The following is a 57,671-nucleotide window of genomic DNA, read 5'->3' as shown; positions in this document are numbered from 1 at the left end:
ATTGTCAATGAGCGCCGCAATGGAATACTGGAATGGCAGTACTTGGCAACTGAACCGCGATGATCAGTGTTCTGTGTTAAGTACACCTGAGTTGCGTAAAGCCAGCTCGGATACGTCTTCTGGGTATGTCTATCAACCGGAGCTAAGCGGTGCTCAAAGTGTGCAGCGCAACAACGATGGTAACGTCGCCAGTGATGGCAAAGCGCTGTTGTTGTGGCGAGCTACTAATGGCTATCGTGGACAGGTACAAGCGCCTTTGCACCTCGATAATACCCCTTGGTTACAATGGTATTGGAACTGGGACGGTAGCTCGCCAACGGACTTAAATGAACCCAGAGCCAGTGCCTACTTTGGCACCTACAGAGGCAACGATCGCATTATTTATTGGCGGGAAATTAACTAACAATTTGTCCACTATAAAACGGAACTTAGCCAGAAAATACATGCCAAATATTAGGGTTAGTGACATTTTGGTGCGCTAACCCTTTTTTATCGCAATTGACGCGGTTCAAACCTTGTGGAAAAGCCCTTGCATTGGTAAAGTGGGCTGTTTTCTCTCTTTAGACTTATTTTGTATAAACAGGCCTGTTTCATGTTTAAAAAGTTGCGCGGTATTTTTTCTACTGACTTATCAATCGATTTAGGTACAGCGAACACGCTCATTTATGTTCGCGAAGAAGGCATTGTCCTTGATGAACCATCAGTGGTTGCCATACGTGGTGATCGTAACGGCGCTCAGAAGTCTGTCGCGGCAGTCGGTGCTGCAGCGAAACAAATGCTGGGTCGTACCCCCGGTAACATTCAGGCCATTCGTCCGATGAAAGACGGCGTTATCGCTGACTTTTACGTGACCGAAAAAATGCTGCAGCATTTTATTACCCAAGTTCACAACAACAGCTTTTTCAGACCCAGTCCGCGCGTTTTAGTGTGTGTGCCGGTTGGCGCTACACAAGTGGAACGTCGAGCCATTCGTGAATCTGCCCTTGGTGCTGGTGCTCGTGAAGTGTACTTAATCGAAGAGCCTATGGCGGCAGCGATTGGTGCTGATTTGCCTGTGTCTGCACCGACCGGCTCTATGGTGGTGGATATTGGTGGTGGTACTACCGAAGTCGCCATTATTTCGTTAAATGGCGTAGTGTACAGTTCCAGTGTGCGCATTGGTGGCGATAAATTCGATGAAGCCATTATCAACTACGTGCGTCGTAACTATGGCTCGCTCATTGGTGAAGCAACCGCTGAGCGCATTAAAACCAAGATCGGCAGTGCCTACCCGGGTGATGAAGTTGCTGAGATTGAAGTGCGTGGTCGCAATTTAGCGGAAGGGGTTCCTCGCAGCTTTACCCTAAATAGCAACGAAATTCTTGAGGCTCTGCAAGAGCCGCTATCGGGCATTATCAGCGCGGTATTAGTGGCATTAGAACAGTCGCCACCAGAGCTGGCTTCCGATATTTCAGAACACGGCATGGTGTTAACCGGTGGTGGTGCCTTGCTTAAAGATTTGGATCGCTTATTGATGCAAGAAACTGGAATTCCGGTCATGATTGCGGAAGATCCACTCACCTGTGTTGCTCGCGGCGGTGGTAAAGCATTGGAAATGATCGACATGCATGGCGGCGATCTGTTCTCTGACGAAATTTAATAACAGCTTGGGGCGGCGCTAGCCGCCTTAATTTTTTATGAATCCAATTTTTGGGCGCGGCGTATCGATACAATTTAGATTAACTCTGGCGATTATTTTATCGCTGGCGTTGATTGTGGCTAAAGATCGCATCGAGCCGGCTCGTCAATCACTGTCTTCCTTGCTATCTCCGTTGCAGTTAGCGGCCAACGTGCCGGGCAATCTAATGGATTGGGTTTCCTCAAGCCTTGCTACTCGCAATCAGTTAAAAAAGCGCAACCAAGATTTGCTCGAGCAGCAACTTTTGATGAGTGAGCGCTTACAACGGTTTGAACACCTTAATCAGGAAAACCTGAGATTACGCGCCTTGCTCGGTTCACCGGTTCGTCAAGATGCCCAAAAACGGGTCGCTGAAGTGATGGCGGTGGACGCCGACCCTTACCATCACTATGTGACTCTCGGTGTTGGCGAGCGGCAAGGGGTGTTCGTAGGGCAACCAGTCATTGATGACAAAGCCATTATTGGCCAGGTAACGCAAGTGTCACAACTGACCTCTCGGGTGTTGCTCATCAGTGACAGCAGCCATGCCATACCGGTACGAGTGAGCAGGAACGACGTTCGTGGCGTACTTCAGGGCACCGGCGATTTAGACGTAATGGAAATTCGCCATTTGCCCACCAGTACCGACATTAATGCCGGAGATTTGCTGGTGTCTTCTGGACTGGGCGGACGGTTTCCCGAAGGTTATCCCGTGGCGCGAGTGGAATCTGTTGAACGAGGCGATGGTCGTCGTTACGCCAAGGTCATGGTTAAGCCGTTGGCGAGTTTAGACCGAATCCGCTACGTACTGCTGCTTTGGCCGGAAGGACAAACGCACCAGGAAGAGGAAGAGTAATGGCGCTACAGGCTGCGAATGGTAGAGGCATTGTCTGGGCTACGCTCATCATGGCGCTGCTATTGCAAATTATGCCATTGCCGTCGGTTGTGGCGGACTTTAGAGCCGACTGGGTGTTCATTGCGCTGGCCTATTGGACCATGGCATTACCCCATCGCTACAGCATTTTAACCGCCTGGATACTGGGCATCATGTTAGACATTTTGCTCGGGGCTACCATGGGAGTGCGCGGGCTTGCCTTAGCGCTCATGATTTATGTGATTGCACTGCATTATAAACGCATTCGTAACTTTCCCATTTGGCAACAGTCCATCATTATCGCGTCGCTCAGCATCGTTTATCATTTGATCATTTTCTGGATTCAATTTGCGATTCATCGCGTTGCCTTTGACCCAGCAGAATTACTACCGGCGGTGTCTAATCTTGTTATTTGGTTTTGGGCTTATTGGCTGTTAAAACGATTGCGCCGTGACTTTAAGGTGCGCTAAATGAATACTTCTGCAGACATCGTGTTGGCCTCAGCCTCACCACGTCGCCGGCAACTGCTGTCGCAACTTGGATACCGATTTAGCAGCGTAAGCTGTGACATTGATGAAACGCCGTTTAGTGGTGAAGCGCCTGCTGCCTATGTGGAGCGCCTAGCCAATGAAAAGGCCAAGGCGGGATTGATTCATGCACCTACAACCGGGGCAATTGTTCTCGGCTCAGACACTATCGTTGTGATCGATAATTGTTTGCTGGGTAAGCCCAAGGATGCGCAACACAGTGCTGAAATGCTCACCAGGTTGAGTGGCAATGAACATCAAGTCATGACTGCGGTGGCGGTAACAAATGGTTTTAAAAGTCAATCTGTTGTGGTCACAACTGTGGTAAGATTTTGTCAGTTAACTGAGCAACAAATAAAGCAATATTGGGATACCGGAGAGCCTGCTGATAAAGCCGGTAGCTACGGCATCCAAGGTATCGGTGGCAACTTTGTAGAGTCAATCAATGGCAGCTATTCCAGTGTGGTTGGCTTACCTTTGGTTGAGACCCGTAGGCTCGTCGATTCAGCTTTGGAGTGGAACCATGGCTAAATATCAAGATAATGCGTTAAGTGCAGAACTGTTAATCAATGTCACGCCCACCGAGTCACGAGTGGCCCTCGTGGAAAATGGTACCCTTCAAGAAATCCACATCGAACGGCGGATGAAGCGCGGTTTAGTGGGCAACGTCTACAAAGGTAAAGTGACTCGAGTGCTGCCGGGTATGCAGGCTGCTTTTATCGATATTGGTCTCGACAAAGCAGCGTTTTTGCATGCGTCGGATATTGTGGTGCACACCGAGTGCGTTGATGAAGAAGATAAGCAAAAGTTGCAAGCCAACATCGGTCGACTGGTGCATCAGGGTCAGGAGCTGGTGGTTCAAGTAGTCAAAGACCCTATTGGCACCAAAGGCGCGAGACTCACTACAGATATTACATTGCCTTCTAGGTATCTGGTCTTCATGCCCAGCGCCTCCCATGTCGGCGTATCGCAACGAATTGAATCGGAACAAGAGCGAGAACGTTTACGTAAATTAACCGAGCCTTTTGTGGATGAATCTGGTGGTTTCATTATACGCACCGCTGCTGAAGGGGTTGGCGAGCAAGAGCTCATACAAGACGCTAAGTTTTTACGTCAAGTGTGGAAAAAAGTCTTAGAGCGCAAAGCTCGCAAAGGCGTGCGGGATCTTTATCGTGATTTGATCTTGCCGGTTCGTATTATTCGCGATTTCGTTGGCACCAAACTTGATAAAGTACTGGTGGATTCGCACCAAACCATTGAAGAGTTGTCGATGTTTTGCCGAGAGTTTATGCCCGAGCTTACCGATAAACTGACTTTGTATCGTGGTCCCAATCCGTTGTTTGATCAGTACGATGTGGAGAAAGAAATTCAACGAGCGCTGGAAAAACGGGTCGATTTAAAATCCGGCGGATACATGATTGTCGATCAAACCGAGGCCATGACCACCATCGATTTGAATACCGGAGCGTTTGTCGGCAGTCGCAATCTCGAAGAAACCATTTTTAACTTGAACCTAGAGGCCACACAGGCCATTGCTCATCAGCTGAGACTGCGAAATCTTGGTGGCATTATCATCATTGATTTTATCGACATGAGCAGCAGTGAGCACCAAACGCGGGTGCTAACAGCGCTTGAGCAAGCGCTGGCGTCGGATAGAGTCAAAACTAACATCAGTGGTTTTTCGAGCCTAGGACTGGTGGAAATGACTCGTAAACGCACGCGAGAAAGCCTTGAGCATGTGCTTTGCGACGAATGCCCATGTTGTAAAGGGCGTGGCTCGATGAAAACGGTTGAAACCGTCAGCTTTGAGATATTGCGCGAAATCATTCGCGTCGATCGTGCCTACGATGCCGATGAATTTGTGGTGTACTGCGCGCCATCTGTTTTCGAGTCACTATCGACTCAAGACAACGAATTGGTTGCAGAATTGGAAGTGTACTTAGGTAAGAAAATTAACTTACGCAATGAACACTTGTATACCCAAGATAAGTTTGATGTGGTGATGATGTAGTCATGGCCATTCAATTTCTGTCTAAACTCACTCGTCAACTTGGAATCGGGCTTGCCATTGTGCTGGTGCTGTTTGCCTTGACCGTGAGTTTGGTTCGGGGATTATTGCCGCAACTCAATCAATTAAAAGCGGATGTCGAGAATTATATTGCCAGTCAGTACCACGTTAATATAGAGATTGGCAGCATGGAAGCAGCTTGGGCCGCCTATGGCCCAGAGCTAACCATTAATGAATTGGTGATTCCACAACAATCAGCGCTTCCAGTGTCGATGACGGTTGACAAAATTCACCTCAAACTGGACTTTTGGCAGACCCTAGTTACCGCCACACCTCAGGTTGAAGATGTGGGGTTTGACGGCCTTAAGTTCGAGCTGGATTTAGACATTTTGGACTCGCCTACCTCTCAAGGGAATAGTGATTGGTTATACGCTTTATTGCTTGAGCAGCTCGATCGTTATTCTATCACAGAGGCGCAGGTTACCCTTAAGCGAAACAACAAACGCAGCAACCCCATATATCTCAGTGAATTTAAATGGCTCAACAAAGGTTTAAACCATAAGGGCAGTGGCTATATTGGTTTAGATGCAGATCCCGATAACGATGAGCAACTTCGTTTAAGCGTGCAGATGCGTGGCAACGGCTTTGATCCGGACAATTTAAAGGGTGAATTTTACGTCGCAGCGGAGCAATTGGATTTAGGTAAGTGGCACCCCGGAGCCCTGCAACAAGAATTACAGCTTACCGGCTTAGTCAATTTTGAGCTGTGGTCGCGATTTAACAACCGAGCCTTTCAAACCGCCATATTGGAGTTTTCCCCTAGCCAGCTGCAATGGCAATACCAGCAACAACCGCAAACCTTTGAAATTCGTTCGGGAGTCTTACAGTGGTTGCCGAATCAACAAGGCTGGCAGATGACCAGCCGCGATTTCGATATCGTTTCAAACAATCAAGCTTGGCAAGATTTTGGGGTATTTATTAATGCCAGCCCGCAACAGTTTGGGTTGTTTTTAAACCGGATTGATTTGGCAAATTTAGAGCCTTTTTTACCGCTTATTCCAGGTATTAAATTGGCTCACATCGAACAATGGATGGCGATGTCACCCAGTGGTACTGTCTCCAAATTGCAGTTGCAAAAGGCCAAAGACGGCGAATGGCTAACCGGGGTTCAAGGTAACGGATTGAGCTGGAATGCTTTTGGTAATTTGCCAGAGGTCGCCGATTTACAATTGGTGATGGCATCCAAAGGCGACATTATCAATGCTGAGCTACCCAAGCAATCCATTCGTTTTGGTATGCCCAGTGAGGGGATTCCCAGCGCCAACTACCAACTGGAATCCACGGGGCTGGCGTGGCAGCAAACCGATGCCGGCAGTCAACTGTTGATTCCCCGTTTGCAGTTACAGTCGGACCTGCTAACCCTAGACGCTCGCGCGGCCTTGCTGTTAACAGAGGAACAGTCGCCGCTACTTAGTTTATCGGCGAGCGCCGCCATTAGCGATGTAGCTAAAGTCGAGCAGCTATTCCCTAAGCAAGCCATGGGCATGCCTTTATCTAACTATTTAGGAGCGGCGTTAGTTAAGGGCAAGATTGCCGACGCTAACATCGTTTGGCAAGGACGCTTAGGCGAATTCCCCTATGATGACAAACAGGGAACCTTTCAGGCGGGTTTTCAACTGCAAAAGGGCGAGTTTGAGTTTCAACCGGATTGGCCAGCAGTCTCTGAGCTGACGTTAGATGCATTGTTTGAAGATGCGCGCATGGACTTAAACGTAGTCAAGGGAAAGCTGCTGAATGTAGATGCCGATGGTGCGTTTGTGGGTATTGAGCGTTTGCAAAGTCAATCGCAGTTGCGGGTGATAGCCGATTTAACGGCGCAGGGCGCCGATGTTACCGACGTCATGGTGAATTCAGCCTTGTCAGGCTCGGTGGGTAAAACCCTTGAGGTGGTTGAAATTAATGGGCCAATTCGGGCCAACATAGACTTAGACATACCTTTATATCCAGAAGGAGAGCTCCTCGCTAAAGGGGATGTTTACCTGAAGGATACGCCGGTATACGTCAATCAGCCGGGTATGCAGCTGGATGAGATGTCGGGCACCGTCAGCTTTGAAAATGCCAAAGTGACCGCCCAAGAGCTACAGGCTAAGCTGTATGGTCAGCCCACCCAGATCACTATTGATGCGGATAATCTCAATGATGACTACGGGGTCAGTATTAAGCTCAACGGCAGTTGGCAAGTGGATGAACTACCACCAAAATTGGACAACGCGCTAACCGACTACTACTCCGGACAGTTAGATTGGCGTGGTCGCGTAAGAATGGTATTTGATGATACCGGCTTTAGAATCCAAGCTCAGGTTAACAGCGACCTTGAGCAGGCTGTATTAACCTTGCCTGAGCCGCTGGCTAAACCGCTTGGTGCCTCAAGGCAGTTACGAGCCGAACTAATAGGCGACAGTAAACAACTGTTTTTGGGTGTTAAATATGATGACGCGGCGGAGTTTTGGGCCGGTTTTGATGAAGAGCACGGCGCTCAAATTGCGCACTACGATCTCATGGTCGGTCGCTTATTTAAGCTAGGGGATAACGTTAGACGCCGTCAAGGGCACATTAATATTCAGTTAGCTGAAGCGGATTTTGGTGAATGGCTGCCGGTGATCCAAAGCTTTATCCAAGACATTGATAAAGTTGAAGAAGAAGTGGCTGCGAAAGAACGTACACCACTGTTCCCGGCACTGACCTTCATTCAAGGCGATTTTAAGTCGTTCGACATCTTTGGCGCTCATTTTAGCGATCTGAATTTGGTTGCCGAACCAGACAATAATTTCTGGCAAGTGTTAGCGAATTCGCCGCAGGTCGATGCCGGCCTGACCTTCTACCCAAATTGGAGCGAGCAAGGGCTTAAATTGGTGGCGTCTAAATTGCATATTGCTCCTCAGTTCGATGACGCCGATGAGCAGTCAGTTGACCACCATCAGATTGCCGAGTCGCTGCCACCGCTCGCCTTAGATATTGACGACTTTAAGTTGTACGACTATCACTTAGGCCATGTGGTGATGCAGGCGTCACCGGTTGATGAAGGCTATCAGATCCAAGCGTTACGCATAAATGACGACTATTCGTCACTTAATGGACGTGGCATGTGGTATCACAAAGATCGAAATCAAACCGAATTGGAGTTTGATTTAACGGCCAAGCAGTTTGACGAGCTCACCCGAGTGCTCAATATCAGTCCTGGAGTAAAAGACAGCCCCTTATCGACTCAGGCGACGTTGAGCTGGAACGGTGCTCCTTATTCGCCGGATGTCGCCTCACTTAATGGCAAGGTTAGTTTCGAAATGGGCAAAGGTCACCTTTCTCAGGTGAGTGACAAAGGCACTCGAATTTTCTCTTTGTTCAGCTTGGAATCCTTGGTTAGAAAACTGTCTTTGGACTTTACCGATGTCTTTGGTAAAGGCTTTTACTACAATAAATTCAGTGGCGATTTGGATTTAAAAGACGGCATCGTTAATACCGATAATGCGGTAATTGACGGCACGGCAGGTCTGTTAAAAGTGAAGGGTTATACCAACTTATTAGATGACAGCATTGACTATGACGTGCGCTTCTCACCGCACTTAGCGTCCAGCGTACCGACCGTGGTGCTGCTTACCACCAGTGCATGGAATTTAGGTATCGGCGCGTTCGCCATCAGTAAGGTGTTGCAACCGGTCATCGAAGTCATCTCTGAAATTCGATTCCGCCTCACCGGAACCATTTACGAGCCGCTAGTTAATGAAACCGGACGCAAGAGTAAGGAAATTGAGGTGCCGGAATCCATACTGCCAAAAACAGAGCCAGAGCAGGGAGTCGAGAGTGAAGGTAAACCTACTGCAGATGCAGTCGAGCCAGAAGTTTGAAGACAATCTAAGGGTTATTGAACAAGCCTTTCATCAGCAGTTTCAGCACAGGACACCGGCTTCGACGGTACAGCTTGCACTGCTACCGGAAGCGGCTTGGGTCTTCGCGCAATACCATCAACAAAATCGAGATTTGGCCAGCAATACAGACTCCATTACCCGCTTGTGCAGTGAGCTGGCGAAACAGTACGCCTTAATCATAGTGGCCGGCACCGTGCCGGTACCCGCAACCAACGAGCGTTGCTACAGTCGCTGTTTGGTTTGGGGGCCGCAGGGGCAGCTGCTTGGCCATTACGACAAAATGCATTTATTTGATGTGGACATCCGTGACCGCAGTGGCGCCTACCGTGAAAGCGAACATTTCGCTGCCGGTGATCAGCCGAGTTTGATTGACTGTGGCTCGCTAACACTGGGACTTACCGTTTGTTACGATTTACGCTTTCCTGAGTTATTCCAACATTACAAAGCACTGGGCGCGCACCTAATTACGGTGCCGTCGGCGTTTACAGCGAAAACCGGTCGTGCCCATTGGCAGCCATTGTTGCAGGCAAGAGCCATTGAAAATCAATGCTTTATACTTGCGGTAGGCCAGTGGGGGCAACACGATAATGGCCGAACAACCTGGGGCCATTCAATGATTATTGATCCCTGGGGGCGCATCTTGGCCGAAAAAGCGCAAGGCAGTGGTTGGCTCACCAGTGACATAGATGTTAGCCAAATCGATGACATTCAGCGTATGATGCCTATTCAACAACATAAGCGATTTGCGCAAGCTAAGCTTAAGTCGCCTAAATAACTTTGTTAAATTGAGAACCCTATGATCGAAACCCTTTCTCAGCAATTGCTACTACCTGGCCAGCTGGATTTAGACAAGCTCCACCAACAATTAGCGGTGGCTCATCAGCACCGTATTGATTTTGCAGACATATATTTGCAAGACAGTCGCAATGAGCATTGGGTCTTTGAAGATGGCATCATTAAAGACGGCAGTTTTCACATTGAGCGAGGTCTTGGGGTTCGAGCGATTAGCGGCGAGAAAACTGGTTTCGCTTATGCCGATGATATTTCGGCGTCGGCGCTGGAGAGCTCCGTTGTTGCGGCTCGCGGTATTGGACTTGCTGGACACTCTGCTTCAGCAAAAGCCTTTACCAGAAAGAGTCAACACGCACGCTATCAACAGGACGACCCTATAGCGTCGCTGCAAGAAGCGGCGAAAATACAACTGCTACGCGACATCGACGCATATGTGCGAGGGCTCGACAGTCGCATTGAACAAGTGAGCATTAGCTTATCCGGCGTATTCGAGCGAGTGTTGGTGGTGGCCAGTGACGGCACTTTAGCGGGTGATGTTCGCCCCTTAGTGCGATTAAATTGCAGCGTGTTGCTGGTGGAAGGTGACAAGCGCGAGCGGGGCAGTGCCGGTGGCGGTGGTCGTCACGACTATCAACCCTTCTTTGCGTTGGCAGAAGACGCTCAACCTAAGGCGTTTGAGTTTGCCCGAGAGGCTTTGCGAATGGCTCAAGTTAACCTAACGGCAGTGGATGCGCCAGCAGGGGAAATGCCGGTAGTCTTGGGTGCTGGGTGGCCCGGAGTCTTGCTGCACGAAGCGGTTGGGCATGGCTTAGAAGGTGACTTTAACCGCAAGGGTTCGTCGACGTTTAGCAACAAAATTGGCCAACAAGTTGCGTCAGAGTTGGTGACCGTTATCGATGATGGCACCATTGCCGATCGACGCGGCTCTTTGTCCATTGATGACGAAGGTACGCCTACTCAGAAAAACGTGCTTATTGAAAATGGCATTCTAAAGGGTTACCTGTTTGATAAGCATAATGCACACTTAATGGGGTTGAACAGCACAGGTAATGGCCGTCGTGAATCATACGCTCACTTGCCGATGCCACGAATGACTAATACCTATATGGAAGCCGGAAAAAGTGATCCTAAAGACATCATTGCCTCGGTAGATAAAGGCATTTACGCTCCGAATTTTGGTGGTGGTCAAGTGGATATCACGTCTGGAAAGTTTGTGTTCTCGGCCTCCGAAGCGTACCTGATTGAAAAAGGCGAGATTACCCAAGCCATTAAAGGCGCTACGTTAATTGGTAACGGCCCTGAATCCATGGGACACATCTCCATGGTGGGGAACGATTTATCCTTAGACCCAGGGGTTGGAGTCTGTGGTAAAGACGGTCAAAGCGTTCCAGTTGGGGTAGGCCAGCCTAGCCTACGTTTAGACAAAATGACGGTGGGTGGTACCGCATAGGCCAATGGCTGTTAGGATCTCCAATCAAGTACAATTACAGGAGCACGAGCTGCAATGGCAGTTCGTGCGTGCTCAAGGTGCAGGGGGGCAGCACGTTAATAAGACCTCCTCGGCAGCGGTCCTTATTTTTGATATAAGCGCCAGCAGTTTGCCGGATTACTATAAAAATAGGCTGCTTAACTTGCGAGACCACCGCATTAGCGCCAGCGGAAAAATCATCATTAAATCCCAAGGAACTCGCTCTCAATTCGATAATCGTCAAGCGGCGTTAGAAAGTTTAGTAGCGTTAATAAAAAGCGTAACCTTGGTACAAAAAAAACGAATTCCAACCAAACCGACCAAAGCCTCGCAACGCCGTCGAGTTGATAGCAAAAAGCGACGTTCTGATACCAAAGCCGGCCGCGCCAAACCCAAATTCTAACATTGCCTAATTTTTGTGCATCGCTCTGGTGCGCTCGTTACTCTATTGCACCATCTCGGTGCATATTGTGTTTCTTGTTTTTATAAATTCTTAGTTTATCAATACCTTACAAAGTTGGCTTGTGAATTGTATTAGTGATAGCAGATATACAATTACATGGAACTGTGGAGGATTTATGAAGCTGGTTACCGCAATAATTAAACCGTTTAAGCTCGACGATGTGCGTGAAGCCATCAGTGAAATAGGTGTCGATGGCCTAACGGTGTCAGAAGTGAAAGGGTTTGGCCGTCAAAAAGGGCACACCGAACTGTACCGCGGTGCGGAATATCAGGTGGACTTTTTGCCCAAAGTTAAGCTTGAAATTGCTGTTCATACTGAGTCGGTTGAACGCGTCATAGAAGCCATCACAAACGCCGCTAAAACCGGCAAGATTGGTGACGGCAAAATCTTTGTCAGTGAGTTGTCGCAAATCATCCGAATCCGTACCGGCGAAATGGACGTTGAAGCAATTTAGGAGCTTAAAAAATGGAACAATTACAAGAATTAGGTTTAACCGTAACAGAGTTACGTTTTGCATTGGATACGTTTTACTTCCTGATTTCCGGTGCTTTGGTGATGTGGATGGCTGCTGGTTTTGCCATGTTAGAAGCGGGATTGGTTCGCTCTAAAAATACCACTGAGATTCTAACTAAAAACGTTTGTTTATATTCAATAGCTTGCATCATGTATTTGCTTGTGGGCTATAACATCATGTACGTCGACAATGCTGAAGGTGGCTGGTTGCCAAGCTTTGGTGCTTTGATTGGTAGTCAAGCAGAAGGGGCCGATCACGCTCTTGAATCTGACTTCTTCTTTCAGGTGGTGTTCGTTGCCACAGCAATGTCGATTGTTTCAGGCGCGGTAGCAGAGCGTATGAAACTGTGGGCATTCCTAGCGTTTGCTGTAGTGTTAACCGGTGTTATCTATCCAGTTGAGGGGTATTGGACCTGGGGGGGTGGCTTTATCTCTCAAGCTGGATTTGTAGATTTCGCTGGTTCGGGCATCGTTCATATGGCTGGTGCAGCTGCAGCAATCGCTGGGGTACTTTTATTAGGAGCGCGTAAAGGCAAGTACGGTGCTAACGGTCAGGTTAACCCGATTCCAGGAAGTAACTTGCCATTAGCTACTTTAGGTACCTTTATTTTATGGATGGGTTGGTTTGGCTTTAACGGTGGCTCGCAACTGTTGGTGTCTGATGCGGAGAACGCCTCAGCGGTTGCAAAAATCTTTGTGAATACTAACTCTGCAGCTGCATTTGGTGCCATTTCTGCGCTCATTGTGTGTCGCTTAGTATGGGGTAAAGCAGACTTAACCATGATTCTCAATGGTGCTTTGGCTGGCCTAGTTGCGATTACTGCGGATCCACTTTCACCGAGTTTAACCATGGCAGGACTGATTGGTTTGGCTGCTGGTGGTTTAGTGGTGTTCTCGATTGTGAGCTTCGATCGCATCAAAATTGATGATCCAGTAGGCGCGATTTCAGTTCACGGTGTTGCAGGTTTATTCGGTTTGCTGGCCGTGCCGCTATCCAATGCTGATGCCACCTTTGGTGGTCAGCTATTTGGCGCTGCGGTTATTTTCGGTTGGGTATTCTGTGCATCGTTCGCTGTGTGGTTTGTACTAAAGAAAACCTACGGTATTCGAGTGAGCGAAGAGGAAGAGTACCAAGGTATGGATGTTTCCGATTGCGGTATTGAAGCTTATCCTGAATTCTTCACGGTAAAGTCTAACGGTTAATCGGTAGCGATAATTTTAGAAGCCTCGCGAAATCGCGGGGCTTTTTTAGGTTTGGACAAAGTTAACCGCGCAAGCGCATTGCCAACTTGTTATTAATTTTGTATCTTAATGCAATTGATAATAATTTCTATTTGTAATTAAAAGATTAAGGAAAAGGTCATGCGTCATTGGAGTAAAGGTGCTGCACTTATTGGGTTATTACTGGCGAGCATGGGAGTTGCGGCTGCTGAAAAGTTAACGGTTTATTCGTATCGCCAACCCTTTTTAATTGACCCGATTTTGCAGGATTTCACCACTAAGACCGGCATTGAGGTAGAGGTAGTATTCTCTAAGAAGGGTATTGCAGAGCGCATCAAGCGTGAAGGTCGCCTTTCTCCGGTGGACTTGGTGTTAACGTCTGACTTTTCTCGTTTAATGGAAATGGTGGATATGGGGCTAGTGCAGCCGGTTAACAGTGATACAGTTAATAACAATATCCCTGCCCAATTTCGTGACCCTAACAACCAATGGTTTGCACTAACCAGTCGCGTTCGTAACGTGTATTCATCTAAAGAGCGGGTTGGCGCAGTCGACCTCAACTACGAAGACTTAGCGGACCCTAAATTTAAGGGCAAAATATGCATGCGCCAAGGACAGCATCCTTACAACGTGTCGTTAGTAGCATCCATGATTGCTCATCATGGTGAAGCGGACACTGAAACTTGGTTAAAAGGTGTTAAAGCCAATTTAGCCCGCAAACCACAAGGCAACGACCGCGGTCAGGTAAAAGCCGTAAAAGAAGGTCTGTGTGACTACGCTATTGGCAACTCCTACTATTACGGCAAAATGATGCAAGATGCGGAGCAAAAGACTTGGGCGGATGCCGTGGTATTAAACTTCCCAAATCAAAGCAATCGTGGCTCGCACATTAATGTATCCGGTGTGGCTTTAGCTAAATACAGCGCCAATGTTGATAACGCTACTCAGTTGATTGAATACCTATCATCAGACCAAGCACAACAACAATACGCTGAATTAAACATGGAATATCCGGTAAAAGCAGACGTTCCTGTATCAAAAATGGTAGCATCTTGGGGCGAATTTAAGGCAGACGATCTGCCAATACAGGCCTTGGCAGATAACCATGCCGCGGCTGTAAAATTACTGAACAAGGTAAAATTCGACCTATAACAACAATATGAGGTTTTAAGTGATTCATGGATTAGCCAGACGCTGGTCGTTGTCTGGCTTGATGTTAGCATCCATCTTTTTATTACCGCTTCTGGCGCTCGTAGGACAAAGCCTACTGCCTGATGAAGCGGTTTTTCAGCATCTAAAGGATACGGTTTTATGGCACTACGTGGGCAATACCGTATTACTGGTGGTGCTGGTTGGAGTGGGCAGCCTGCTTATTGGTACCCCACTGGCTTGGTTGTTGGCTATGTGCCGCTTTCCCGGGCATAAGGTGTTTCAATGGGCATTGCTGTTACCCTTGGCGATGCCATCGTATTTGGTTGCTTATGTGTATACGGATCTGTTCGATTACGCCGGTCCGGTGCAACGTGGGCTGCGTTACATCATGGGCTTCTCTTCCCCAGCCGACTATTATTTTCCAGAGGTTCGCAGTTTAGGTGGCGCCGCCATCATGTTGGCTTTGGTGCTGTTTCCTTACGTGTACTTGCTGGCACGAACCGCCTTTTTAGAACAATCATCTAATCTTGTACAAGCCAGTCGCATCATGGGGTGTAGCCCTTGGCGCAGCTTTTTTCGGTTGAGTGTGCCTATGGTTCGACCGGCGCTTGCGGTGGGGGTTTCATTAGTGGCGATGGAAACCATTGCCGACTTTGCGACGGTTAATTATTTTGCGGTATCTACGCTGACCACCGCGATTTATGACACCTGGTTGGGCCTAGGAAGTTTAGGGGCTGCCGCCAAACTAAGCTGTATAACGCTATTGGTGATTTTCGCCGTTATTGGTGCAGAGCGTTACGCTCGTCGCAAACAAAAGCATTATCAAAAACAAGATGATAAACCGCAAGATTTTGTCTATCAGTTGAGCGGGACTAAAGGCTGGCTCGCCACCGGCTTTTGTTCGCTCATTTTGCTATTAGCCTTTTTCTTGCCGTTCGCGGTGTTGCTAGATTACGCCATTAACTATTTTGACGTCAGTTGGAATGCGAAATTCTTAGAGTACAGCCTAAACAGTCTGTGGATTTCCCTTGTGGTGGCTATCGTTTGTTGCCTGTTTTCGCTCATGTTGATGTTTGTCCGTCGCATCAGCCCACGAAAAATAGACTCGGTTTTTCCGCGCATTGGCAGCATGGGCTACGCCATTCCGGGTACGGTATTGGCCATTGGCGTTTTGATACCGTTAACGGCGTTGGATTTTGCCATTAACGATCTCGCTGACTACATGGCTTGGCAACGACCTGGATTGTGGTTATCCGGTGGAACGTTCGCGCTGGTGTTAGCCTTTTCAGTGCGTTTTTGTGCCATCACCATTGGCAGTGTTGAGAACAGTTATAAGCGCATATCGCCATCATTGGATATGGCCAGCATAACCATGGGCAGCGGCCCGTGGCGTTTATTGGGTAGGGTTCACTTTCCATTGTTGCGAAAAGGGCTGTTGGCTGGCAGTTTGTTAGTGTTTATCGAATCCATGAAAGAACTTCCCGCAGCACTGTTGCTGCGCCCCATAGGGTTTGAAAACTTGGCCACTTACGTGTATCAATTTGTCTCTGACGAAATGTTAGAACAAGGAGCATTACCTGCTATTGTCATTGTATTGGTGGGATTGGTTCCTATTATTTTACTGAATCGCTCGTTAGAGCAAACGAATCACTAAAGGCAAGAGTATTGCATCGATATGGCCGATTTAACCATTAGTCAAGTCAGCAGCAGTTACCAGGGAAAACCGGTTCTGCAAAATTTGGATTTACAGGTAGAAGCTGGAGAAATATTGGCGCTTCTCGGTCCGTCTGGCTGCGGGAAAACCACTTTGCTTCGAGCAATTTCGGGTTTGCAACCTGTGTCTGATGGCAGCATTCATGTCGGTTCTCGATTGGTGTCGAGTGCCGAATATATGATGCCGTCGGAACACCGTGGTTTAGGGATGATTTTCCAAGATTATGCTTTGTTTCCGCACTTGAACGTGGCGCAAAACATTGGCTTTGGATTGCAGGCGTTGTCATCGCAAGCAAGAACCAAACGCATTGATGAAATGCTGGAGTTAGTTAAACTCAACGGCTTGGGTGAGCGTTATCCTCACGAGTTATCCGGTGGCCAGCAACAGCGAGTATCCATTGCCCGCTCATTGGCTTACAAGCCCGACGTATTGTTACTCGATGAACCCTTTTCCAACATCGACGCCCAAGTACGTGGTCAGTTGATGGCAGAGATTCGAGCGATTTTAAAGCAGCAGCAAGTCACCGCAATTTTCGTAACCCACTCAAAAGACGAAGCGTTTGAGTTTGCCGATAGGCTGGCCTTGTTTAAAGAAGGGCGCATTGTTCAAACCGGTACCCCAGAGCAACTGTACTTTAACCCTAAAGAGCTATACGTTGCTGAGTTTTTAGGGGAAGGTAATTACATTGATGCTCAAGTTTATTCCGACAATCAAGTGGTCACTCCGTTAGGGCTGGTAACCTCAAGCGCCAAATTGGATGCGGATCCTAAAGCTTCTTATCGGCTGTTTTTACGTCCTCAACAAATTCAACTGGCCGCCAGTGATACCGGGCCTGCGGTTATCAAGGAGCGCCGCTTCTTAGGTAATTATTGCTATTACACTGTGGCCTTAGCCGAGCACCAGATTCAAGTTCGCTCACAGCTCACGCAGCTGCAACTCGGACAGCAAGTGTCGTTATCGACCCATGCGCATCCATTGGTGCTGTTCGAGCAATAACCAAGTAACGCAGCTTATTGACTGAAAATTAAACTAAATGTTTTAATGCCTTAACACAAATAAATAACAAGATAAGGCAGTAGCATGAAGTGGTTTGTTGTAGCAATGAGTTTGCTATCGTTCACGAGTCAAGCGTTTGATAGAGTCACCGGCCACGAGTTTGCCAGTCGCTCAGAGGTGTACGCCAGTAACGGAATGGTGGCAACCAGTCAGCCGTTAGCAACTCAGGTTGGGTTGGATGTGCTAAAAGCCGGCGGTACCGCCATGGACGCCGCCATTGCCGCGAACGCCGTGTTAGGGCTCGTGGAGCCGACAGGTTGCGGAATCGGCGGTGACTTGTTTGCCATCGTCTGGAGCGAAAAAGACGGCAAGTTATATGGTTACAATGGCTCTGGTCGTTCGCCCCAATCGCTTACTCTTGAGCACTTTCAAAGCCTAGGTTTATCTCAAATTCCTTCCCACGGACCGTTACCTGTATCCGTTCCTGGTACTGTGGATGCGTGGTATGCATTGCACGACAAGTTTGGTAAGACCCCAATGGCGAGTCTGCTGCAACCGGCGATTGACTACGCAGAAAAGGGGTTTCCAGTATCTGAGCTTATTGCCTATTACATGAATCGCAGCGCACCTAAACTGTCGCAATTTCCAAACTTTTCAGACACCTTTATGGCCAATGGCAAAATGCCGCAAACCGGCGAGATCTTTAAAAACCCGGACTTAGCGAAGAGTTATCGCATTTTGGCCAAACAAGGACGCGATGGTTTCTATAAAGGCGATATTGCCAAGGCTATTGATAAGTACATGGCAGAAAATGACGGCTTTTTGAGCTACCAAGATTTAAGCAGCCATCAAGGTGAGTGGGTAGAGCCGATAGCGGCGGATTATCGAGGGGTCACCTTATGGGAATTGCCACCCAACGGCCAAGGGATTGCCGCGCAGCAAATACTGAAAATTCTGGAAGGCTACGACATTAAGTCAATGGACAGATTTGGAGCTGAATTTGCTCATCTATTTGTGGAAGCGAAAAAGCTCGCCTTTGCCGACAGAGCCAAGTTTTATGCAGATCCGGCTTTTCACGACATTCCGGTAGCCGAGTTAGTGTCTAAGGAATACGCCGATAAAAGACGCAAACTTATCGACCCCAACAAAGCCATGAAATCGGTTGACCCAGGCAATCCAGCGCTACTGCACGGCGATACCATTTATCTAACCACCGCCGATAAAGACGGCAATATGGTGTCTTTGATTCAATCGAATTATCGCGGCATGGGTTCGGGTATGACCCCAACCGGCACCGGCTTTGTTCTGCAAGACCGCGGTGAAATGTTCAACCTAGAGCCAGGCCACCTTAATTCTTACGCCCCCAATAAAAGGCCGTTTCATACCATTATTCCAGCCTTTGTTACTAAAGACGGTAAGCCTTGGATAAGCTATGGTGTTATGGGGGGCGGTACTCAGCCTCAAATGCACGCTCAAGTGCTAATGAACATTGTTGATTTCGGAATGAACCTGCAAGAAGCAGGGGATGCGCCTAGAATATTACATACTGGCTCAAGCCAACCCACCGGAGAAGTAATGACCGATGGCGGTTACGTAAGTCTAGAATCGGGCTATTCGTGGGAGGTGCGCCGAGCACTCATGGAAAAGGGGCACACCCTGACCAATAAAAACGGGCCTTTTGGCGGTTATCAAGCCATCCGCAAAGACGCCAACGGCGTGTATGCTGGGGCTTCTGAGAGTCGTAAAGATGGTCAAGCGGCAGGTTTCTAAGCTTTGATCTACCGCTAGGAAATGATTGCTAAATTAACACATAATACGCATCCGATTGATTAGGATGTTCGCAATGGAAAACACAACTATGGCTCGTGCCCAAGCCGGCCTTTGCGCCGAAGGTAATTTACACAGCGTTTATTTAATGTTTAACGCCTTTGAAGGTGTGGAGTCGCGGCTTCGCCCCTGTTTGGCCAGCGTAGCCCGCTTTATTGAAGAATTGTCGGATCAATATTGTGAGCCTGCGTTTAATGGTTTTGTGGCCATTGGCGCTAATTATTGGGACAGTTTGTACTCCGGTGCAAGACCATTGGGGCTTAAGTCGTTTCCTAATATGAAAGCGGAAGGTCGAGAAGCACCAGCTTATGAATACGATGTGTTTGTCCACATTCGCAGCGATCGCTATGACATCAATCATTTGGTGGCTAATCAGATTGTGACCATGATGGATGGCTTGATGGAATTAGTGGACGAAGAGCGAGGTTTTCGTTTCTTAGAAAATCGAGACCTAACCGGATTCGTGGATGGAACCGAAAACCCGCAAGGCAGTAACCGCGCTAAAGTGGCCATTGTCGGGTCTGAAGATCGCCAGTTTCAGGGCGGCAGTTACATTCACACCCAAAAGTTCATTCACAACTTGTCGAGCTGGAACCAATTGCCGGTGAAACAGCAGGAAGACATTATTGGTCGTACTAAGCAAGATAACGTCGAGTATGCCAGTGCAGACAAGCCGTTAACCAGCCACATCAAGCGGGTAAACCTTAAAGATGAAGATGGACAGTCGATGGAGATTTTGCGTCAAAGCATGCCCTTTGGCGGAGTAAAATCCCAAGGCTTGTTCTTCATTTCTTTGTGCGCTAATTCTCGCAACTTTGAGGCTATGTTGGAGTCCATGATGAAAGGTGATGGCCACGGCCATTACGACCACTTGATGAACTTTACCCAAGCGGTTACCGGGTCTTCTTTTTTTGCGCCGAGTATGGAGTTTTTAGAAGAGTTTGCCGACGACTAGCGACGGCTTGAAGTGCTTCAAAAAAGGCAACCACTGGGTTGCCTTTTTCGATTGTATTATTCTTTGCCTTAGAGACTAGCGGCTGAAATTAAACAACTCGCAAACCGTATCTAAGGTGAACTCGATGCGACTGGCGTCTGCAGGCGCAATGAAAATGGTGTCATCTCCAGCAATGGTGCCTAAAATACCGTCGGCTTTACCAATGGAGTCGAGCAGACGAGCAATAAGCTGCGCGGCTCCAGGGCTTGTTCGCACCACTATCATGGCGTGGTTATGATCCACGTCTATCACCAAGTTTTTCAACGGGCTACCGGCCGTAGGTACACCCAACTCTGCAGGTAAGCAATAAACCATTTCTTGTTTGGCGTTGCGAGTGCGCACTGCGCCGAACTTACTGAGCATGCGCGATACTTTGGATTGGTTGATATTGTCATAACCAAGCGCTTGCAAGGCGGTGACTATTTCTCCTTGTGAGCCAAACTTTTCTTGTTTTAATAAGGCTTTAAATGCTTTGACGAGTTCGTCTTGAGAACTGGATGTGCGCATAGGTTTACTTCTTTATTCATAATTTCGGTCGATAGTGCATAAAATTAATGCTTAAGTCAAACTTTAGTTAGCGGAAGTGAATATTTATTCGTTTTCTTTTGTTTACATTGGCAATAAGTTGAGACTTTTTACACGCTCAAACAATTGAACTTTGGCAAGGGATAAAGTAAGGTTTCGCCACACCTCAAAATTGAGACTCACCTCACAGTTCTATGACGGTGACAATTGGCGTAAAAATAACAAATATCCACGGATAATTGGAGAGAAGTATGAAAGTTGCAGTATTGGGTGCCGCTGGTGGCATTGGTCAAGCATTAGCCTTGTTACTCAAAAACCGTTTACCGAAAGGCTCGGAATTAGCCTTATACGATATCGCCCCGGTTACGCCTGGTGTTGCCGCGGATCTTAGTCATATCCCAACCGATATTAAAGTGACAGGTTTTGCAGGTGAAGATGCTTCACCGGCGCTTAAAGGTGCCGATGTGGTGCTAATCTCAGCCGGTGTCGCTCGCAAGCCGGGCATGGACCGTTCTGACTTGTTTAACATCAACGCCGGCATCGTTCGAGGCTTGATTCAGGCATGCGCTGATAACTGCCCACAAGCACTCATTGGCTTGATTACCAACCCAGTTAACACCACAGTAGCGATTGCTGCCGAGGTACTTAAAAAAGCCGGTGTTTACGATAAGCGTAAACTGTTTGGCGTGACCACCTTAGACGTTATCCGTGCCGAAGCTTTTGTTGCTGAAGCAAAAGGGTTAGACGTAGATACTGTTCGCGTACCGGTTATTGGCGGCCACAGTGGCGTAACCATTTTGCCGCTATTGTCTCAAGTAGAAGGCGCGCAATTTAGTGATGAAGAAGTAGCGGCGTTAACTCACCGCATTCAAAATGCCGGTACCGAAGTAGTTGAAGCAAAAGCGGGTGGCGGTTCGGCAACCTTATCAATGGGACAAGCGGCGTGTCGCTTTGGTCTGTCGTTGATTAAAGGCTTGGAAGGTGAAGACAACGTAGTGGAATGTGCTTACGTTGATGGCGGCAGCGAGCATGCCGAGTTCTTTGCCCAACCGGTTAAGTTAGGTAAAAACGGTGTTAAACAAGTATTGTCCTATGGTGAGCTAAGTGCGTTTGAAGCTAAGGCTCGCGATGAAATGCTACCAACCTTGAAAGGCGACATTCAATTAGGCGTTGATTTTATCAATAGCTAATCTGTTTAAAAGCCTCAACAAAAAGCGCGCCCATTAGGAGCGCGCTTTTTTGTGCGATTTACCGGCTGAGTGAGAACAGCTTGTTAGCTGTTGCGATCAACCGCTAGCTTAGCCAAGCCGATTAAGGCTTGCTTGCTGTCACTGTCTGGTAGACATGATAAAGCGTCTATGGCTTTCTGAGACTCTCTGTGAGCCACTTTTAAGGTGTAGTCGAGTGCTCCGCTTTGTTGCAGTGCTTCCACGACTTTATCCACTACTTCGGTGCCGTCACCGGTTTCGATGGCGCGACGAATCATTTGTCGTTGCGACTCGCTACCGTGAGCCATGGCATAAATGAGTGGTAAGGTTGGTTTGCCTTCCGCCAAGTCGTCACCAATGTTCTTGCCTAATTCGTCGGCATCGGCGGTGTAATCGAGCAAGTCGTCTGCCAATTGAAAGGCGGTACCCAGGTAGGTGCCGTAATCCGACAGGGCTTGCTGCTGTTGCTCATTGGCACCGGCAAGCATTCCGCCAAGGCGAGTACAGGCTTCGAATAATTTAGCGGTTTTGCAATAGATAACACGCATGTAGCTTTCTTCGGTGGTATCTGGGTCATTGCAATTCATTAACTGCAATACTTCACCTTCGGCCAAAATGTTGGTGGTCTTGGCCAATTCCTTCATGATTTCCAAGCTTTCCATTTCGGTCATCAACTGGAAAGCACGGGTGTATAAAAAGTCACCAACCAGCACGCTAGCACTGTTGCCAAACAAGGCATTGGCGGTTTCCCGTCCTCGGCGTAAGGTAGACTCATCCACTACGTCGTCGTGTAACAGGGTTGAGGTATGAATGAACTCGACAATGGCGGCCAGCTTATAGTGCTTATCGCCTTGGTAACCCAAGGCATTGGCTGACAGAGCACACAGCATAGGTCGCATGCGTTTGCCGCCACTATTAATAATGTAGAAGCTGAGCTGGTTAATTAACGCAACGTCGGATTGCAACTGCTCAATGATCAGTTGATTTACTTGTTGCATATCGTGATCCGTTAGTTCACGGATGGCATTTAGGTTCATAGCAAACTCAAAGTCGTTACATAAACGCGGTATGTTCTATAATAACGAACAAGCCGAAGGATTTAATTTAATCTGTGATGGTACCCTAAAAGCGTGAGTTTCACAGCATCAAAGCCGACTTTAGATGCCAACAATTGGCCCTTGCTAGAAGTTTTCTAAATACTGCTTGCGAGTTGCGAATCTTATCCGTATAATCCGCGGCCATTGTCTATAAATTTAAGTCGCATCTAAATGCTAAATCCATAGCTTTAGAATGTGCATCTTTCGTGGAGTGAAATAGCTATGTACGCTGTTTTCCAAAGTGGCGGTAAACAACACCGCGTGGCAGAGGGTCAAACCCTTCGTCTGGAGAAATTGGAAGTAGAAACTGGTTCTACTGTTGAATTTGATAACGTTTTGCTTGTTGCTGACGGCGAAAACGTTCAAGTAGGTGCCCCTTACGTTGCGGGTTCTAAAGTTGTTGCTGAAGTGGTAACACACGGTCGTGGCGATAAAGTAAAAATCGTTAAGTTCCGTCGTCGTAAGCACTCGCGCAAGCAACAAGGCCACCGTCAGTGGTTCACCGAAGTGAAAATCACTGGCATCAACGCTTAATTAGGAGAGAATACTCATGGCACATAAAAAGGCTGGCGGTTCCACTCGAAATGGCCGCGATTCAGAAAGTAAACGTTTAGGTGTTAAGCGTTTTGGTGGTGAATCTGTACTAGCAGGTAACATCATCGTTCGTCAACGTGGTACTAAATTCCACGCCGGTAACAACGTAGGTTGTGGTAAAGACCACACTTTGTTTGCTACTGCAGACGGTAAAGTACAATTTGAAGTTAAAGGTCCTAAGAACCGTAAATACGTAAGCATCGTTGCTGAGTAATTACTGACCGAGATTTCAAAAAGCCCTGCCGTTAGGCGGGGCTTTTCTTTTGGCGTCACAATAAATTTGCACATATAATCCACTGTGTAATGTCTATGAGTGGTTCGATTAATGCGACTGCTCACAGATGAAACCCCAGCGAGACCGGAGTAACAATGAAATTTGTAGATGAAGCGAGAATTCGAGTTGAGGCCGGAGACGGTGGCAGCGGTTGCTCCAGTTTTCGTCGGGAAAAATACGTACCCCGTGGTGGCCCAGACGGTGGCGACGGCGGTGATGGCGGTGACGTTTATTTGCTGGCAGACGAGAACCTAAATACGCTGATTGATTTTCGTTTCGAGCGTTTTCATCGTGCCGAGCGAGGTGAGAATGGTCGCGGTTCCGACTGTACCGGTAAGCGTGGTCAAGATCTGATATTGCCGGTACCTGTAGGTACTCGAGCAGTCGACGAAGAAACGGACGAGATCGTAGGCGATCTCACCGAGCATGGGCAAAAGCTTATGGTGGCGAAAGGAGGCTTTCATGGCTTGGGTAATACCCGCTTTAAAAGCTCGACCAACCGTGCTCCACGTCAAAAAACCTTGGGAACGCCAGGGGAAATTCGCAGCCTCAGATTAGAGCTACTGCTGTTGGCGGATGTGGGCTTACTGGGCATGCCAAACGCCGGTAAGTCGACCTTTATTCGCTCAGTATCTAAAGCCAAGCCAAAAGTAGCGGATTACCCATTTACCACCCTTGTTCCGAATCTTGGTGTGGTGAACCCTGAGCCGGGTCGAAGCTTCGTGATTGCTGACATTCCGGGACTCATTGAAGGGGCTGCAGACGGTGCCGGTTTAGGCATTCGTTTCCTTAAGCATCTTGAGCGTTGCCGAGTGCTACTGCACCTTATCGATATTGAACCCTTTGATGGTGCCGATCCGGTGGAAAACGCCAAAGCGATTGTGGCGGAATTGGAACAGTATTCACCAGAGCTGGCCAGTAAACCTCGCTGGTTGGTGTTCAACAAAACCGATTTAGTGCTCGAAGAAGAGCTCCAAGAAAAGATGGATGCCATTCAACAAGCGCTTGATTGGGAAGGAAAAGTGTTTCACATCTCGGCGTTTAACCGAGACGGTACCGAAGCCTTGGCAAAAGAGCTGCTCTATTTCCTAGACAGCTTGCCCAAAGAAGACCTGTCCGATGACGACAAGCAAGAGGTTGAATTTAAGTGGGACAGTTACCACAAAGCCAGCATGTCGCAAGATGATCTGAATCCGAATTATGAAGAAGATGATGACGATGATTGGGACGAGGACGATTACGACGTTGAAGTCATTTACGAGAAGTAAAGGCTAAAGGAATCTAAGAGCAGACTTGAACAGCAAGCATTCAAGTCTGCTTTTTTCTATATCCTCTACAACATTCAGACAACTATAAGACGGCCGGGCAACATAACTTAAATAAATTTGTCTCCGAAGTTGTCGGGGCGATTCCAATGAATACCACTAAATTAGTTGCTATGTAGTGGCATAGTGAATTTGACCACTACAGGTAATGCCGTCATGAGATTGGCGGCAACCTTACAAAAAAATTTTATGTTATCGATTTGTAACTCCATCAATTGAAAATAATCTGAAATGTTGTTAAATTGCTACCGCTTAGTAAAGTAAGTCATTGAAAAAAATAAAAACAAGGATTTTGTAATACAAGGATTTTGTATGTTAAAAAAAATAATTCCACTAGCAGTCTTGCTAAGTTTTTCAAACCTATCTGTGGCTACCGTTCACCTTTGCCCAGTGTCGACTAAAGTGACAAATGGTTGTTCATTTGATGATATAGGTGAAAATTATGGTGAATTTGTCGAATCTATTGCCGAAGTCATAGCATCTCCTTACTCAGGAGACTTTACTCCTTCTTGTAATGCTCATGATATCTGTTATCAAACGGTAGGAAAAACGCAACAAGCATGCGATCATGAGTTTAGAGAAAACCTTTATGATGAATGTGGAATTGACCCTTTATGTAAGGTGTATGCAGACACTTTTGTTGAAGCGGTTCAAGCCAATGGCATTGATCATTATAATTACGGTGTAAATACAGCGATCTCAATTGCAGGGCACGCGGAAAGTAACATTGCTGTGGAAAGTTGCGTAACCACGCCTAAATACACGGATCGATACAACCCTGATATGATTAACTATGTTAAAAATGAATTTAATTCTCGCGTAGGGAGAAACCCAACTACAGCAGAGGAGTTTGATTTACTTAACCTATATTCATTAAACGAAATCGACTCTGATGATGACTACACCAACTGGACCAATTCAGTTGTATCCCATATTCAAAATAATTACCTAAATACATCAGGACCTGAAGCGATTTACTATAAGCAATCGGAAACTTTTAGAGGATATACACAAGCCTTTATACTTCATTCGGATTTGTCTAAAGGGCAGCCAGTTAATTACAAATGGCACATGGCTCATAATCACCAAGAAGAATTTGATAGTGACTACAGAAAAACTACACCACCAGCCGGAGGCATGATGTATATCAACGGCTACTTGAGGGTTGATAATAATGACGGTAAAGATTATATAGTGATCGATGAGTCATTTTATGTAAATTCTTGTACTTCTACACCATGTGATATAGAGCCATAGGAACATAATGATGAATATATTAAAGATTTTTTCTGTGGTGGTCTTTGTGCTTTTTTTAGGTGGCTGTTCGTCAATGAAAGTCGTTGATAATGTTCATGTCAACTCTCATGCTGAATTGATAAAGCATGTAGAAGTTGGTGATGAAGTACTAGTTATCACAAAGCAAGGTGTAACTCATGAGTTTACTGTTAAAGCAATTGACTCTAAAAAGATATCAGGTGAAAAGGTTGAAGTTTCAATTGCAGACATAGACAAAATTAACAAAAAAGAATTTTCCTTATTAAAAACAGGATGGCTTGTATTAGGTGTCATTTCGATAGTGGTTATGAGTTGTTGTTTTATAGTTTCATAAGATATTCTTCTGAATAATTATGATAAGTACTGGTAACTCTTGACAATTTTTATGGTAAATTATGGACCCATAAAAAGTGTCTAGAGTTACCAGTTCTTATCAGTTTTTTTGTCTGACTGATGAGTGATAAGCACGGAAGTACTGTACGCGAACTGTATCAGGGTAGCTTTTAGAAGTAAACTTAGATCTTTGCGAGGATTTCATGACATTTATTATTCAAGTATCAATATGTATTTGGATTATTTTCTTTAATGGTTCTAGGCAAATTGCAGATACACTTAGCGGGTATGTTCTCTTCGGCTCATTCGCAGATAAACATAATTATATAAAAGCTTTGGCAGTTATGTATTTAATTATGAAGATCCTAATTTATATGATAAATAAATAATTTTAGTTACCACAGCAAAACTATTTAACTGCTCATTAGAGATGATATTGTAATCCCCCATTTTAAATAGAAGTTACAAAAAATTAGTTTGAGACTCCTTTCTATTTTAGTTCTTGATACCCTGCCACGGACTTCTTAGTTCTCAAGAGTCAGTTTTTTCTCTCTAACTGCATTTAATGCTTTTACGAATTCATCTTTATTGGATGGAGAAACTAAAATGATTCCATTGCTGTGTTGCAGTTCTATTCTGTCGAGTGACAAAGCAGGCGATGAGATTATAGAGCGAGTCTTTCGTATTGACTTAATACTACTTATCTCTACTTTCCAAGAAAATGGTCCTGAATTTATACTAAGCATATTGCCGTCAACCTGATACTTAGTGGATGATAGAATTGAGATTGGTAGAAAAATTCCAACAATAACTATAAGCCCAATTGTAAACCATGAAGGCGGTGCCGATTCGCGAAAAAATGCAGTGTAAACTGAGTAACTGCAAATACAAATAGTGGCAACCATAATAAGAGAAAGCCACCAATCCATTTTTGAATAAAAGATCATACTACCTCGCTGAATTCTTAAGACTTAAAATGTTTAGCTTCAAAACTGACGCCGAAAGATCCCGTCGTATAACCAAATTCGCCGTCATTGTAATCAGGTGGAGTTAAATAGGGGGAGAACTGAACGGAATAGCTACACTTGAGGCAGCTTCCCTAAACCGCTGGTCTATATCGTAAAAGTACTCTACGCCATCATAATCATCGTTAGACAGCGGTAATTGAGTTGCCGAAACAAAGGGTGTCGATGGCGAACCATCAGGGCTTAGAAACACAGTTTTATTTACTCTGAATTTCCAGGCTTGTTGGTGTTCTGAGCTGGCGACAATCAATATTTTGCCATCAGATTCACAAACATGTTGTGCGGGTTTATCAGACAAAACGTTTTCACAACTAAGATCACGCGCAGCTAGTTTCGCGATCACTAAAGCCTTCGTTTCTGTATCACAGAGGCTGCAACTGTAAATCGTTGTATCAGCAAATGTGGTACCAGAAAAAAGCGCAGCCCAAATAGGCACAAAGACCAATAAACCTGATTTCATAGGTTAACTTCCTTTTAACCGTAAGAGCATAAAAAGCTCTAGTAATAGAACCAACATCAATCATCTAGCTACTTCTTCAAGATTTATGATGTCGCTTTTCATATTGTAGAGGAAAAAGCGATTGTTCACTATCGTTTTGAATGTTTTTTGTACAACCTTTAAAGGCTGAAAGAAAGGCTCGCAATCCCCGTTATCCAATTAACGTTCGCTGAGTGTATAGCGAAATGTTTTTCACTGGTTTTCTTAGGTTTTTACTGACAATATAGCGGACATTATCTCGCCCTCTTAAGGAAAGACCGCTATGCGGATCGCGCTTATCGCCGCCATGGCTCACGACCGAGTCATTGGCTTTGAAAACCAAATGCCTTGGCATCTTCCCGAGGATTTGAAGCACTTTAAAGCCACCACCATGGGTAAGCCTGTGGTCATGGGGCGAAAAACGTTTGAATCCATTGGTAGGCCATTGCCGGGTCGACTTAATATTGTCATCAGTCGCCAAAACGACTATGCGCCAGAAGGCGTGACAGTGGCGAGTTCGGTGGAGCAGGCTATCGAGCTTGCCAACCAAGACGTTGAGCTTGATGAGTTGATGATCATCGGCGGCGGCCAGCTTTATAAAATGATGTTGCCGTTTGCTGAGCGTTTATACCTGACTCACATCGATTTACAGGTTGAGGGTGATACGCGTTTTCCCGAGTGGGATGATGGCAGTTGGCAGCGTGTTGAACACAGTGAGCACGTTAATAGTAAAGGCTTAGGCTACGCGTTTAGCACCTATCACAAACGCCCATAGCTTGGTTGTGTCAGTCCAGTCGCTGGGCTGTTTTAATTGAGTCTTGGCGGATGATTTGGTCGCTTTCTAAATGCCACATGGTTAATTGATTACCCCACACACAGCCGGTGTCGAGACCTAAGTAGTGGGGTGAGCCGGTTTGTCCCATCAAGGCACCCCAATGGCCGAACACTAATCGATATTTACGGATCTTGGTGGGGTATTTAAACCAGGGCACCAGTTCCGATTTTGCTTTTGCCAATTTGTGTTTAAATTCGAGGCCGCCATCTGCGGTTAAATAACGCATTCGGGTTAAGGCATTAACCGTATATCGCAGTTTTTCTAATTCCGACTGTGCGTTTTCATATAAGCTGGGTTGGTCGCCGTACATGACCTTGATAAAGGCTAAATAATCGTCCGATTGCAGAACCTTCTCCACCTGTTTGGCGGCCTTTCTGGCGTCTCTTACGCGCCACTGCGGTGGCAAGCCTGCGTGGGTTAATACCACTTTCTCTTGTTTGAAGCGTTTAAGTAATGGCTGGTGCCTCAGCCAATTGATCATATCCGGTAACCGCGGTGATTGTAGCAGTTCGTCTAAATAGTCAGAGGGTTTATAGCGCCTAAGCTTGGCGGCCACAGCCAATAAATGTAAATCGTGGTTACCCAGTACGGCGTGGCAATGGTCTTGATTTTCGAAGAAGTAGCTTAAGGTTTTTAGCGAGTCAGGGCCTCGGGCAATCAGATCGCCACAGCCCCAAAGGGTATCGGTAGAGGGGTTAAAGTCGACCTTCAGCAACAGCTGTTCAAGTTCTAAGAAACAACCTTGAAGGTCGCCCACAATATAGGTGGCCATGTGCTTTAGCTAGCGCTTAATGGACCACGCCCGGTACCTCAAGTCGAAATACCGGGATTGGGATTTTAAACTGAACGTGGTTTTGGCCTTGAGCGGTATAACTGCCTTGCATGGTGCCTAATTGCGTTTCCAACATGGCTGCAGAGGTGTAGGTAAAGCTGTCGCCGGCTTCAATGGTTGGGGTTTCGCCAATCACACCATCGCCCTGAACTTCATTGAGCTTGCCGTTACCATCCGTAATAAGCCAGTGACGAGCGAGTATGGTCACTGGGTGACTGCCTTCATTAGCTATGGTCACTGTGTATTGGTATACGAACTTTTCTAAGGAGGGATCCGATTGTTGCGCTACGTACTCGCTGATTACGGATACATTCACTTCTTGGGCAAGCAAGTCAGTCATAAGTGGGTTCTACCTCGATTCTAAGCGGTTAGCCAACGCGACGTATTGAGCCACTGAGATTTGTTCAGGGCGCAAGCTCGCATCGATAGAAAGCTCTTCAAAGTCTTGATCACTGAATAACTTTTTAAGGTTATTTCTAAGGGTTTTACGGCGCATATTAAACGCGGTACTTACCACGTGATGTAACTTTGCTAAGTTGTCGCACGGGTGCGGGTTAGTTTGGTGTGGAACTAAGCGAACTACCGCTGAGTCCACTTTTGGCGGCGGTACAAAACAGCCCGGTGGAACTTCCAAGACCGGAATAACCTGACAGTGATACTGCGCCATCACACTTAGGCGACCATAGGCTTTATTGCCGGGAGCCGCTGACAATCGCAACACCACTTCTTTTTGCAACATAAAGTGCATGTTGGCGATGTGCTCGGCGTATTCGAACAAATGAAACATCAGTGGTGTGGAAATGTTGTAAGGCAAATTTCCGAAGACTTTCATTGTCTTACCCGGCTCAATCAGCTGGCTAAAATCAAATTTAAGCGCGTCACCTTGATGAATGGCTAATTTCGACGACAAAAAAGGATGACTTTGTAACCGTTCGACTAAGTCTTTGTCTAACTCCACTACGTTTAAGCGGTCAATGCGCTCGGCTACGGGTTCGGTGATTGCGCCAAGGCCCGGCCCAATTTCAACCATGGTGTGGTCATTGTCCGGTGAAATTGCAGCCACGATACGACCAATAATGGCGTCGTCGTTTAAGAAGTTTTGCCCAAAGCGTTTACGGGCTTGATGGCCTAAATGGACCTTATTACTCATTTGGTTTTACTCTCAGCCAACTCAATGGCTTGGTTAAGGGCGCAGATAAAGCTACCGAGATCCGCTTCGCCAGTGCCCGCCAGTTCTAAAGCGGTGCCATGATCTACCGAGGTTCTGATATACGGCAGCCCTAAGGTGATGTTGACCGACTTACCAAAGCCGCGGGATTTAAGCACCGGCAAGCCTTGGTCGTGGTACATGGCCAACACACAATCGGCATCGTCGAGATACTTTTGCTGGAATAGGGTGTCGGCGGGCAGCGGCCCAACGAGCTGAATGCCTTCCTCTCTCAATTCTTCCAGGGCTGGGCTGATTACTTCAATTTCTTCTCGGCCTAAATGGCCATCTTCGCCGGCGTGGGGGTTGATCCCACACACGTAAATTTTAGGGTTGTCATTGCCAAACTTACTCACCAAATCTTTATGCAAAATGCGCACAATTTTTTGTAAGCGTTCACGGGTAACGGCTTTGGATACGTAAGCCAGAGGAATGTGAGTGGTTACTAATGCTACCCGCAATCCTTCGGTAGCGAGCATCATGACCACATCGTTACAGCCGGCTTGATGAGCAAAAAACTCAGTGTGGCCGCTAAAGCTAATGCCTGCTTGATTGATAATGCCTTTATGAACCGGGCCGGTAACCACGGCGTCAAACTCACCCGACATGTTTTTCTCACCGGCAAAGCCTAAGGTATCCACCACATAGGCGGCATTGGCTTCATCAAGCTTGCCCGGCTGAACTTCGTTATCGAGGTGGAAAGGGGAAATGGTAAGCGTACCCGCCGCCTGCGGTTGCGCAGGCAAGGACGGTTGATAAGGCTTTAGATTTAACGGTAGGCCGAGCTTTTTGGCTCGGCTGTTCATCAATTCAGGGTTGGCGCAGACCACCAACTCAACCGGCCAGTCCTGTTGAGCTAATTGCACCACTAAGTCCGGTCCTATGCCGGCGGGCTCTCCCGGTGTAACTGCGATTCTCAAGGTCAAAAGTAATTAGCCTCGTCGTTGCATTGGGTCGATGACTTCGATGTAAGCTTCGCCGCGAATTTCGTTTAGCCAAGCATTCAGCTCTTCGTTGTATTTACGACGGAAGATAAGCTGATACGCACGGTCGTTGTTCATTTGGTCGGTGGCGTCAGTGGTTCTGCGCTCGATTAGCTGCAACACGTGCCAACCATGGCTGGAACGGAACGGCTTACTGTATTGACCGGGCTGTAACAGCTCAATGTTGTCCTTGAACGCAGGCACATAGATGGTTGGATCAGCCCAACCCAAATCACCGCCCTTAATGGCGCTGCCTGGGTCTTCAGAATATTGTTTGGCTAAATCGGCAAAGTCAGCGCTGCCATCGTTAACTTGCTTCATAAAGCTTTCCAGCATTTCTTTGGCGCGCTCTTCCGACAAAATGGGTGACGGCTTCAACAGAATGTGGCGCGTGTGCACCTCGGTTAACTCTTGAGTTTCACGGCCTCGGACGTCGAAAATTTTAACGATATGAAAACCAGCACCGGTTTTAATAGGGCCCAATATGTCGCCTTTTTTTACTCCGGTCATTAGCTCGGCGAATAAGGTGGGCATTTCATTGACGTTCATGTAACCCCAGTCACCGCCTTCGAGCGCCTTTGGTCCACCGGAAGCGGCGATGGCGGTACGTTTAAAGTCGGCACCGTCATTAAGCAGCTCTAAGGTTTTATCGGCACGCTCTTTAGAGGCTTCCATTTGCGCGCTGCTTGGGTTGCTTGGCACTTCAATTAGAATGTGGCCAATGTGAAACTCAGAGTTTTGCATGCCTTGCTGCTCGATCATTTCAACCAAGCTGGATACTTCTTGAGGCGATACTTGAATACGACGACGCACCTGAATTCGTTGTACTTCGCCAAGGGTAACTTCTTGGCGCAACTGCTCTCGGTAGGTAGCGAAGCTGGTGCCGTCTTGCTCAATGGCTTTGCGCATTTCGCTGACGGTCATTTTTTGCTCTTGGGCAATGTTGCCGATCATTTGGTCGAGTTGCAGGTCACCAATTTGCAGTCCCATTCTATCCGCCATTTGCATTTGCAAGGTGGTAATGATGAGTCGCTCCGTTACCTGAGTCTTAAGCGCACTGTCCGACGGCAAACTCTGCCCTTGAGCTTTCGCGTTTTGCTTGACCGTATTGACCATGCTATCGATTTCGCTTTGCAAAATGATGCCATCGTTAACCTGTACGGCAACGCGGTCGAGTGGTGCCGCAACGAGGTGACTGGAAAAGCTTGCTAAAGCCACTAATGCACAGGTTAAAAGTTGTCGCAATTTCATTAAATTAGATCCTGACGATTCTCTGATTATGACCAATTTTTCCCACAAGCATGGCCTGCGGAGCTTCTGGCGTTTTCGGCTCACTGTATCACTTTTCGATTAGTTTTTCAGATACAATGGGCGGCGGTAATTAAATAGCCCTTCATTGAGCATATCGCTAATGCCTAACGGTCCTTCACCACCGAGTCCTTTTATCACAAAGTTTAAGTATATACCTTGCTCAAAGGTTTCCCGAGGGTCAACCGGCGGTGCGTTATTATCTTCGTAGTTAGTCTTCAAGTAGTGATGATAACTTAACCGTATGGCCCAACAGCAAGCTTCGTATTGGAAGCCCGCGTAGGTTTCTACAGAACGTTTGAGTTTCATATCGTAGTAAAAGTTTCCGACAAAGTGCAGATTGTCGGTAATTGGCCACGCAGTACGCACCCCCGCTTGGGAAATATCCACTTCGTCAGCAATATCCGGCACGTATCGATAGTTCAACTGAAACAGCTTATTTTGCGAGGGACGAAAATCCAGTGTACCTTGACCTCGAACAACTTCACCCGCGTCGGTGTTGTACATTAAGGCGCTGCTAAGATACCAGTCTTGAGTCAGTCGGAAATCAAAGTCGCCGGCTAATGCCGAGCGGGAAGCGGTCAACTCCGGCAGATCCGAGGTTAAGGAAACCTGACTGTTGTCCAAGTATTGTATTTGACCAATACTGACTTTCGCCGCTTCAACATTGTCGGCATCAAACCAGCGGCTGGTAAGACCCAACGTCACCTGATTGGCATCGGCTATGCGATCTAAGCCTGAAAAGCGTCGGTCTCGGAATAAGCCGTAGTAATCTTCGTAAAGAATACCGGTATCGTAGATACCAATTTGCGACTGATCTTCATAGCCCACATACAAATACTGCACTTGCGGCTCTAGCGTTTGTCGGTAGCTGCTATCAAACCATTCGGTTTGTCGCTCTAAATTCACTTTACCATTAAGCCGAACCTGAGGAATGGTGCGGCTGACGCTGTCGTCTAATTGACCATTGGGGTCTTGTTGTTGATAAAAGGTCTGCAGCAGCTTAATTTCACCTAACAAGGAGCCGGAAGGTGTTTGATAGGGCACGCTAAAGGTAGGCTCTAAATGCAAACGAGTGGCGGTATTGTATTGGCTTTCTTTGTGAGAAAAGTTAGTTAATTCGCTGTAAAAGTCAAAGTCCGCACCGAACCCCAAATTGGGCATGGCGTATTGGTACGTTAATTGAGGCATTACCTGATAGGGAATTTCATCTTCACCCAGTACTTTTATGTCTTGTACTTTAGCGGCAAAGTTCCAATTAGGCTGGAAGTAGCTGACCTCACCGACACGAATTAGTTGGTTGTCGGTGGCGCGACTAACCGCCGAATCTAAATCGTTAAAATAGTTATTGTCGGACACATCGGTGTAATTGGCGAGCACTCGCCACTCTTCAGTGATGCGGCCTTGATGTTCGAAATGGTACAGGTAGCGATCGGGGCTGTTGGCTAATTTTTTGTCATCGCCCAAATATTCCAGGTTTACTTGACCGGATTGGCTGTCACCGGCTAGATAGCGGAACTCCCCTTTCATGAATAGCCCACGAGCCGACATGATGTGTGGCGTAATGGTAGCGTCGTATGAGGGCGCAATGTTCCAGTAATATGGTACTGCTGCTTCTACGCCATTGGTGGTGCTGGTACTAAACTTTGGAAACAGAAATCCGGATTTGCGTTGCTCCGACACGGGGATGGTCATGTAGGGCATGTAGAAAACGGGAACGTCAAACAGCCGCAGTTTTGCACCCCAAATTTTTCCCCATTCTTCCGAGCTGTCAATCTCAATCTTACTGGCCTCAAGTAACCAATCGGGTTCATCCGTAGGGCAGGTAGTGAAATTGGTATTGGTTAAAATGAGATCGCTTTCATCGGTGACTTTCAACTCGTTGGCGTGACCGTGAATTTGCTTGCCATTTAACCAGTAATCGGCCTGACGAAGAGTGGCTTGATTGGTGGAAACATTGGCGGATAGCGAATCGGCTGTCACCGTAAAAAGTTCGCTTTGAAAGGTTAAGTTACCGGCTGCTTCTAAGCTCTCATCCTGCTGATTGACCCTCGCGCTGTCTGCAGCGATGCGGCTATTACCTTGGACAAAGATAACGTTGCCATTAAATTCGGCGTACTCGCCCACGATGGCATCTGTGCGATCTGCTTTTACTTGAATTGGGACGTTGTAAGGGTCTGTGTCGAGGTCAAATTCAGGAACTTTAATCTCTGAATCCACTGGTGGCACAATAACGCATTGTAGGTTTGTTTCACTTGCAGCTGCGTTCGGTGCAACCAAGGCACAAGAAAAAAGAACGCAAGAGAAATGTATAAGCTGGCGACGCTGCATGGTAAGTTATTGATCAACCTTTTGTTTTAGGTGTTTTTTTGTTGACGATAGTTAACAGTTATCGAGACCTTAAACAGTCAAAAAGTCTACGAAAATCAGTGACTGTAACGATAACTAAGTTATGATAAAGCAATTTTTCTAATATCGCTATGAAGGAATGTCTGTTGGATAGTCGAGCTCACGCTTTAACTCAGTGGTTAGCGACATTTTTTGAAGCTGAACCCGTATTAACGTTGATCTCTGGTGATGCCAGTTTTCGACGCTACTTTCGTTTCCAAGCGAACGGCAGCAGTTGGATAGCAGTTGATGCACCGGTGCTGTACGAAGACTGCCGTTGGTTTGGCGAGGTTGCACAGGCTTATCAGGCTCAGGGGCTAAAGGTACCCCAAGTGCTGCAACTTGACGAACAGCAAGGGTTCATGTGGTTGTCCGATCTCGGAGATGAGTTGTTGTCGCAGTCGTTAACCGGTGATAACGTCGGAGAGCGCTATCGCGCCGCGCTCAAGTTGCTGCATCCTATTCGTGGTGTTAATGCGATTAACGGTACACCTCTGCCGAGCTATGACGACGCCATGCTAAGCTTTGAACTGTCGATTTTTAAAGAGTGGTTGGTGGAGAAAACCCTAGCCATTGAGCTTAATAATACACAACAGCAAATGCTCCATGATACCTTTACTAAACTGACCGAAATGGCACTGGAACAGCCTCAGGTAGGGGTGCATCGTGACTATCACAGTCGCAATTTAATGTGCGTCGAGGATGAGTTAGCGGTAATTGATTTTCAAGGCTGCGTAAACGGGCCGATTACCTATGACTTGGTGTCCTTGTTGCGAGATTGCTACGTGCGCTGGCCCAATGATTTGGTTACAACCTTGCTACAAGAGCAGTACCAACAGCTTGTTTGCGATGGGTTGGTGACCGTAAGCTGGCCAGAGTTCGAACGCTGGTTTGATTGGATGGGCTTACAACGACACATAAAGGCGGCGGGAATATTTTGTCGCCTTAATCTTCGCGACAACAAAGCCGGTTATCTAAAGGACGTGCCCTTGACCTTAACCTACCTTGTCGACATTAGCGCTAAGTACCCTGAGTTTGCGGCGTTCCATGAATGGCTAACCAGCTCAGTTGTACCCGCATGGGAGCGGCAATCATGAAAGCAATGATTTTGGCCGCCGGTCGGGGAGAGCGACTGCGCCCACTCACGGACACCACCCCAAAACCCATGGTGTTAGTGGCTGGTAAACCGCTTTTGCAATATCACGTGGAAGCGTTGACAAGGGCAGGCATCACCGAGCTGGTTATTAACCATGCTCATTTGGGACAACAGATAGTGGACTACTTTAAAGACGGTCGTGAGTTTGGTGCTAGCATACGCTATTGCAGCGAGTCGCCTGCACTCGAGACCGGTGGTGCCATCATTAATGCGTTACCGTTACTAGGGGATGAGCCCTTTGTCGTGGTTAACGGCGATGTGTTTTGCGACTATGATTTTGGTTGTCTTCCCTCTTTAGAGGATGGCCAGCTGGCTCATTTGTTATTAGTCGCTAACCCAAGCCACAATCTTAATGGAGACTTGGCCTGCGAAAAGGGCATTGCATCCACTAGCGGGCCGAGTAAACAAACATACAGTGGCATGGGGGTGTTCAGTCCTGTGCTGTTTAACGATAGGCAAGTAGAGCGTATTCGCTTGCCGGATATTTGGAAAACGGCAATGAATGAACATCGAATTGCGGCTTCAACATTGCAAGGTTATTGGTGCGATGTAGGTACATTAGAACGCTTGCAAGAGGTTCGAAAAAGGGTAGTCGATGAACATCTGGGGTAAGGTCATTGGAGCCATTATTGGCTTTCTAGCGGGTAAGTTTCCTGGGCTGTTGCTTGGACTTTGGTTGGGGCATTTGGTGGATCAGCGCGGTTCCAACAATCTGTTTGGCAATGCCAACCGCAGCGAACTGTTTTTTATGTCGACCTTTGCCGTCATGGGCCATGTTGCCAAATCCACTGGGCGCATTACCGAACACGATATCGCACTGGCCAGTAACCTGATGGACCAATTGGGGTTGACCGGAGAAAAGCGAAAAATGGCGCAGGCTGCCTTTGTCGACGGTAAAACACCGGGGTTCAATTTATTGTCGGTGCTAAACGATTTGCGTCGTTTGTCGATGGGGCGCTCCGGTGTGTTGCAAATGTTTTTAGAGATCCAAATTCAAACGGCGCTCGCCGATGGTCGCTTGGATCCAGAGGAACGCGAGCTTCTGGAACTTATGGCAAGAACCTTAGGGTTTAGCAACAGCCACTTAAGCCAGTTGATTAATCGTTGGCAGGCCGAATTTCGTAATCAACAACAAGGGCAAAATCGCAGTCAGCAGCAACAACTGCAAGATGCTTATCGAGTGCTAGGCGTGAACCAAGGCGTTTCCAAGTCGGAACTGAAAAAGGTATACCGACGTTTGATGTCTGAGCATCATCCTGACAAATTAGTGGCTAAAGGGTTACCTCCAGAAATGATGGACATTGCCAAGCAAAAAGCTCAGGAGATTCAATCCGCCTACGAGTTGGTGAAGAATCAAGTAAACTAGAATTAATCGAATAACAAAACATGGCTACAGGGAGACGTTGTATGAAGATAACACCATGGGTTTTTGCCCTCGCTTTAGTTACCCCGTTTGCGCAAGCTGATTGGTACATTGCGCCATTTGGAGGATACAGCAGTGGCGGTAATATCGATGTTGAAAATGAACAAGATGAAATTCGTCAAGAGCTCAAAATTAAGGAAACTGAGCATTACGGCCTAAAAGTCGGGTTTACGACCAATGATCCCGGCAGCATGTATTTATTGATAAGCAGTCAAAGCACCGAATTCCAAGAAAGAACTGGCCAAATTGCGCCTTCGGGCAATAAGGTTCGACTCGATTATTATCACTTGGGCGGTAACTTATATTTTGCTGAAGATGGCTTTAGACCCTACGTTGGCGCCAGCGTTGGCGCGACGTTATTCAAGAATAATGGCGGCGTTTCCAACGAAACTCGGTTCTCATTTGGGTTATCGGGTGGTGGCTTATACGAGATCACCAATAATTTTGGGCTGTTTGCCGAAGTGCAAGGGTTTGCTACCTTGCTGAACTCAGATAAACAACTGTTTTGCGATGGTGCCCAAGGCTGTTTATGGCGGGTAAAAGGCAGCACCATGCTGCAAGCGCAAGCTAACGTCGGCTTCCAGGTAACATTCTAGTCAATAATGCACCTTATTAATGCCTGCTAATAAAAACGCCTTCTTTGCTGAAGGCGTTTGTTGTTGGTCATAGCAGTGATTATTTAGAAAATGACTATTTAAAAATCACTTTGACATTGTTAGCGCAAAACAAGGCATTTTCGATGGCTTGCTCTGTACTGTCGGCTCGAGCTAAGCCCACCCCTAAACGACGCTGGCCATTGATCTCTGGCTTACCAAATAAACGCAATTGGGTATTCGGTTTGGTTAACGCATTGGCCAGGTTATCGAACACTATGTCTTGGGAGTGCCCTTGCGCCAAAATAACCGCCGAAGCTGCAGGACTGTGCTGGTGAATCGCACCGATTGGCAAGCCTAAAATGGCTCGCACGTGCAAGGCAAATTCAGACAGATCTTGGCTGATAAGGGTGACCATGCCGGTATCGTGTGGACGAGGCGAGACTTCTGAGAAAAAGACTTCGTCGCCCTTGATGAAGAGTTCTACTCCAAACAGCCCATAGCCACCTAATGCTTCCACTACCGTTTTGGCGACCTGTTCACTGGCCGCTCGCGCAGCCTCTGACATAGCTTGTGGCTGCCACGACTCTCGATAGTCACCGTCTTGCTGGCGATGACCTATGGGCGCGCAAAAATGAATTCCGTCAACCGCACTTACGGTCAGCAGGGTAATCTCGTAATCGAAGTCAACAAACCCTTCAATGATGACTCGACCACCTCCAGCGCGTCCACCTTCTTGAGCATATTGCCAGGCTGAGTCGATATCGTCGGGCGTTTTCAGCACAGATTGACCTTTACCCGATGAGCTCATTACCGGTTTAATCACGCAAGGAAAGCCAATGGTTTCAATGGCCTTTTTTAAATCTTCTAAGGTGTCTACAAAGGCATACGGCGATGTCGGTAACTTGAGCGTCTCACCGGCAAGGCGACGAATGCCTTCTCGGTTCATGGTTAATTGAGTTGCTTTTGCCGTCGGGACTACCTTTAATCCAGAGGCTTCCATTTCGACCAGTTTGTCGGTTGCAATGGCTTCGATTTCGGGAATCACGTAATCGGGTTGTTCTTGCTTGATAATCGCCTCAAGAGCGTCTCCATTCAGCATGTCGATGCAATGGCTGCGATGGGCGACTTGCATCGCTGGCGCATTGGGATAACGGTCTACCGCAATCACCTCAATGCCGTAGCGTTGTAGCTCAATGGCAACCTCTTTGCCCAGCTCTCCGCTTCCTAGCAACATGGCTTTTTGAGCGCTGGAGGATAATGGCGTTCCGATCATGGCAAATTCCTTTATTAATAGTGGCTAATTTAGGGCGAATTAAAGCGCCAATTATTTTAGCTTTTGAGGCCGTTTTAATCATCTAATTTCTTGTATCAACTAGCAAATGTACGTATTGTGTGAACAGGATGTAATACGGTGGTGAATACTAAAATGTTGGATTATTTTGCTCTGATTTTAATTTTCTTCGTGGCTCTTACGCTGTTTTATGGTGTGATTGCTATTCATGATATTCCTTATGAAATTGCGGTGCGTCGCAATCACCCGCATCAAGATGCGATTCATGTGACCGGTTGGGTCAGCCTATTCACTCTGCACGCGATATGGCCCTTTTTATGGATCTGGGCGACCTTATATCGGGAAGATAGGGGTTGGGGTATGCAAACCCATACCGGTAAAGAAAAAGCCTCAGACATTGATGAGTTAAAGCAACAGCTTGCTGAATTAAAGCAACAGGTTGAGCAACTGCAAGAGGAGAAAAAGTAATGGATTTACTTCTCATCCTAACCTACACAGGTATTTGTGTCGCCATCTTTAAAGCCTTCAATATTCCGCTCAATAAATGGACGGTACCCACTGCGATTTTAGGGGGCATTATCTTAATTGGTAGTTTGTTGCTGCTTATGAACTACAACCATCCATACACCAAGTTTGGTCGAGAGTTTTTTGTATCAACTCCCATAATGCCGGCTGTGCGTGGCGTTGTTGTTGATGTGCCGGTTAAACCAAACACACCATTGCGAAAAGGTGATGTGCTGTTTAAATTGGACCAGACACCATTTATCGCAGCGTTAGCGCAAAAAGAAGCTGCCTTGGCGGACGCTGAATTACAATTATTGCAACTGGAAGCCAGCTACGAGTCGGCCAAAGCAACCGTGGCTAAAGCTACCGCCGAGAAGAATCGAACTCAAGACGCCTATGAGCGTTATGAAAAAGGACATCGCAAAGGTGGCGCCAATTCGCCGTTTACCGATCTTGAGCTGGATAACCGTCGCCAAGTTTACTTAGCTGCCAACGCATCTTTAGCCAGTGCGGTGGCACAACAAGAACGCGCTCGGGTAGCGTTTGAAGGGACGATTAACGGTGAAAACCCAATCGTTGCTCGAGCCAAGGCCGACCTTGCCAAAGCTCAATACGACTTAGATCAAACCATTGTACGGGCGCCAAGTAATGGCTTTGTCACCCAAATGCTGCTGCGTCCAGGCATGGTGGTTGTGCCTATGCCGCTCCGTCCAGCTATGGTGTTTGTGCAAACCGATGAGCGCGTATTTGCCGGAGCCTTTTGGCAAAACTCCTTATTACGTATTAAAGAAGGCAGCGAAGCCGAGGTTATTTTTCCAGCCTTGCCAGGACGTGTATTCAAGGCTCGCGTAACGCAAGTCATTCCTGCAATGAGCGAAGCAGAATTGCAGGCATCGGGTAGCCTTGCTGGTACTCAACGCTTCATTCAACACAGTCGCCCCATCGTATTATTTGAGTTAGATGAGGAACATATGAATGAGAAACTGGGACTACCTTTGGGTTTGGAAGGTGAAGTTGCCATATACAGTGACCACTTTACCCACGTTTCAATTATTCGCAAAGTATTGCTGCGTATGGGCTCTTGGCTGAATTACCTTTTTGCCTAAGCAAGGTATGTAAACTAGAAACGGCGCTTTAAAAGCGCCGTTTTTTCTTGAACGTTATTTTTTAGGTGGGTAATTGGCAATAATTTGCTCTACGATAGCGCGAGTAATCTTGTCTTTTTTTACAACATTAGCACCCTCGGGCCAAACGTCACTGGCTTCGCCGCGCCAAATAAGTTTGTTATCGCTCACCTGTACAAAGTCAATGCGAATCCATTGATGCCACTCTGTTCCTGCGCCAACGGGCACATTGACGCTGCCACCAACACCACCAGAACTACCATAAGAGCCGCCGCCAACTCCTACCGAGAAAGCCGATTTCTTTGCACGCTCCTCGAGTTTAGCGTAAGTAACTACTCGCACATCCGCTTGCTCACTAGCGGATAACCCTTTAGCTGAGAGGGCAGCTTTGACAGCCTGTTCGATGCGGTCTTGCGCGAGTGGGTCATCAGAAGTCGCTGATGGCTGCCATTGATAACTGCTTATCTGACTGAAGTCATAATCCATATCGTAGTCAACAACGGCGTTATTTGACGCGCACCCGGCTAATACACCAGTCAGAGCCAAAGTAGCGCCAATCATTAATCGTTTCATCTTCATGATGTTTATCCTAATCAGTGATTTGCTATCAGCTTATAGTGTGGCCTTGATAAAATCCATGGCTTTCATCGTGTTGCATCTTATTGGTGACTAACTAAGACCAGACGAATAGCGTCTAACTGCAATTGACATTGTTCCATAAGCTTAGACAAGGCTTCGCTTTGTTGTTGCAAATGATCCAGTTCACTTTGACGTATGCTTGGGTTTAAACGTTGTAACGCGGTCAACCGCTGTAATTCATCGCCAATTTGTTGCTGCATGCTCGCTTTAGCGTCAGCGATGATTTCCCTCATTGCTTGTTCGGCGTGCTGCTGCCCTTGCTCAATTAGTGGATGAACCAAAACCTGAGAAGCGCTCACCAGTTTGGCACCAATGTGACGATTTACCGGGGTTAGTTGTGCGTTTAAGGTCTCAAAACTTACTTTGCTCGCTAAGTTTTCACCTTGCTTGTTTAACAATATTCGAATTGGCGTAGCCGGTAGGTAGCGAAACAGCTGGCTTGAACGCGGCGCAGAGGCATCGGCAACAAAAATAAGTTCGACCAGAATGGTTCCCGCCGGTAGCGCCTTATTCTTCATTACAGCAACGCTGGTGGCTCCGGTTTCTGAACTCAGTACCAAATCCAATCCGGTATGTACCAATGGATGCTCACGGGTAATGAGCGCCACTTCATCACGAGCAAGAGCGGTCTCGCGCTCGAAGGTTACCGTCATACCGTCTTCCGGCAGACCCGGATAGGTTGGATAGAGCATGGTGTCAGTAGGCGTTAGAATAATCGAGTTTTCGCCCTTATCTTCCTGGTTTACGCCTATGATGTCCCACAAGCGTAATGTAAAGCCAACAAAGTCTAAGTCGTCATCGACTTTCGCTAATTGCTCGACTATATGATTGGCTCGCTCGCCACCGTGAGAGTTTAACTCCAGTAACCGGTCACGCCCGGATTCCATGGCCGCCGTTAATTGGGCATGATGAGTTTGGGTGTCGTAAAGCAGTTGTTCAAACGCCTGCGGTTGGTAATCTGATAGGCTCGCCAGCAGTTTCTGCTCAAACGTTTGATACAACAAATGGCCACTAGGGCAGGTGTCTTCAAAGGCATTAATACCTTCATGGTGCCAACGAATGAGGGCTTGTTGGGCGGTATCTTGGTAAAACGGCACATGAATGTTGACGTCGTTGCGTTGGCCTATGCGGTCTAGGCGACCAATTCGCTGCTCTAACAAATCCGGGTTTAACGGTACGTCGAACAAGACGATGTGTGAGGCGAATTGGAAGTTGCGACCTTCAGAGCCAATCTCGGAACAGATCAGGGCTTGAGCGCCGCCTTCTTCCTGAGCGAAGTAAGCGCCGGCTTTATCTCGCTCGATAATAGACATGGCTTCATGGAACACCGTGGCTTGAATGCCTTCTCGTGTTCGAAGAGCCTCTTCGATGGATAGCGCCGTTTGCGCCTTAGACGCTATCACTAATACCTTTTGGCTGCGGTTGTTCTTTAAAAAGTCCATTAACCAGTCAATGCGTGCATCGAACTTCCACCAAGCGCCGCCAAGGCCGTCGAATTCTTGATAGGTAACTTCTGGCGTCAGAGCTTGCATCGCCGTTTGCATTGAATCTTGTTCGCTTGATAGGGCGTTGGCGACGTTAGCAGCCGTTCGATACTGTTCCGGCAATGCCAGCGGATAGGTGTTAAACACTCGCTTAGGAAATCCTTTGACCGATTTACGAGAGTTTCTAAATAAAATTCGGCCAGTACCATGTTGGTCTAGCAAATTCTGCAGTTGTTGTTGCTGATTGTCGTCGAGAGGTGCTTGCTCCAACAGTTGTTGGGCCTCCTGAGCCACTTGATGGTAATTGGCTTCTTCGTCTATAAAGGCTTGGTAACTGTAAAAACGATCCGGGTCAAGTAGGCGTAATCGAGCAAAATGGCTTTGGTGTCCTAATTGATCAGGGGTTGCGGTGAGCAATAACACGCCGGCAATGACGTTAGACAGTTGTTCCACAATTTGATAATTGTCCGACGGTTGTTGTTCAGACCACTCAAGGTGGTGGGCTTCGTCAACAATGAGTAAATCCCAGTGAGCATCGAGAGCTTGTTGTAGTCGGTCGCTGTCTTTTAGTAGTTGCAGCGAGGTAATCACCAACTGTTCCGACTCGAAAGGGTTTTGATACTCGTGAGAGGCTTCGACACAGCGCTCATCGTCGAACACGCTAAAGTGCAAATTAAAACGGCGCATCATTTCTACAAGCCATTGATGACGCAAGCTGTCTGGTACCAAAATCAACACACGCTCGGCACGACCGGTTTGTAATTGCTGATGCAAAATCAGACCCGCTTCAATGGTTTTGCCCAGTCCCACTTCGTCGGCTAAGAGCACTCGGGGCGCATGGCGCTTACCCACTTCATGGGCTATCCATTGTTGGTGAGGAATCAACCCCACACGGGCGCCTTGCAAACCCAGCAAATCGGATTTCAGAGCTTGATGGCGCATATTGAGCGCGTTATATCGCAGCACGAAGCGGTCCATGCGGTCGATTTGTCCGGCAAATAACCGGTCCTGTGGCTTGTTGAAACGAATGTTGTGGTCTAGCAAGGTTTCGCGCAAGGTAACGGTTTCGCCGGTGTCGCTGCGACGACCAATGTAGCTCAATAAGGTTTCAGCATCGCCTTCGACTGAGTCAATGTGGAGCTGCCATGGCTCAGGGCCTTGAACTGTGTCGCCCTTGTTAAACATGACTCTAGTAAGCGGGGCGTCTTGAATGGAGAACAAACGTTTCTCGCCGGTTGCAGGAAATAATAATGAGACGGTGCGCCCTTCTATGGCGACTACGGTACCCAAACCGAGATCAGATTCAGTGTCGCTTATCCAGCGTTGACCTAAAGCAAATGAAGCTTGTGACATAGGGCTTTGTTCTCTTTTACTAGTGTATTCATAGGGATAAAAAAGGCCGCGTATAGTAACGTAAATTGAGTCGTAGTCACCACCATAATTTTCTTCATTTGTGCTGGAAAGAAGCGATCAATTCTGTCATCTTTGAAGTACCTACCAATAATAGAACACGGGAGGTAAATAACGACCAATGATTTCGATTTAGCAATACGTTTTAATTGAACACGGAGGCGTTATGGAACCAGCTGATAGAAAGTTGTTTGTGTTAGACACTAATGTTTTGCTGCATGAGCCGCTTGCAGCCTATTCGTTTGAAGAACACGACGTTGTTGTTCCCATGACAGTTCTAGAAGAGCTGGACCAAATAAAAGACCGCAAACGAGACGTAAGCCGAGACGCGAGGGTTGCTATTCGCACCTTAGAAAACCTACTCGGCGGTGCAAGCCCAGAACAAATCATCAATGGCGTGGACATTCCTGCCCGCGAGAACCATGCCGAAGTCAGTGGCAAGCTATCCATTTTTCCCGACCATCAACTCAATGTTTCTAAAGCCTCATTACCTGGGGATCATAACGACAATTTAATTATTAATGCCGCTTTGCATTTGCAAAAGCAACTAGCGCCAAGGCAGGTGGTGTTGGTAACCAAAGACATTAACATGCGCCTAAAAGCGAAAGGGGCAGGGATGGCTTTGGTTGAAGATTATCGCACCGATCAGCTCATCGATGATATTCGCTTTTTAACCAAAGGCTTTCGAGAATTCAAAGGAAACTTTTGGGATCAGGTTAAAGACGTAAACTCGCAAATGGTGGGGCGGCATACCCATCATAAGGTCGCTCGCAGCGCACTTGATGACGAGCCGGTATTTGCCAATCAATACCTTATTGATGAAGATTCTGATTTTTGTGCTCGCGTGGCCAAAGTTACTGACAACGAGGTGGATCTAATCGACTATGGTCGAGAACGGTTAATGCATCTAGAAACTTGGGGCATTAAACCGAAAAACATTTATCAGGGAATGGCCATGCAAGCCCTGCTTGACCCGGAAATTGATATGGTGATTCTGACCGGGCCAGCGGGTTGCGGCAAAACCTTACTGGCTATGGCTGCAGCCCTTGAAACCGTCATCGAGCGCAATTTATACGACAAAGTTATCGTTACTCGTAATACGCCTGAAATTGCCGAATCTATTGGTTTCTTACCCGGTACTGAAGAGGAGAAAATGGCGCCTTGGCTTGCGGCAATCACAGATACCCTAGAAGTGCTGCATAAGCATGATGAAAACCCTGCCGGTAGTATGAATTACATTATGGAGAAGGCCAACGTTCAATTTAAATCGGTCAACTTCATGCGCGGACGCTCCATTCAACACTCGTTTGTACTGCTTGATGAATGTCAAAACTTAACCGCCTCGCAAATCAAGACCATTATTACTCGGATGGGAGAGGGCAGTAAGCTGGTGTGCTCCGGCAACTTGGCGCAAATCGATTCTAACTACTTAACCTCGGTAACCTCTGGGTTAACCTATATTGTTGAGCGGTTTAAAGACTTCGAAGGCAGTGCTAATGTGTATTTAAATGGTGTGGTTCGGTCAAGATTGGCTGAATTTGCAGAAGAACAGTTGTAAACTATTGTTATCTAGAAAAAACCGCATGTTCAATGCTTGTTCATGCGGGTTTTTCATTGCCTCTTAAAATAAGTAAGTTGTTGAAATAACTCTATGAATAGTGCGAGCCAGGAAGCCCAGCTAAAGCTACCCATTCAAAAAAGCTATAACCGAGCGGTGTTTTACACCTACATAGGTGTAATTATCTTGGCGTTATTCAGTGCGTATCTGGTATTCAGCGGCCAAAAGAAACAACTTATCGACAAGCGTGAAAGCCAAGTCGAGCAGCATGTTGTGCAAATTGATATGCTGCTTGAGTCCAGTTTGCGAGCCATTACCAGCATAAAAGCTCTAGCGGAAGGGCATGTGCAGTCGGGGCAAGTACTTCGCGCAAGCCGAATGCAAGATTTTCTTGAATATGACGACTCCACCAACAAGTTTTTTTCAAGAAAATTTCCCCTTGATCATGGCGACTCGCTCCTGAATATGGGGCAAATATCCGGTGTTGGTGAGACCTTAAACCGAGACGATTCCTTCTATTTAGAATTGGACATGATGTTCGACATGGCGATGGCGTTTCCAATTGCAAAGGAAACCGCCCCTAAGGCCTCGTCCATATACTACCTCTCTAAAAACAATATGATGGTGAACTACCCAGAGAAAAGTGGGTTAAGCTTTCGTCCTCAGATGCTGAATCAACGCAACTTTTTACTGGCGGCTCCAGCGCAAAATCCCACCCGCAATATGTTCTGGAGCGAAGCGTACACGGCCCCAAATTCTAAAGGTCTTATGACGACCATTGGCGTGCCGGTATACAACAAGAACGAGTTTTTAGGCTCGATTAATCTAGAGATGACCTTGTCGAGTTTGGCGTGGCAAATTCGGCAGTATTTTCGGATGCAAGGCACGGTTATTTTGCTCGACCAGGCCAACAACATTTTATCTCACAGTGACTTTAACCAAGACGACAGCAATCGTATTTATCACCTCAGTCAACGCATCCCATCGGAGTTACATTCGATACCGGAAGCAGAACTGGTGGATGCCAAGGGCGGCATGATCCGCAATAACTACTTTATACATGCGGTGCCTTTGGATAACGCGCCGTGGACGCTGTTGTACATTCAACCGGTAGAAGACTTGTATCAAGACGCCTGGGATAAGCTGGAGTCGAGCTTTTTTATGGTGGTTATCGCGCTGTCGATATTGGTTACCATTGTTCACTGGTTAACCCGGCGTACCTTTGTATCGCCCGCTTCCCGGTTGTTAACTCATTTAGAAGATTGTGCTGTGGAGCCGCAGGAACCGCCCAGTAAAGTTGACCCAGGCTGGCGCCCTTGGTTCCAATTGGTCAGCCGTATATTTGAAGAGCACCAGCAATATAATTTGCATTTAAGTGAGCAAAATAAGCGCCTGGACGCCTTAGTGGCCGAGCGTACCGCAAGCTTAAAGCAAACTACGGAGCGCAGAGAGCGGGATTTTGCCTTGTTGCGCAGCTTGATTGACTCGATTCCAGAAGCGATTTCCTTTAAAGATCCAGAGGGGCGTTACTTAGGCTGCAATAAATCAGCTGAGCGCATGATAGGGTTGAGTGAAAACGAAATTATTGGTCGACGAGCCAGTGATTTCGACTCCTTAGACAATTCTCGCGAAACCTTAGAAGACGAGCAAACCGTATTGCAATCGCTCACTGCGGTGCGCAAGCTAAAGCAAATGGAAGTGGCGGGCAAGCAGATGCTATTTGACAGCCTTAATATGCCATTTACCAATCGTCGAGGTGAGTTGTTAGGGCTCATTTCAATTTGGCGTGACGTGACTCGTGAACACGACGCAGCAGAGCAGTTGCGTCGCTCAGAGGAACGCTACCAATTGGCCATGGGTGCGGTAGAAGACGGTCTTTGGGATTGGTATCTAGATTCTGAGCAAATCATTTGCAACGACACCTATTACACCATGCTTGGCTTTAAACCAGGCGAGTTTCCTCCGCTAATCAGTGCGTTAGAAGGTCTAATTCACCCTGACGATGTCGCGATGCGAGAGCAGATTGTGGATGAATTCATGGCCAATCCAACCGGCGCCTTTGAGGCGGAGTATCGAGTTCGATCTAAGTCCGGTGAGTATTTATGGCTGCTCGCGCGTGGGCGTATTGTCGAGTTTTCTGATACCGGAGTACCGGTGCGAATGGTAGGTACCCACAAAGATATTACTCGTCAGAAGAATAATGAAGAAGACTTGTTGGTGGCGAAACAAGAAGCGGAATCGGCCAACTTATATAAGAGTGAATTTTTGGCCAATATGAGTCACGAGATCCGTACGCCAATGAACGCCATCATCGGGATGTTGCAATTGGCGCAACGAACGCCGCTTACTAGCCAACAAAAAGACTACCTCGATAAGGCCGGTTTCTCGGCGCAATCGCTACTTAGAATCATCAACGATATCTTGGATTTTTCTAAAATTGAAGCCGGTAAGCTGGAGCTGGAGTCGGTGGACTTTGCCTTAGAACAGGTACTGGAACACGCCATTAACCTCAATGCGTTGAACGCTCAGGAGAAAGGCGTGGAGTTGCTGTTGCATGCCCCGCAAGCGGCTCAATTGCACTTAATGGGTGACCCGCTGCGACTTGGGCAAGTCTTAATTAATTTGTTGTCAAATGCGGTGAAGTTTACCAGTGAAGGCGAGATAGAGTTGGGTTGCGAGGTGGTGAGCAAAGACGCCGGCCAGACCGTTTTAAAACTCTGGGTTCGCGATACGGGTGTTGGCATTCATAAGCATCAGCAAAAACGCTTGTTTGAAGCCTTCTCGCAGGCGGATGGATCCACTACCCGCGAATATGGCGGTACCGGTCTCGGGCTATCAATCTGTCGTCACTTAGTTGCCTTAATGGGTGGCAGTATGGAACTGGAAAGCGAACCTGGGCAAGGCTCTACTTTCTTCTTCCAACTGCCGTTTGAAATTGCTCAAAATGCTCAAAAAGCACCACTTGTGGTGCCGTCGGTATTAAACGATTTGTCGGTCTTAGTGGTGGACGATAACGCCAGTGCCGCCGAAATATATGGCCACATGCTCAAAAGCTTCCACTTTAAGGTGGACAGTGCCAGTTCCGGTGCTCAAGCCTTGTATAAGCTCGCCAAACAACCGGTCGATTTGCTGTTGTTGGATTGGATGATGCCCGAAATGGATGGTCTCAATGTCGTGGCTGAGCTTGAAAACTTGGTGGCAAAGGGACAAATCAAGCGTCGTCCTAAAATCATAATGATGACCGCCTATACCGCCGAGCCGCTTCAACAAGAAGTGGGGGAAAACGGGGTGGAAGCCTTGTTGCAAAAACCAATTAAGTCATCGAGTTTGCTGGATAATATTATTGAAGTCTTCAATGATGACAAACCAACAAAAGCGGACGAAGTTGATCCAGACAAGCAGCCACAGGATGTAATCAAAGCAGAGCTGTTGTTGGTGGAAGATAACATCATCAACCAACAGGTTGCTTGCGAGCTGCTAAGAAGCTCAGGTTACGCTGTCGATGTGGCCGATAATGGCCAAATTGCGTTGCAAATGGTGAGTGAAAAAACTTATCAAGCGGTGTTAATGGACATACAAATGCCGGTAATGGATGGCTTAACCGCGACAAAAGAGCTTAGAAAACGCTACTCAGCGCAAGAGCTGCCGGTTATTGCTATGACGGCTCATGCCATGAGCGGTGATAAAGAGAAGAGCTTAGCGGCGGGGATGAACGATCACATCACCAAACCCATTGTTCTGCAACAGCTGTTTGATACCTTAACCAAACACATTAAGGCTTAACTCGGCTCTAAATATTGTTTGGGGTTTTTAGGGTAATAATGCTCGGGAAGCTGCGGCTGGTACTGCAGCTCTCGAGTATTTTTGTATGGCAGCTTCATAAATCCTGAGATGCCCATGCCTTTAATTTTGCCAACATGACTGAGGATCCTATCCAAAGCTTGTCGAAACGCTGCTTGCTTGCGAGGATTCAACAGGCGTAGATAGCTGTGAACTTTTAGGTGGGTTGGCAGGGCTTCGAAAATAATACAGCCTGTGTGGTGAATTTGGTTCAAACGGCCCAACTCAGACATGATTTCGCTGGGTAAGGCTAAGTTTTCATCGGGGTCGGGGCCATCCTCAAAGTAACTGTGCAAGCGAGTCTGATCTTCAAGCATTGGTACTTCACTCACTTCAAAGGGAATTTGTAAGCCATCTGGGGCAACAAAGGTGTGCTTAGCGTCAATGCGCTCTATGTGCTGTGTATCTCGAGCATTAAAGAAACAGGCTTTAAACACCCCTTCTTTGTCGATACCTCGAGCGATATTGACCATGTTGTTGACGGCTTCGCTGAAGGCTCGTTTCAATGACGCGTCGTAAAGGCTGAGGTTAGAGTCGATGAGTAATTGTTTATTGCGCCAACGTATCACCAGTCCACCCACCATAGGGTAGTGGCTCAACCGACTGACCGCAGCCACAAAGGCTTTTTCTTTATCCCCCATACCGGCAAGAAAATTTCGGTAATACTTATCAAGCTGAACATCGTTGATATCCGGCAGCGGCGTCGCCATTTGGTTGGCTCGCAAAAATGACTTTCTCGAGGAATAGCTGACCGATTCCACTTCCTTATTGCCGGCTTGCAACCATACAGGCAGCGAGCATATTTGTTCGGGTTTAGGTAAACGGGGCAGATGCCAAAGCTGGCTGCGGGTCATCACCTTAAAGAAATGATCGCTTGCCCGTTGAGCAATAAGCGGGTCTTCGCACAGCATGCCATTTAGGGTCCGGGCAAATTCTATGGGCAGACCTAAACTCAGAGGGCTCACAATACTGGCTCCGTAGCGACTGGCTTGTCCAGAGGCCAGAGCGTACAGGGTTGCTGCGCAACCTTGCTCGTCGAAGCGGGGGCTTGATAGGGCTCCGTTTAATTGCTCATTACCAATAAAATAGACGTCGCCCATGCGTGCATTGGTTTGGCTTTGAGTATCCACCATTAGAGCACTGTGGATGAGAGGATTGCCGTTACTGTCGGTTTGTGCAAAAACGGCGGAACCCCAGTCGATAAGCGATAAGTGTTGTGCGTTAGGCTCATAAACCAGGTTAGAGGGCTTGATATCGCCATGAACAATGGGCTGTTGGCATTCGTGGCGCAGATAAATAAGTATGTTCGCCAGTTGCTGGCCAATGGCCATTACATCGTCAACATCCAGCGACCCGTGTTTGAGGTACCAATCATCGAGTTCTGCCCCTTGGGCGCGTTCCATCACCAGAATATTTTGTTTGCCGACTTGAGCAAATTCGATGGCACTAGGAACGTTTGGATGCTTAATGCGACTGAGCATAAAAGCTTCTTCTTCAAGGCGCTGCCTAACCTGTACAGGCAAGGTCATTCTTGAGAATTTAAATACGTGTTGGAAGCCGCTAGGATGGGAGCCTGCGAACACGAAGCCGTAAGCGCCTTTACCTACATAGGTAATGTTTTGATAGCCCAGTTTCAGCAATTGCTGGCGGCATAATCGAAACCAAGCTTTCAGCTTTTTAGCGTCGTCGGCTTTTAACAAATAAACCGATTGTTCTTCGCTAATATAGAAATGCTTAAATGCGGGCTGATTCACTCAAAGGCCTGATTTCAATGGGACATGTTAATCATTTAACCTGCCACCGGCGCAACAATCAAGCCTAGCGAATAGGCTTGCAAAATTTAGCCAGTTTGGCAGGGTATAAGCTCGAATAAATAAAATAACAAGGACATTTGCTATGGCGCACCTAAAGCCACTACCGGCATCCACCACACCTGAGCTGGAATCTGATTTCGCAATTTTTACTGAGATATTAGGCTTTATTCCCAACAGCCTGTTAACCATGCAACGCCGCCCTGAAATCGTCAAAGGTTTTGGGGTACTTACCAAGGCCGTGATGGCTAAGGACAGCAGTGTTGATTTGGGATTTAAGCGACTTTTAGCTCATTTTGCATCGCACGCGGCCGGTTGTCGCTATTGTGAAGCGCACTCGTTGGTGGCGGCTCAAATTCATGGCATTAGCGATGAAAAACTCGCTGCTCTTTGGGAATATCAAAGCAGTGAGTTGTACTCAGATGCGGAGCGCGCGGCATTAGATTATGCCTTGGCCGCCGCCAGTGTTCCAAACGCCGTAGATGAGTCGTTGATGGAACGTATGAATCAACATTGGAGCGAGGACCAGATTGTCGAGATCCTCGCGGCAGTGTGTTTGTACGGCTTTTTAAATCGGTGGAACGATTCTATGGCAACGGAATTAGAAGACGTTCCAAAAGCGCTTGCAAAAGGCGTGTTAAACGCCGACTGGAACGAAGGCAAACATCGCTAACCTCGAATTCACCTAAGATATGACCCAGATCATGCCAATTTTATTCAGCAAAGGCTAAATTGAAGTGAGATGGGTTAAGGAGAAATATCATGACAGTGATGAAATCAGAATTAATAAAACTACTGGATTTCCCTAGGCAAAAAATGACCGCCTCTATGGAGTTGCACCAGTGCGCTCATAATGGCTTTTTTGACGAAACAGACATTCGTTGCCGTACCTGTTACCAAGGCGGGGAGTGCACCTGGGTTAATCACAACGATAAATTAGTCGCTCTTGAAGATAAAACTCTGTCAGATTTGACTGCGCAAATTGTACTTGCGATGGATTTTATTGACGCGACCTTAGAGCCGGAACATGAGTACCAGTTGAAATGTCAGTGCGATAACTGCAGTTGGCTCACCCAAGCGAATAACGCGCTGCGGGCACTTGACCAAAGCGAAGCGAACTCTAACTAAAGGTGAAATCTGTTCGAGCGAAAAGTGAAACTTGCTCTCACTGAAAGTGATGCGCTAGAGTAGCCTCTTTTGTAGAAAATCGAGTAGATTATGACCCCGGATTTTTGGCATGAGCGCTGGCGCAATCAGCAGATTGGTTTCCACTTATCGCAAGTCAACCCACTTTTAGTAAAACATTGGCCTAGCTTGGGTGCGGATGACAGTGCTCAGGTGTTGGTGCCTTTATGTGGCAAGTCGCTCGATTTAACCTATTTTATGGCGGCCCACTCTAAGGTGGTGGGGTGTGAACTCAATCAATCGGCAGTGGAGCAATTTTTTGCAGAAACGGATTTGCCCTATGACGTCATTCAAGTTGCTCAACTGGCTTGTTATCAAACCGAAAGGCTAAGCCTCTATCAAGGTGATTTCTTTGAGTTGAGCCTTAATGAGGTTGGCCGTTGTGATTTCTTCTACGATCGAGCCGCCATGATTGCTTGGCCAGAGTCAATGCGAAGCCGTTACCTAGAACAGCTAGCGCATCTGTTGCCTGCAGGCGCCAAAGGCTTGCTTATCACTCTTGATTACCCGCAACATCAAATCGATGGACCACCGTTCGCTGTCACTGAAAACTGGTTAGAAGACAACTTAGCAAAGCACTTTAGCTTTGAATTACTGGAAAGCAATGACATTCTCTCCGACAGCCCAAAGTTTGTGAAAAAAGGTGTGCAGCGATTAGTAGAGAACAGCTATTACCTAACTAAAAAGTAAAGAAAAAATAGCTCAGCGTAAATCCAATAGAGCGTATTAATAATTAAGGCGACCAATGGGTCGCCTTATTTTTAGGAAGTAAACCTTAAGGGGTTACTCATTAGAAAGTGTAACGAATACCTAGGGTAAACATGTCGTCTTTCATATCTACCGTATTGGTAGCCGGTGTGGTTGGGTTGCTTAGCTTCAAGCTAAAGTCGCCATCAAACTTAGTGTAATATGCGTAGACATAGGCATTACTTGCTAGGTTATAGTTCGCGCCAATTGCGAAATACTTAAGATCAAAATCTTCAATGTCTTTTTGCATGTCATACATTTTGTCGCCGCTTGCATCTAGGTTGCCGTCACCGAAAGCGGTTGCGAACTTACCTAGGCCAGAATCGTCTTGGCCGTATTGAGCTTTTAGCAAGAAGTTACCAACTGGGTAGGTAGCACTGGCGATGTAGGTGTTACCTTTCAAATCAACGTCTGATTTTACGCTCTCAGAGTTTTGATATAAGAAACCTAAGGTAGCGCCCGCTAGCTTACCTGTAACAACACCACGGTAGGCTTTAACGTCTTCAATACCATCAACATAAGCGGCTGCAGCGTAAAACGGCTGTGCTTTCATGCCTTTGTCACCAAAGGTGATGTTAGCAGCGTAGGCGTTATCGGATTCCGCGTATTTACCACCACCTAGGCTATCAGTTAGCACATATGAGGCATTAACCGAAACCAGATCGGCAATTTTGGGTGAGTAGTAGTTGATGACGTCAGACTCGCGACCTTGGCCGGGCAACAACTTATCGATGTCTGAGTTACCGTTACCAAAGGCATCTACTTTTCCTTCAGACGCTTTAAATACGGAATCTTCACGACCGATGATGGCGGTACCTGCCGCGGTTTTTAAACCAATCCAGGTCGCACGAGCACTAAATGGATTGCTGTTGTTGAAGCCATTAGCACCCACTTCAACCTTGTAAACAATGTCTAAATTGTCAGCGATATTTTGAGCGCCTTTAACACCTATCATGGAGGCGTTATTTTCTAAAACAGTACCGCCTTGACCGTTATCATTGCTGCTCATGGTGCCGTAACCATTGCTTGAATTGGCAACGGATACGTCTAAACGGCCATAGAAAGTTGGATCCTGGGCCATGCTGGAAAATGATGTTGCAGCAAGGATTGAAGCAACGGATGCAGAAATTAGCGTTTTTTTCACAATTTTCTCCCAAAAACTAGAAATAGCTCTTTTATTATTTAGCCCTGCACAGGCTTGTGGTGTGGCTAATCAAAGCCACAAAATCAGCGTTGACTAATGCGACTTCGCAGCGGATTGTTACAGCTTTATCAAAGATATTTTGTGCTCAAGGTCTCATTTCTAGGCAACAAAAACTAGATTTATCTCTGTTAATTAAGGAATTGTTTGAACTCTGTCTGTTTTTTATTTTTTTAACGTTAACTTATTGTTAGATTTGTACGTTTAGCAAAATTATGCACAAGTTAGTGCAACATAGCTATGGCGCAATAGGCTGGTATAATGGTGCCAGTGTAAAACCAAAGAGTATTAAATGTGAACGAGTCCTACAGATTGCGATTTGGCGGCATCGCCCGATTGTATGGCGAAAATGCCTTGACCAAATTTCATCAATCGCATGTGGTAGTCATCGGCATAGGTGGAGTTGGCACTTGGGTGGCAGAAGCATTAGCGCGCAGCGGTATTAAGGAAATTACTTTAGTGGACTTAGATGACATCTGCGTAACCAATACTAACCGCCAAATCCATGCAACGGCACAAACCATAGGCGACTCTAAAGTTGAAGTCATGGCTGAGCGCATTAAACAAATTAACCCAGAAGCCATTGTCCACCAGGTCGAAGACTTTGTAAGCCAAGATAATTTACAAACCATTTTATCGTGCCGGCCAGACTTTGTGGTTGATTGCATCGATTCGGTAAAGGCCAAGGCGGCGTTGATTGCCTATTGTAAGCGCAATAAAGTGAAGCTAATCAGTGTAGGTGGCGCTGGTGGGCAACTGGATCCAACTCTAATTCAAACCGCTGACATCGCGAAATCTTATCAAGATCCTCTGATGGCGAAAGTCCGTAATTTACTGCGACGAGACTATCATTTCAGCAAAAATCCAAAGCGTAAGTTTGGTGTTGAGTGTGTGTTTTCCAGCGAACAACTAACTTATCCTGCAAGCAATGGAGAAGTTTCTTCGGCGAAACCCGACGCATCCGGTAGCATGAGAATGGACTGTTCTGGAGGTTTTGGCGCGGTTACTATGGTCACCGGTACCTTTGGTTTTGTTGCGGCCAGTCGAGTCTTAAAAAAGTTGGCGCAACAGGCGAGTACGTCACCACAGTAACAGCCTTTCAGGCGTTGGCGGTATCGATGTGTTATGAGAACTGCTAAGCTTAAGATTGTCTAAAACATGTTCAGTCTAGGTTCAGTAAGTCGAAGATAGAATTTACCTACTGAGAAAGAAGATACGAGGAATTACCATGAAACTTGTAACATGGCTAACCGCTGCGGCAATGATGTCGCTGACGTTTACGACATCAGCCTCTGAATTAACCGAACCTAACTATGTGGTTGAAGAAACGCCGGTGATGGTTACTTGGGAAAACCACAAAGACTATCGCGATGTTAAGGCGGCTAACGACATTCAAAGTCGCTACGCTAAGCGCGCATTTGACCAGATCACCGAAGAGCTGGCTAAAGACGCTGGGCGCGTATTGGCGGAAGGGCAAACGCTGACATTGGTAGTGACTGAGCTTGATTTAGCGGGTGACGTTCGCCCAACGTTTGGGGCTGGGCCGAGCAATCTTAGAATCATCGAAGGCATTTATCCGCCGCGCATTCACTTTAGCTACGAGGTGAAACAAGACGGTAAAGTGGTTGTGCAAGGTAATGAAGAGATAAGAGATATGGGGTTCGATACGAAAATGCGAACCGCTCAAGCCAACCATAAAAGTTTTTATTTCGAAAGCCGTATGATGAAAGATTGGTTAAATAAGAAACTGAAACCGCAGCTTAGTCAATAGTGAATTGAATACTTAAAGAAAAGCCAGTCATTATGACTGGCTTTTTCTATTTGAGATTCTGTTTGAGTTGGGCCAAGGTTTGCAACAGCAAACCTAACTGGGTAACCACCCATTG

General features: G+C 47.0%; 53 protein-coding genes (2 of these 53 only partly in view). 37 read left to right on the top strand and 16 right to left on the bottom strand.

Features of this window, described 5'->3' with window-relative positions:
• The 17 genes from CLC91_RS04960 to CLC91_RS04880 all read left to right on the top strand — a co-directional run.
• A protein-coding gene (locus tag CLC91_RS04960) for a DUF6701 domain-containing protein (RefSeq protein WP_095500075.1) crosses the window boundary here: on the top strand, positions 1 to 403 show its final stretch. 4,022 nt of this gene lie to the left of the window's left edge; only the last 403 of its 4,425 coding nucleotides appear in the window; its start codon lies beyond the left edge, outside the window; its stop codon occupies positions 401 to 403.
• Positions 404 to 592: 189 nt separating this feature from the next.
• On the top strand, positions 593 to 1,639 hold the full coding sequence (locus CLC91_RS04955; protein ID WP_095497904.1) for a rod shape-determining protein: 1,047 nt from the start codon (positions 593 to 595) through the stop codon (positions 1,637 to 1,639).
• A 37-nt stretch (positions 1,640 to 1,676) separates the two neighbouring features.
• The gene (mreC, locus tag CLC91_RS04950; protein WP_095497905.1) at positions 1,677 to 2,513 is read left to right on the top strand and encodes a rod shape-determining protein MreC; all 837 of its coding nucleotides are present in this window, start codon (positions 1,677 to 1,679) and stop codon (positions 2,511 to 2,513) included.
• Positions 2,513 to 3,001, top strand: coding sequence for a rod shape-determining protein MreD (gene mreD, locus CLC91_RS04945; protein WP_095497906.1), 489 nt, complete (start codon positions 2,513 to 2,515; stop codon positions 2,999 to 3,001). The genes mreC and mreD overlap by 1 nt, the downstream gene beginning before the upstream one ends.
• Positions 3,002 to 3,589, top strand: coding sequence for a Maf family protein (locus CLC91_RS04940; RefSeq protein WP_095497907.1), 588 nt, complete (start codon positions 3,002 to 3,004; stop codon positions 3,587 to 3,589).
• Positions 3,582 to 5,069, top strand: a complete 1,488-nt coding sequence (gene rng, locus CLC91_RS04935; RefSeq protein WP_095497908.1) for a ribonuclease G — start codon at positions 3,582 to 3,584, stop codon at positions 5,067 to 5,069. Before CLC91_RS04940 ends, rng begins: the two co-directional genes overlap by 8 nt.
• 2 nt (positions 5,070 to 5,071) lie before the next feature.
• Positions 5,072 to 8,968 (top strand): YhdP family protein, encoded by a 3,897-nt coding sequence (locus tag CLC91_RS04930; protein ID WP_095497909.1) that lies wholly within the window; start codon positions 5,072 to 5,074, stop codon positions 8,966 to 8,968.
• Positions 8,925 to 9,764, top strand: a complete 840-nt coding sequence (locus CLC91_RS04925) for a carbon-nitrogen hydrolase family protein (RefSeq protein WP_158220700.1) — start codon at positions 8,925 to 8,927, stop codon at positions 9,762 to 9,764. Before CLC91_RS04930 ends, CLC91_RS04925 begins: the two co-directional genes overlap by 44 nt.
• 21 nt (positions 9,765 to 9,785) lie before the next feature.
• On the top strand, positions 9,786 to 11,231 hold the full coding sequence (gene tldD, locus CLC91_RS04920; RefSeq protein ID WP_095497911.1) for a metalloprotease TldD: 1,446 nt from the start codon (positions 9,786 to 9,788) through the stop codon (positions 11,229 to 11,231).
• A gap of 4 nt (positions 11,232 to 11,235) precedes the next feature.
• Positions 11,236 to 11,652, top strand: a complete 417-nt coding sequence (gene arfB / locus CLC91_RS04915; protein ID WP_095497912.1) for an alternative ribosome rescue aminoacyl-tRNA hydrolase ArfB — start codon at positions 11,236 to 11,238, stop codon at positions 11,650 to 11,652.
• A gap of 175 nt (positions 11,653 to 11,827) precedes the next feature.
• Positions 11,828 to 12,166: a P-II family nitrogen regulator gene (gene glnK / locus CLC91_RS04910; protein WP_095497913.1), complete on the top strand. Its 339-nt coding sequence runs from the start codon at positions 11,828 to 11,830 to the stop codon at positions 12,164 to 12,166.
• A gap of 11 nt (positions 12,167 to 12,177) precedes the next feature.
• Positions 12,178 to 13,428: an ammonium transporter gene (locus CLC91_RS04905; RefSeq protein WP_095497914.1), complete on the top strand. Its 1,251-nt coding sequence runs from the start codon at positions 12,178 to 12,180 to the stop codon at positions 13,426 to 13,428.
• Between the two features lie 159 nt (positions 13,429 to 13,587).
• A complete protein-coding gene (locus CLC91_RS04900; protein ID WP_095497915.1) occupies positions 13,588 to 14,598 on the top strand; it encodes a Fe(3+) ABC transporter substrate-binding protein in 1,011 nt (336 codons plus the stop codon).
• A 19-nt stretch (positions 14,599 to 14,617) separates the two neighbouring features.
• Complete coding sequence (locus tag CLC91_RS04895; RefSeq protein WP_095497916.1) at positions 14,618 to 16,252, top strand: ABC transporter permease; 1,635 nt, start codon at positions 14,618 to 14,620, stop codon at positions 16,250 to 16,252.
• A gap of 21 nt (positions 16,253 to 16,273) precedes the next feature.
• Positions 16,274 to 17,308: an ABC transporter ATP-binding protein gene (locus CLC91_RS04890; protein ID WP_095497917.1), complete on the top strand. Its 1,035-nt coding sequence runs from the start codon at positions 16,274 to 16,276 to the stop codon at positions 17,306 to 17,308.
• 84 nt (positions 17,309 to 17,392) lie between these two features.
• Positions 17,393 to 19,078, top strand: a complete 1,686-nt coding sequence (gene ggt, locus CLC91_RS04885; RefSeq protein ID WP_095497918.1) for a gamma-glutamyltransferase — start codon at positions 17,393 to 17,395, stop codon at positions 19,076 to 19,078.
• A gap of 88 nt (positions 19,079 to 19,166) precedes the next feature.
• Positions 19,167 to 20,090, top strand: a complete 924-nt coding sequence (locus tag CLC91_RS04880) for a Dyp-type peroxidase (RefSeq protein WP_198950910.1) — start codon at positions 19,167 to 19,169, stop codon at positions 20,088 to 20,090.
• 75 nt (positions 20,091 to 20,165) lie between these two features.
• Here CLC91_RS04880 and argR read toward each other — a convergent pair whose 3' ends face one another.
• The gene (gene argR, locus CLC91_RS04875; protein WP_095500073.1) at positions 20,166 to 20,636 is read right to left on the bottom strand and encodes a transcriptional regulator ArgR; all 471 of its coding nucleotides are present in this window, start codon (positions 20,634 to 20,636) and stop codon (positions 20,166 to 20,168) included.
• A gap of 269 nt (positions 20,637 to 20,905) precedes the next feature.
• Here argR and mdh point away from each other — a divergent pair, with 269 nt between their 5' ends.
• Entirely contained in the window at positions 20,906 to 21,844 is a 939-nt protein-coding gene (gene mdh, locus CLC91_RS04870) for a malate dehydrogenase (protein ID WP_095500072.1), read from the top strand.
• An 83-nt stretch (positions 21,845 to 21,927) separates the two neighbouring features.
• Here the strand turns inward: mdh and ispB are convergent, their stop codons facing one another.
• Positions 21,928 to 22,899, bottom strand: a complete 972-nt coding sequence (gene ispB, locus CLC91_RS04865) for an octaprenyl diphosphate synthase (protein ID WP_095497924.1) — start codon at positions 22,897 to 22,899, stop codon at positions 21,928 to 21,930.
• A gap of 282 nt (positions 22,900 to 23,181) precedes the next feature.
• Here ispB and rplU point away from each other — a divergent pair, with 282 nt between their 5' ends.
• The 5 genes from rplU (at position 23,182) to CLC91_RS04840 (ending at position 26,761) form a co-directional block, all read left to right on the top strand.
• Positions 23,182 to 23,493 carry a 50S ribosomal protein L21 gene (gene rplU, locus CLC91_RS04860; RefSeq protein WP_095497925.1) on the top strand — a complete coding sequence of 104 codons (312 nt, stop codon included), beginning with the start codon at positions 23,182 to 23,184 and terminating at the stop codon, positions 23,491 to 23,493.
• A 16-nt stretch (positions 23,494 to 23,509) separates the two neighbouring features.
• Positions 23,510 to 23,767 (top strand): 50S ribosomal protein L27, encoded by a 258-nt coding sequence (gene rpmA, locus CLC91_RS04855; RefSeq protein WP_095497926.1) that lies wholly within the window; start codon positions 23,510 to 23,512, stop codon positions 23,765 to 23,767.
• Between the two features lie 155 nt (positions 23,768 to 23,922).
• A complete protein-coding gene (gene cgtA, locus CLC91_RS04850; protein ID WP_095497927.1) occupies positions 23,923 to 25,095 on the top strand; it encodes an Obg family GTPase CgtA in 1,173 nt (390 codons plus the stop codon).
• A gap of 369 nt (positions 25,096 to 25,464) precedes the next feature.
• The gene (locus CLC91_RS04845) at positions 25,465 to 26,409 is read left to right on the top strand and encodes a hypothetical protein (protein ID WP_095497928.1); all 945 of its coding nucleotides are present in this window, start codon (positions 25,465 to 25,467) and stop codon (positions 26,407 to 26,409) included.
• Between the two features lie 7 nt (positions 26,410 to 26,416).
• A complete protein-coding gene (locus CLC91_RS04840; protein ID WP_125828479.1) occupies positions 26,417 to 26,761 on the top strand; it encodes a hypothetical protein in 345 nt (114 codons plus the stop codon).
• A 523-nt stretch (positions 26,762 to 27,284) separates the two neighbouring features.
• On the opposite strand, the gene CLC91_RS04830 is transcribed toward CLC91_RS04840, so the two are convergent.
• On the bottom strand, positions 27,285 to 27,707 hold the full coding sequence (locus tag CLC91_RS04830; protein ID WP_095497931.1) for a PH domain-containing protein: 423 nt from the start codon (positions 27,705 to 27,707) through the stop codon (positions 27,285 to 27,287).
• 103 nt (positions 27,708 to 27,810) lie between these two features.
• Positions 27,811 to 28,245 carry a hypothetical protein gene (locus CLC91_RS04825; protein WP_095497932.1) on the bottom strand — a complete coding sequence of 145 codons (435 nt, stop codon included), beginning with the start codon at positions 28,243 to 28,245 and terminating at the stop codon, positions 27,811 to 27,813.
• 325 nt (positions 28,246 to 28,570) lie between these two features.
• Between CLC91_RS04825 and folA the strand changes: the two genes are divergently transcribed.
• Positions 28,571 to 29,038 carry a type 3 dihydrofolate reductase gene (gene folA / locus CLC91_RS04820; protein ID WP_408634214.1) on the top strand — a complete coding sequence of 156 codons (468 nt, stop codon included), beginning with the start codon at positions 28,571 to 28,573 and terminating at the stop codon, positions 29,036 to 29,038.
• A gap of 10 nt (positions 29,039 to 29,048) precedes the next feature.
• Here folA and CLC91_RS04815 read toward each other — a convergent pair whose 3' ends face one another.
• The 6 genes from CLC91_RS04815 to lptD all read right to left on the bottom strand — a co-directional run bounded on the left by CLC91_RS04815 (position 29,049) and on the right by lptD (position 35,759).
• On the bottom strand, positions 29,049 to 29,870 hold the full coding sequence (locus tag CLC91_RS04815; RefSeq protein WP_095497934.1) for a symmetrical bis(5'-nucleosyl)-tetraphosphatase: 822 nt from the start codon (positions 29,868 to 29,870) through the stop codon (positions 29,049 to 29,051).
• Between the two features lie 16 nt (positions 29,871 to 29,886).
• Complete coding sequence (apaG, locus tag CLC91_RS04810; RefSeq protein ID WP_095497935.1) at positions 29,887 to 30,270, bottom strand: Co2+/Mg2+ efflux protein ApaG; 384 nt, start codon at positions 30,268 to 30,270, stop codon at positions 29,887 to 29,889.
• 9 nt (positions 30,271 to 30,279) lie between these two features.
• Positions 30,280 to 31,080, bottom strand: coding sequence for a 16S rRNA (adenine(1518)-N(6)/adenine(1519)-N(6))-dimethyltransferase RsmA (rsmA, locus tag CLC91_RS04805; protein WP_095497936.1), 801 nt, complete (start codon positions 31,078 to 31,080; stop codon positions 30,280 to 30,282).
• Entirely contained in the window at positions 31,077 to 32,063 is a 987-nt protein-coding gene (pdxA, locus tag CLC91_RS04800) for a 4-hydroxythreonine-4-phosphate dehydrogenase PdxA (protein WP_095497937.1), read from the bottom strand. The genes rsmA and pdxA overlap by 4 nt, the downstream gene beginning before the upstream one ends.
• 6 nt (positions 32,064 to 32,069) lie before the next feature.
• Positions 32,070 to 33,398 carry a peptidylprolyl isomerase SurA gene (gene surA, locus CLC91_RS04795; RefSeq protein ID WP_269844422.1) on the bottom strand — a complete coding sequence of 443 codons (1,329 nt, stop codon included), beginning with the start codon at positions 33,396 to 33,398 and terminating at the stop codon, positions 32,070 to 32,072.
• 72 nt (positions 33,399 to 33,470) lie between these two features.
• Positions 33,471 to 35,759 (bottom strand): LPS assembly protein LptD, encoded by a 2,289-nt coding sequence (gene lptD / locus CLC91_RS04790; RefSeq protein WP_095500071.1) that lies wholly within the window; start codon positions 35,757 to 35,759, stop codon positions 33,471 to 33,473.
• A 149-nt stretch (positions 35,760 to 35,908) separates the two neighbouring features.
• Between lptD and CLC91_RS04785 the strand changes: the two genes are divergently transcribed.
• The 4 genes from CLC91_RS04785 to CLC91_RS04770 are packed head-to-tail and all read left to right on the top strand — an operon-like array spanning position 35,909 to position 38,991.
• The gene (locus CLC91_RS04785; RefSeq protein WP_408634209.1) at positions 35,909 to 36,913 is read left to right on the top strand and encodes an aminoglycoside phosphotransferase family protein; all 1,005 of its coding nucleotides are present in this window, start codon (positions 35,909 to 35,911) and stop codon (positions 36,911 to 36,913) included.
• Positions 36,910 to 37,584: an N-acetylmuramate alpha-1-phosphate uridylyltransferase MurU gene (murU, locus tag CLC91_RS04780; protein WP_095497940.1), complete on the top strand. Its 675-nt coding sequence runs from the start codon at positions 36,910 to 36,912 to the stop codon at positions 37,582 to 37,584. The genes CLC91_RS04785 and murU overlap by 4 nt, the downstream gene beginning before the upstream one ends.
• Complete coding sequence (gene djlA, locus CLC91_RS04775) at positions 37,568 to 38,338, top strand: co-chaperone DjlA (RefSeq protein ID WP_095497941.1); 771 nt, start codon at positions 37,568 to 37,570, stop codon at positions 38,336 to 38,338. Before murU ends, djlA begins: the two co-directional genes overlap by 17 nt.
• A gap of 41 nt (positions 38,339 to 38,379) precedes the next feature.
• The gene (locus CLC91_RS04770; RefSeq protein WP_158220699.1) at positions 38,380 to 38,991 is read left to right on the top strand and encodes an outer membrane beta-barrel protein; all 612 of its coding nucleotides are present in this window, start codon (positions 38,380 to 38,382) and stop codon (positions 38,989 to 38,991) included.
• Positions 38,992 to 39,085: 94 nt separating this feature from the next.
• Here CLC91_RS04770 and purT read toward each other — a convergent pair whose 3' ends face one another.
• Positions 39,086 to 40,264, bottom strand: coding sequence for a formate-dependent phosphoribosylglycinamide formyltransferase (purT, locus tag CLC91_RS04765; RefSeq protein WP_095497943.1), 1,179 nt, complete (start codon positions 40,262 to 40,264; stop codon positions 39,086 to 39,088).
• A gap of 153 nt (positions 40,265 to 40,417) precedes the next feature.
• Here purT and CLC91_RS04760 point away from each other — a divergent pair, with 153 nt between their 5' ends.
• Together CLC91_RS04760 and CLC91_RS04755 are read left to right on the top strand one after the other, a co-directional pair.
• Positions 40,418 to 40,750, top strand: a complete 333-nt coding sequence (locus tag CLC91_RS04760) for a DUF3302 domain-containing protein (protein WP_095500070.1) — start codon at positions 40,418 to 40,420, stop codon at positions 40,748 to 40,750.
• The gene (locus CLC91_RS04755; protein WP_095500069.1) at positions 40,750 to 41,892 is read left to right on the top strand and encodes an HlyD family secretion protein; all 1,143 of its coding nucleotides are present in this window, start codon (positions 40,750 to 40,752) and stop codon (positions 41,890 to 41,892) included. The genes CLC91_RS04760 and CLC91_RS04755 overlap by 1 nt, the downstream gene beginning before the upstream one ends.
• A gap of 54 nt (positions 41,893 to 41,946) precedes the next feature.
• Here the strand turns inward: CLC91_RS04755 and CLC91_RS04750 are convergent, their stop codons facing one another.
• Positions 41,947 to 42,489 carry a DUF4136 domain-containing protein gene (locus tag CLC91_RS04750; RefSeq protein WP_095497945.1) on the bottom strand — a complete coding sequence of 181 codons (543 nt, stop codon included), beginning with the start codon at positions 42,487 to 42,489 and terminating at the stop codon, positions 41,947 to 41,949.
• Positions 42,490 to 42,569: 80 nt separating this feature from the next.
• Positions 42,570 to 45,386, bottom strand: coding sequence for an RNA polymerase-associated protein RapA (gene rapA, locus CLC91_RS04745; protein WP_095500068.1), 2,817 nt, complete (start codon positions 45,384 to 45,386; stop codon positions 42,570 to 42,572).
• A 223-nt stretch (positions 45,387 to 45,609) separates the two neighbouring features.
• Between rapA and CLC91_RS04740 the strand changes: the two genes are divergently transcribed.
• Both CLC91_RS04740 and CLC91_RS04735 read left to right on the top strand, forming a co-directional pair.
• A complete protein-coding gene (locus tag CLC91_RS04740; protein ID WP_095500067.1) occupies positions 45,610 to 47,001 on the top strand; it encodes a PhoH family protein in 1,392 nt (463 codons plus the stop codon).
• A 93-nt stretch (positions 47,002 to 47,094) separates the two neighbouring features.
• Positions 47,095 to 50,784, top strand: a complete 3,690-nt coding sequence (locus tag CLC91_RS04735; protein WP_095497948.1) for a response regulator — start codon at positions 47,095 to 47,097, stop codon at positions 50,782 to 50,784.
• Here CLC91_RS04735 and CLC91_RS04730 read toward each other — a convergent pair.
• Complete coding sequence (locus tag CLC91_RS04730) at positions 50,781 to 52,595, bottom strand: protein kinase domain-containing protein (protein WP_095497949.1); 1,815 nt, start codon at positions 52,593 to 52,595, stop codon at positions 50,781 to 50,783. The genes CLC91_RS04735 and CLC91_RS04730 overlap by 4 nt on opposite strands.
• A gap of 142 nt (positions 52,596 to 52,737) precedes the next feature.
• On the opposite strand from CLC91_RS04730, the gene CLC91_RS04725 reads away from it, so the two are divergent.
• The 3 genes from CLC91_RS04725 (at position 52,738) to CLC91_RS04715 (ending at position 54,527) form a co-directional block, all read left to right on the top strand.
• Complete coding sequence (locus tag CLC91_RS04725; RefSeq protein ID WP_095497950.1) at positions 52,738 to 53,325, top strand: carboxymuconolactone decarboxylase family protein; 588 nt, start codon at positions 52,738 to 52,740, stop codon at positions 53,323 to 53,325.
• An 89-nt stretch (positions 53,326 to 53,414) separates the two neighbouring features.
• Positions 53,415 to 53,780: a hypothetical protein gene (locus CLC91_RS04720; RefSeq protein ID WP_095497951.1), complete on the top strand. Its 366-nt coding sequence runs from the start codon at positions 53,415 to 53,417 to the stop codon at positions 53,778 to 53,780.
• Between the two features lie 90 nt (positions 53,781 to 53,870).
• Complete coding sequence (locus CLC91_RS04715; RefSeq protein WP_095497952.1) at positions 53,871 to 54,527, top strand: thiopurine S-methyltransferase; 657 nt, start codon at positions 53,871 to 53,873, stop codon at positions 54,525 to 54,527.
• Between the two features lie 100 nt (positions 54,528 to 54,627).
• Here CLC91_RS04715 and CLC91_RS04710 read toward each other — a convergent pair whose 3' ends face one another.
• Positions 54,628 to 55,728 (bottom strand): porin, encoded by a 1,101-nt coding sequence (locus tag CLC91_RS04710; RefSeq protein ID WP_095497953.1) that lies wholly within the window; start codon positions 55,726 to 55,728, stop codon positions 54,628 to 54,630.
• 351 nt (positions 55,729 to 56,079) lie between these two features.
• On the opposite strand from CLC91_RS04710, the gene tcdA reads away from it, so the two are divergent.
• Together tcdA and CLC91_RS04700 are read left to right on the top strand one after the other, a co-directional pair.
• On the top strand, positions 56,080 to 56,877 hold the full coding sequence (tcdA, locus tag CLC91_RS04705) for a tRNA cyclic N6-threonylcarbamoyladenosine(37) synthase TcdA (RefSeq protein WP_095497954.1): 798 nt from the start codon (positions 56,080 to 56,082) through the stop codon (positions 56,875 to 56,877).
• 136 nt (positions 56,878 to 57,013) lie between these two features.
• Positions 57,014 to 57,556 carry a DUF3016 domain-containing protein gene (locus tag CLC91_RS04700; RefSeq protein ID WP_095497955.1) on the top strand — a complete coding sequence of 181 codons (543 nt, stop codon included), beginning with the start codon at positions 57,014 to 57,016 and terminating at the stop codon, positions 57,554 to 57,556.
• Between the two features lie 46 nt (positions 57,557 to 57,602).
• Here the strand turns inward: CLC91_RS04700 and CLC91_RS04695 are convergent, their stop codons facing one another.
• Positions 57,603 to 57,671, bottom strand: partial view of a prephenate dehydrogenase gene (locus CLC91_RS04695; RefSeq protein ID WP_095497956.1) — the end only. The gene runs 243 nt beyond the window's last position; only the last 69 of its 312 coding nucleotides appear in the window; the start codon falls outside the window, past its right edge — the gene reads right to left on this strand; its stop codon occupies positions 57,603 to 57,605.

This window comes from Paraferrimonas haliotis (assembly GCF_002282895.1).
Classification (GTDB): Bacteria; Pseudomonadota; Gammaproteobacteria; order Enterobacterales; family Shewanellaceae; genus Paraferrimonas; species Paraferrimonas haliotis.
This window is presented reverse-complemented; position numbering and strand designations above follow the sequence as displayed.

What these genes read in the sequence shown, in the direction of transcription:
- CLC91_RS04955 (WP_095497904.1), top strand. Translation starts at nt 593, where the DNA reads ATGTTTAAAAAGTTGCGCGGTATTTTTTCTACTGACTTATCAATCGAT.
- mreC (WP_095497905.1), top strand. Translation starts at nt 1,677, where the DNA reads ATGAATCCAATTTTTGGGCGCGGCGTATCGATACAATTTAGATTAACT.
- mreD (WP_095497906.1), top strand. Translation starts at nt 2,513, where the DNA reads ATGGCGCTACAGGCTGCGAATGGTAGAGGCATTGTCTGGGCTACGCTC.
- CLC91_RS04940 (WP_095497907.1), top strand. Translation starts at nt 3,002, where the DNA reads ATGAATACTTCTGCAGACATCGTGTTGGCCTCAGCCTCACCACGTCGC.
- rng (WP_095497908.1), top strand. Translation starts at nt 3,582, where the DNA reads ATGGCTAAATATCAAGATAATGCGTTAAGTGCAGAACTGTTAATCAAT.
- CLC91_RS04930 (WP_095497909.1), top strand. Translation starts at nt 5,072, where the DNA reads ATGGCCATTCAATTTCTGTCTAAACTCACTCGTCAACTTGGAATCGGG.
- tldD (WP_095497911.1), top strand. Translation starts at nt 9,786, where the DNA reads ATGATCGAAACCCTTTCTCAGCAATTGCTACTACCTGGCCAGCTGGAT.
- arfB (WP_095497912.1), top strand. Translation starts at nt 11,236, where the DNA reads ATGGCTGTTAGGATCTCCAATCAAGTACAATTACAGGAGCACGAGCTG.
- glnK (WP_095497913.1), top strand. Translation starts at nt 11,828, where the DNA reads ATGAAGCTGGTTACCGCAATAATTAAACCGTTTAAGCTCGACGATGTG.
- CLC91_RS04905 (WP_095497914.1), top strand. Translation starts at nt 12,178, where the DNA reads ATGGAACAATTACAAGAATTAGGTTTAACCGTAACAGAGTTACGTTTT.
- CLC91_RS04900 (WP_095497915.1), top strand. Translation starts at nt 13,588, where the DNA reads ATGCGTCATTGGAGTAAAGGTGCTGCACTTATTGGGTTATTACTGGCG.
- CLC91_RS04890 (WP_095497917.1), top strand. Translation starts at nt 16,274, where the DNA reads ATGGCCGATTTAACCATTAGTCAAGTCAGCAGCAGTTACCAGGGAAAA.
- ggt (WP_095497918.1), top strand. Translation starts at nt 17,393, where the DNA reads ATGAAGTGGTTTGTTGTAGCAATGAGTTTGCTATCGTTCACGAGTCAA.
- CLC91_RS04880 (WP_198950910.1), top strand. Translation starts at nt 19,167, where the DNA reads ATGGCTCGTGCCCAAGCCGGCCTTTGCGCCGAAGGTAATTTACACAGC.
- argR (WP_095500073.1), bottom strand. Translation starts at nt 20,636, where the DNA reads ATGCGCACATCCAGTTCTCAAGACGAACTCGTCAAAGCATTTAAAGCC.
- mdh (WP_095500072.1), top strand. Translation starts at nt 20,906, where the DNA reads ATGAAAGTTGCAGTATTGGGTGCCGCTGGTGGCATTGGTCAAGCATTA.
- ispB (WP_095497924.1), bottom strand. Translation starts at nt 22,899, where the DNA reads ATGAACCTAAATGCCATCCGTGAACTAACGGATCACGATATGCAACAA.
- rplU (WP_095497925.1), top strand. Translation starts at nt 23,182, where the DNA reads ATGTACGCTGTTTTCCAAAGTGGCGGTAAACAACACCGCGTGGCAGAG.
- rpmA (WP_095497926.1), top strand. Translation starts at nt 23,510, where the DNA reads ATGGCACATAAAAAGGCTGGCGGTTCCACTCGAAATGGCCGCGATTCA.
- cgtA (WP_095497927.1), top strand. Translation starts at nt 23,923, where the DNA reads ATGAAATTTGTAGATGAAGCGAGAATTCGAGTTGAGGCCGGAGACGGT.
- CLC91_RS04845 (WP_095497928.1), top strand. Translation starts at nt 25,465, where the DNA reads ATGTTAAAAAAAATAATTCCACTAGCAGTCTTGCTAAGTTTTTCAAAC.
- CLC91_RS04840 (WP_125828479.1), top strand. Translation starts at nt 26,417, where the DNA reads ATGATGAATATATTAAAGATTTTTTCTGTGGTGGTCTTTGTGCTTTTT.
- CLC91_RS04830 (WP_095497931.1), bottom strand. Translation starts at nt 27,707, where the DNA reads ATGATCTTTTATTCAAAAATGGATTGGTGGCTTTCTCTTATTATGGTT.
- CLC91_RS04825 (WP_095497932.1), bottom strand. Translation starts at nt 28,245, where the DNA reads ATGAAATCAGGTTTATTGGTCTTTGTGCCTATTTGGGCTGCGCTTTTT.
- folA (WP_408634214.1), top strand. Translation starts at nt 28,571, where the DNA reads ATGGCTCACGACCGAGTCATTGGCTTTGAAAACCAAATGCCTTGGCAT.
- CLC91_RS04815 (WP_095497934.1), bottom strand. Translation starts at nt 29,870, where the DNA reads ATGGCCACCTATATTGTGGGCGACCTTCAAGGTTGTTTCTTAGAACTT.
- apaG (WP_095497935.1), bottom strand. Translation starts at nt 30,270, where the DNA reads ATGACTGACTTGCTTGCCCAAGAAGTGAATGTATCCGTAATCAGCGAG.
- rsmA (WP_095497936.1), bottom strand. Translation starts at nt 31,080, where the DNA reads ATGAGTAATAAGGTCCATTTAGGCCATCAAGCCCGTAAACGCTTTGGG.
- lptD (WP_095500071.1), bottom strand. Translation starts at nt 35,759, where the DNA reads ATGCAGCGTCGCCAGCTTATACATTTCTCTTGCGTTCTTTTTTCTTGT.
- CLC91_RS04785 (WP_408634209.1), top strand. Translation starts at nt 35,909, where the DNA reads ATGAAGGAATGTCTGTTGGATAGTCGAGCTCACGCTTTAACTCAGTGG.
- murU (WP_095497940.1), top strand. Translation starts at nt 36,910, where the DNA reads ATGAAAGCAATGATTTTGGCCGCCGGTCGGGGAGAGCGACTGCGCCCA.
- djlA (WP_095497941.1), top strand. Translation starts at nt 37,568, where the DNA reads ATGAACATCTGGGGTAAGGTCATTGGAGCCATTATTGGCTTTCTAGCG.
- CLC91_RS04770 (WP_158220699.1), top strand. Translation starts at nt 38,380, where the DNA reads ATGAAGATAACACCATGGGTTTTTGCCCTCGCTTTAGTTACCCCGTTT.
- purT (WP_095497943.1), bottom strand. Translation starts at nt 40,264, where the DNA reads ATGATCGGAACGCCATTATCCTCCAGCGCTCAAAAAGCCATGTTGCTA.
- CLC91_RS04760 (WP_095500070.1), top strand. Translation starts at nt 40,418, where the DNA reads ATGTTGGATTATTTTGCTCTGATTTTAATTTTCTTCGTGGCTCTTACG.
- CLC91_RS04755 (WP_095500069.1), top strand. Translation starts at nt 40,750, where the DNA reads ATGGATTTACTTCTCATCCTAACCTACACAGGTATTTGTGTCGCCATC.
- CLC91_RS04750 (WP_095497945.1), bottom strand. Translation starts at nt 42,489, where the DNA reads ATGAAGATGAAACGATTAATGATTGGCGCTACTTTGGCTCTGACTGGT.
- rapA (WP_095500068.1), bottom strand. Translation starts at nt 45,386, where the DNA reads ATGTCACAAGCTTCATTTGCTTTAGGTCAACGCTGGATAAGCGACACT.
- CLC91_RS04740 (WP_095500067.1), top strand. Translation starts at nt 45,610, where the DNA reads ATGGAACCAGCTGATAGAAAGTTGTTTGTGTTAGACACTAATGTTTTG.
- CLC91_RS04735 (WP_095497948.1), top strand. Translation starts at nt 47,095, where the DNA reads ATGAATAGTGCGAGCCAGGAAGCCCAGCTAAAGCTACCCATTCAAAAA.
- CLC91_RS04725 (WP_095497950.1), top strand. Translation starts at nt 52,738, where the DNA reads ATGGCGCACCTAAAGCCACTACCGGCATCCACCACACCTGAGCTGGAA.
- CLC91_RS04720 (WP_095497951.1), top strand. Translation starts at nt 53,415, where the DNA reads ATGACAGTGATGAAATCAGAATTAATAAAACTACTGGATTTCCCTAGG.
- CLC91_RS04715 (WP_095497952.1), top strand. Translation starts at nt 53,871, where the DNA reads ATGACCCCGGATTTTTGGCATGAGCGCTGGCGCAATCAGCAGATTGGT.
- CLC91_RS04700 (WP_095497955.1), top strand. Translation starts at nt 57,014, where the DNA reads ATGAAACTTGTAACATGGCTAACCGCTGCGGCAATGATGTCGCTGACG.